We start from the raw sequence: 57,671 nt of genomic DNA on the forward strand, positions 1-57,671 counted from the left end.
TATTTTGGAGCAACAATAACTACACAATCTGAGTATGCAGGCACAAACACAACGTATTTAACTGTAGGAACAAACACTGGTGCTGGAAATAGTGGTGAAACACCAAGCTGGGCAACTGGTTGGACTACCGGCTTCTAAAGAACAAAAAAACACAATAAAATCCCTCATAAAGAGGGATTTTTTATTTGGCATTGTATTTGCTTTAAAAAAATCATTACCTTTACACTCAATAATAGTTGCACATGAAAAAAAAATACTTTTATATTTTTCTTCTTATGTTTTTGTTTTCTTTCAGCCTTAAAGCACAAGAGAACAAATCTGCTGTTGCAACTAAAACTCAAGAACCTACAATTGAGGGCTTAGCCATTTACCCAAATCCCGTAAACTCTGGGAAAATTTACATTACTACCAAATCGTCTTTAGACAAAAAAGTAGAAATTTTTAATGTACTTGGGAAAAAAGTACTAGAAACGGTAATTACTTCAAAAGAAGTAAATGTGAGTAATTTAGCAGCCGGAGTTTACATCATCAAAATTAAAGAGGGTGATGCTACTGCTACTAGAAAACTTATAATCAACTAGTATTAATTCAATATTTATTTTCTCCTTAAAGAAATTGAGGTGAGTTTTTGTTCGTATTTATTAACCCTTAATATTTTATTCTATGAGAAAAATCTACTCTTCTCTTTTTACAGTTTTTGCTGTTGTTATGTCTTTCGGACAATCTTTTACTGGAACTTATAATTTTGCAGCGGTTTCTAACGGCAGTTCTGGTTTAATTGATCCAACTCCAGTTCCTACATTTACAGGAATAACATTTGGAAGTTTTTCAGCTACAAATCCTGTAGCTACACAACCTGGTGCTAATGGCCGTTTTGTTTTTGACAATCAACCTTTAGGAGCAGCAAATGGAGCCACTTATGCTGCATTAACAGGTAGTGTAAGCGCAACAACTTATTACGAAGTAACTTTAACACCTCAAGCAGGTTATTCTGTTGATTTAACTTCGATTACTTTCACAACGCAACGCTCAAATACTGGAGTGAGAACCTACGTTGTTCGTTCAAGTGTTGATGGATATGTTGCAAATTTACCAGCATCTATTTCACCTGCAAACGCCAATTTAATTGCTCAACCAGGCAATATATTCTTTTTTAATGCGGACAACAACAGCAGTCAAACAGGAAGCACCATTAATCTTAGTGGTTTTAATGGCTTGACTTCTCCAATAACTTTTAGATTTTACGGATATAATGCAGAAGCAAGTGGAGGCAATTTTAGTATTGATGACGTGGTTATTTCAGGAAACATAAATACTTTGAGTGTTGCTGATAATAACATTGAAGGTTTAAGAATGTATCCAAATCCATTATCTGGAAATACATTACATTTAACTTCAACCCAAAATTTAAACATGACTATTCAAATTATTGACACCTTGGGAAAAACTATCTTAAAATCCGAAGTTATTAATAACAGTGTAAACATTTCAAGTTTAAATTCAGGAGTTTATATTATAAAAATAACCGAAGACAACAAAACGGCATTAAGAAAATTAATAGTTAACTAAATAAACATCTCATAAAAACTATAAAGACACTTTAAACAGTGTCTTTTTTTCTACACAAACCACTTTTAACATACTAAACATCTGCTAAAAACTTATTTTTCAGATAATTAAAAAGCAAAAAATATAAAATTAATTTAAACTTAACATCTTTTTATTAGAAAGAAATTTAATTTGTTTTTATCTTTGTGTTCAATTTAAATTCATATCAACATGAAAAAACTTTACACCTTATTATTAATAGCAGTTTGTACTTTGTCATTTGGACAAGTTTTCTACTCTGAAAACATGGGAACACCAGGTGGAACCACAGCAATTGCTGCTAATACATTCCAAAACACATCTCCAATTTTATATTCTGGAACTGCAGATGTTAGAGCATCAACAGTATCTTCTGGATATACTGGTGCATCAGCCGGTGGTAATGTTTATTTTGCAAGCAATACAACCAACTTTTTTTTAATTGAAGGAATTAATACTTCAGCATACAACACTGCAGATTTACAACTTAGTTTTGGACACCATAAAAACACAACTGCAGGTAATAACGAACTAATAGTTGAAGTTAGTACAAACGGTACTACTTTTACTCCGCTTACCTACTCTAGAACAACTGGTGCCGGAACAGCAAATTGGACATTAATAACAATAACCTCTGGAATTCCAAGCACAAACAATTTAAGAATTCGTTTTACTCAATCCTCTGCAACTACACAATTTAGAATTGATGATGTGAAGCTAAATTCTGTTTCTGCTTCTTGTACTCTTTCTCTAGGAACAGCTGTAACCGCTTGCTTAGCATCTACTTCAGCTTTAGACAATTACACAGTAACTATCCCATATACTGGTGGAGCTAATGCAACTTACACTATAACAACTTCTGGAACAGTATCAGGAGATAATCCAACATCTGTAGCTGCAGGAAATATTGTTGTCACCTTTACTGAAGGAACTGCTTATTCTGTTACTATAACAGGCGGAACTTGTAACTTAAATGCCTCTGGAGCAAGTCCTGAATGTAAGATTCCAAATACCCTACCATTTTCAGAACCATTTAATTACACAGCAAGTTCTGCATTAAGTAGTTCCCAAAAATGGACCAATATTTCTTTAGGATCTGATGAAATTTTAGCTACAGCCTCAAATCTAACTTACACAGGTATTACCTCTACTGGCGGATCAATTACCTTCGCTGGAACTGGAAGCGACACAAAAGCTCCATTCACAACGGTTAATTCAGATGTAATTTACGCTTCTTTCTTATCTAGTGTAACTGATATTACTGGAGTTACAGGCGTTTCATATTTTGCTATCTTATCCGACGTATCAAACTCATTCACTACTGCTAGAATTTGGATTAAAAATGACGGAACTCAGTATCAATATGGCTTAAGTCCAACTACATCTGCTGCAGACATAGTTTGGTCAACTAATCTATATAATGTTGGAACAACACAATATTTAGTTTTAAGACATAACTTTTCATCTAACACTCTTTCATTATTTGAAAATCCAACAATTGGTGGTACTGCTAGCTCTACAGTAAATGTAACACCAACAGTTGCAATTACAAATTTCGCAGGTTTTGTATTAAGACAAGAATCAGCTACTACAACACCAGTAATGATAATTGATGAATTAACTATTAATACAGTTCCAAACTTTACATTATCATCTTCTTCTTTTAACTCAATAGAAGGATTAAGCATGTATCCAAATCCTCTAAAAGGAAACACATTATTCATAACTTCTGCTACCAATGCTGACATGTCTGTTCAAATTTTTGATTTATTAGGTAAAGAGGTAATAAAAACTAATGTAATCAACAATACAATAAACGTTACCAACTTACAAGCAGGTGTTTATGTAGTTAAAATTACCGAAGAAGGTAAAACCGCAACAAGAAAATTAGTTATTCAATAATTAGTTTTAATACCATAATTAAAAGCGCCAATAATGTTGGCGCTTTTTTTATTTAAAAAAACTGAAAATTAAGCTATTAATTAAAAAATAGTCTATAAATTTGCCACCCCAATTAAAAATTTTCACAAATGAAAAAACTTTACATTTTATTTTTATTAACCTTCTCATTATTAACTTTTTCTCAAGGTTCTATAAACTTTGACGACACGGCTAAATGGTCAGCAACTACTCCTGATAGTTATGGAAATCATACTTATACAGATGGTATATTCACAATGTCTGGAACTGACGTACTTAGAAATAGCACGGCACTTCAAGATGCTGTAGCAGGTGCATTAGGAACATACTCTGTTAGACTTAGAAATAATGCAACAACCAATATCATTATGACAATTGCTTCAGGCGGAGTGGGAACATTCAGTTTTCAAGCAAGAAGATGGGACGGTACACCAGCAACTGATTTTACTGTAGAATATTCGACCGACAATGGTACAAGTTGGACTTTTTCATCAACAATTAACGCAACTGTCACAACAGATTCCAATTGGAAAACAATCAATGGTACTATTAATAGCCCAAATGCAAATATTCAAATCAGAGTAAAATCAAATTCTGTTAATGAAAGACTAATGGTTGATGATTTTTCTTGGACAGCTTCAAGTTCTGCTCCAAGTATTATCATAACATCACCATCAAATGGAACTTCATACAATCCAACTATCAATAGTGTTAACATTGGATTATCAATAGCAAATTTCAATGTTGCAAACGGAACAGGCGATGGACACATTAGATACTCTGTTAATGGAGGCGCTGGAGTAATGAAATATGATACAACCCCTATTTCACTAACAAGCTTAACACCGGGAGCATATTCTGTTTTTGTTGAATTAGTAAATAATTCAAATAACCCTATTTCTCCAGCTAAAAATGCTACTGTAACTTTCAACATTGACTCTTATGTTGTTGTTCCAAATATTGCAGCTGTTAGAAATCATGTTATTGCTAATGGCGCTGGAAAATATTACCATATAACTGGGCAAGCAATAGTAACTTACGCTAGAACAACTAGAAATCAAAAATATGTTCAAGATAGCTCTGCTGCTATTTTGATTGACGACAATACAACTGTTATTACAAATCCATTTGTAATCGGAGATGGAATGACAGGATTAAAAGGTCAAACATCACTATTCAATGGAACACTACAATTATTACCTTTAGAGAATATTTCAGTTTCATCAACAGGTAATGTAATTACTCCGGAGGTTGTAACAATAGCTGCAATAACAGGAAACATTGAGGCATACGAAAGTGAATTAGTAAGATTAAATGCTGTTACCTTCTTAGAAGGAAATGGATCAAACACATTTATAAATCCACCTGCTACTAATTATAACTTATCAGATGGAACTAATACAATTACTTTTAGAACAGCATTTGTTGAATCTGACTACATCGGACAATTAGTGCCTTCTGGATCTAGAAATCTTTCGGTTTTAGTAACAGACTTCGCTGGAACACCTCAAGTTACAGCACGTTCAATCGCAGATACGAATTTATCAGTAAGAGGTTTTGACGCAATCGATGGTTTAAAAATGTATCCAAACCCATTAAAAGGAAATACATTATACCTAACTTCAACTGCTAATGCTGAGATGTCAGTTCAAATTTTTGACATAGTTGGAAAAGAAGTTGTAAAATCAAACGTAATGAATAACACTGTAAATATTTCTGGTTTAAACGCTGGAGTTTACATTGTGAAAGTTACAGAAGAAGGTAAAACGGCTACAAGAAAATTAGTTATTCAATAATTAATTTTAATAACATATTGAAAAGCATCAACGAAAGTTGGTGCTTTTTTAGTTATGACAAATTTGTTTCCTATTTTTGCACCATGATTTCACAAGAAGATATTTTCCAAATTGGCTCTAAAAAAGAATTTGAAAAAATTACTTTAAAGGTATTTCGTCATCAGTACGATAACAATTTGGTGTACCAACAATTTTGCAACTTCTTGAAGAAAGACAAAACCAATGTGAAATCCTTAACAGAAATTCCATTTTTACCCATTCAGTTTTTTAAAAGTCATAATGTGTTAAGTTCGTCTGAAACTATTCAGCAAACATTTACCAGTAGCGGAACAACTGGAATGCAAACTAGTAAACACTTAGTTACCGATGTAAGTTGGTACGAAATGAGTTACCGTTTAGGATTTTCAGAATTCTACGGAAATATTGAAGATTATTACGTTTTAGCATTACTTCCATCCTATTTAGAGCGCGAAGGTTCATCGTTAATATATATGGTAGAAGATTTAATCCAAAGCAGTAATCATGAAGATTCTGGATTTTATTTGAACAACTACGACGAATTGATTTCTAAATTGATTGAGTTGGATAATTCAGGTCAAAATGTGATTTTAATTGGAGTTACTTATGCTTTATTGGATTTGATTGAGAAGCAAAAATTCCAATTAAAAAATACTATTATCATGGAAACGGGTGGTATGAAAGGCAAACGAAAAGAAATGATTCGCGAAGAACTCCACTCCATTTTATGCAACGGATTCGGTGTTTCTAAAATTCATTCTGAATATGGCATGACTGAATTACTTTCGCAAGCGTATTCTCTTGGTGATGGCATTTTCGAATGTCCACCATGGATGCAAATTTTAGTTCGCGATACAGAAGATGCATTAACTTATGTTTCCGAAGGAAAAACGGGTGGGATTAACGTGATTGATTTAGCAAATATCAATTCATGTTCGTTTATTGCTACGCAAGATTTGGGAAAAAAATATCCCAACCATTCTTTCGAAGTGTTGGGACGTTTTGATAATTCCGATATTCGTGGTTGCAACCTGATGGTTATTTAACCTTAATTACATAATAATTTTTCTTTCCTTTTTGTAACAACAAGAATTGATTGTTGATTAAATCTTCTTTCGTAATGATTTTATCTTCCCCAACTTTTTCTTTATTTAAGGAAATTGAGTTTTGTTTCAATTCTCTACGCGCATCACTATTAGAAGCTAAGAAATTGGTTTTAGCAGCTAATGCAGCGATCATATCCAAACCTGCATTCAAATCTTCCATTGAAATTTCAGCTTGAGGAACACCATCAAAAACTTCTAAAAACGTTTTCTCATCTAACTTTTTCAATTCATCCATCGTTGGACTAAAAAACGCATTTGAAGCTGCGATTGCATTTTCTAAATCTGCTTGCGAATGAACCATTACAGTAATTTCCTCTGCTAAACGTTTTTGTAACGCTCTTAAATGAGGTGCTTCGTTGTGTTCTGCAATTAATTTTTCAATCGTTTCTTTATCTAAGAACGTGAAAATCTTAATGTATTTTTCAGCATCAACATCCGAAGTATTTAACCAGTATTGGTAAAATTTGTAAGGAGAAGTTCTTTCTGCATCTAACCAAATATTTCCACCTTCTGATTTTCCAAATTTTGTCCCATCTGCTTTTGTAATCAACGGACAAGTTAACGCATACGCTTTCCCAGATTCAATTCTACGAACTAATTCTGTTCCTGTTGTGATATTTCCCCATTGGTCACTTCCACCCATTTGTAGCGTACATTTTTTTGCACGGTATAAATGTAAAAAGTCGTAACCTTGAACTAATTGGTAAGTAAATTCCGTAAACGACATTCCTTCTGAAGTTTCTCCAGACAAACGTTTTTTAACTGAATCTTTCGCCATCATATAATTCACGGTAATGTGTTTTCCCACATCACGAATGAATCCTAGGAAAGAAAATTCTTTCATCCAATCGTAGTTGTTTACTAATTCTGCAGCATTAGGTTCCGCAGAAGTAAAATCTAAAAAACGAGCCAATTGCCCTTTAATCGCTTCTTGATTATGACGCAAAGTAGCTTCGTCTAGCAAATTTCTTTCGTTAGATTTTCCTGATGGGTCACCAATCATTCCGGTTGCTCCACCTACAAGCGCTAATGGTTTATGACCACTCAATTGGAAATGCTTCAACAACATCACTCCAACTAAATGTCCTATATGCAATGAATCGGCGGTTGGATCAATCCCCACATACGCCACACGCATCTGCTCCATCAAATGTTCTTCGGTGCCTGGCATTACGTCGTGGAGCATTCCTCTCCAAGTCACTTCTTCAATAAAATTTTTCATGATTCTTAAATAATTTGAGCAAAGATAGTTTTTAGTTTAAAAGTTTAAAAGTTTGAAGGTTTAAAAGTTAGTCCATCTTTAAAAGAATTGTTATTTTTACATCATGATTTTAGTCACAGGAGCAACAGGTTTAGTAGGTTCGCATTTATTAGTGCAACTTCTTCAAGAAAATGAGGAAGTCAAAGCGTTATTTCGTTCCGAAAAACAAATTGAAAAAGTAAAAAATGTTTTTGCTTATTATAATCAAACTAGGCTTTTTGATAAAATCAATTGGGTAAAAGGCGATATTACTGATATTCCGTCCTTAGAAATTGCTTTTGAAAATATCACTCATGTTTATCATTGTGCTGCTTTGATTTCGTTTGACCCAAATGACGAAGACGAACTTCGAAAAATCAATATTGAAGGAACAGCTAATGTGGTAAATTGTTGTATTGATTTTGGCATCAAAAAACTTTGTCACGTAAGTTCAATTGCAGCTTTAGGAAACCCAAAAGAACACGAAGCTACTATCACAGAAGAAACCGAATGGAATCCAGAAGAATTACACAGTGATTATGCGATTACAAAATACGGCGCTGAAATGGAAGTTTGGCGTGGACATCAAGAAGGCTTAGAAGTCGTAATTGTAAATCCAGGAGTTATTTTTGGTTACGGCTTTCCGAAAAAAGGAAGCGATGTGATAATTCAATCCGTTAAAAAAGGATTATCATTTTATACCAAAGGTAACATTGGAATTGTTGCTGTTGAAGATGTAACAAAATACATGATTCAACTTATGAAAAGTTCAATAAATGGCGAACGCTATACTTTAGTTGGTGAAAATATTTCGACAAAAGCATTGCTTGACTTTATTGCAGCAGAATTGAAAGTAAAAAAACCATACATTGAAGCAACAAAATGGATGACATCTATTGCTTGGCGAATGGATTGGTTGATTTCAAAATTAGTAAATCGAAAAAGAAAACTAGCTAGAAGTATTGCAACTTCATCACATGCTACAATCACTTTTGACACATCAAAAATTGAATCGGAATTGAATATTATTTTTCAAAAAAAAGAAACGTATCTAAGGACTATTCTACAGGAACGTAAATTTGTTTCTCACCATTAGTATTATTTGCTTTATTAGAAGAATCTTGTTTTCCTCTATTTTTTTCTTGTTCTAATCTTTCGATTACTTTTTTATAAATTTTTTTATACTTTCGAGCATTTGCTGCATAATATCTCTGGTTTTGTCGATAGGTAACACTATCTATTTTATATTTATCTAAAATATATTTGTCCATTTCAATATTATATTCAGTAAACTTGTAAGGCATAGAGCCGTCTGCAGCTTGAAGTATTGAAATATCAAAAATAATATCTACCATAACTTCCTCATCCAACAAATTATCAGGCGTAGGTGCAGGATTCTTAGAACAAGAAGCAACAAATAAAGCAACAAATAAAATTAGCAACTGTTTCATTATATTTCTCTTTCAAATAATAATCGTTGGCCTACTTTTAAATCTTTCACTTTACCATTGTGATAAACTAATTTTCCGTTAACAAAAGTATGCGTTACTCTAGATTTGAAGTTATATCCTTCAAAAGGCGACCAACCACATTTATATAAAATATTTTCTTTTTTTACATTCCAAGGCAAATAAGCATTTACGATAGCAATATCAGCATAATATCCTTCCTTAATAAATCCTCTTTTCTCGATTTTGAAAATCTTTGCCGGATTGTGACACATTTTTTCAACAATCTTTTCTACCGAAATTTTTCCTTGATGATGCGCTTCAAACATAGCTACAACAGCATGCTGAACTAATGGTCCACCAGAAGGACATGTCATGTAGGGATTGATTTTTTCTTCTAAAGTATGTGGAGCATGATCAGTTGCAATCACATCAATTCTGTCATCTAATAACGCTTTCCATAACGCGTCTTTATCTTCTTGTGTTTTTACAGCTGGATTCCATTTGATTAATGACCCTTTCGTTTCATAATCAGCATCGGTAAACCATAAATGATGTACACAAACTTCGGCAGTAATTTGTTTTTGCTCTAACGGAATTTTATTGGTAAACAATTCCATTTCTTTTGCAGTTGACAAGTGAAACACATGCAAACGCGCACCTGTTTTCTTTGCTAATTCAATCGCTTTAGAAGAAGACAAATAACAAGCTTCTGCGCTTCTTATTAAGTGATGGTATTTCATCGGAATATCATCTCCGAATTCCTCTCTATATTTTTGAGTATTGGCTTTAATTGTAGCTTCATCTTCACAATGAACCGCAATTAACATTTTTGTTGAAGAGAAAATCTTTTCTAAAACTTCAGGATTATCTACCAACATATTTCCTGTTGAAGAACCTAAAAACAATTTAATTCCAGCAACATTTCTTGGATTTGTTTTTAAAACTTCCTCTAAGTTATCATTGGTTCCTCCCATCATAAACGAATAATTCGCATACGATTTTTGAGAAGCAATTTGATATTTATCTTCTAAAAGTTCTTGAGTAACAGCATTTGGAACTGTATTTGGTTGTTCTATAAACGAAGTTATTCCGCCAGCAACCGCCGCTCTACTTTCCGTTTCGATGTTTCCTTTATGCGTAAGCCCTGGCTCTCTAAAATGCACTTGATCGTCAATTGCTCCAGGCATTACATAACTTCCTTCCGCATCAATAATAACACAATCCGACGATTTTGGGCTTATTTTTTCGGCAATCTCTTTAATGAATTCATTCTCAATTAAAATATCACCTTCAAAAATAGCTCCTTCATTAACAATTTTGGCATTTCGAATTAAAACAGTACTCATTATAATCTATTAAATATTTTTCTTAACCTCAACATTATTACTCCCACTACGGCTTCGCGGATAATTCCTCCACTCATTTTGGATTGTCCTTTTGTTCTATCAGTAAAAATGATAGGAACTTCAACAATTTTAAAATTCTTTACGAAAGCGCGATATTTCATTTCAATCTGAAACGCATAACCCACAAATTTTATTTTATCCAAATTGATAGCTTCTAAAACTTGTCTTCTGTAACATTTGAATCCTGCAGTAGCATCTGCAATTTTCATACCTGTTATCATTCGAACGTAAACGGAAGCAAAATAAGATAGTAAAACACGACTCAAAGGCCAATTTACCACATTAACTCCGTTAGAATATCGGGAACCAATGGCAACATCGGCACCATTTTCACAAGCAGCTAACAACTTTTCTAAATCATTTGGATTGTGGGAAAAATCGGCATCCATTTCAAAAATATAATCATATCCATGAGAAAGCGCCCATTTAAACCCAGCCACATAAGCTGTACCCAAACCCGATTTTTTCATACGTACTTTTAAATGCAATCGCGTAGGATATTCCTCTTGCATTTCTTTCACTTTTGCTGCTGTACCATCAGGCGAATTGTCATCTACGATTAAAACATGAAAAGAAGTAGGTAAAGACAAAACTGCCTTTACAATTGCTTCAATATTTTCAATTTCGTTAAAAGTTGGAATTACAACAATACCCTGAGCCATAAAAAATCTTGTATTTCAACTGCAAAAATAAGCTATTTCTTGCTGACAATTCTTAATAATTTTATAATAATGAAAGTGACACTATTTTTTGTAATTTTGCGCCAATTATGTTAGCAATTCAATTACACGACAGAATCATCGAAAGCAAAGATTGGGCAACCATCTTGTTTATTATCTGCGTGGCTATAATTGCCATTAACAAAACCATATCTTCTGTTCGCTTTAACGAGTTTGTTCGATTGGCTTATTCCGATAAATACACCAAAATTTATCGCGATAGTAGTAACTTAATGAGCGGTTTTACAATTTCGATGTTTGTTTTACAATTAATTTCTTTTTCTTTTTTTACTTTATTGGTTTTAAATCAATTTAATAGAGCTGAAAAAACGGACTTGATTATTTACATTCAGATCTTCACTTTTTTGAGTGTTTTTATTCTTTCTAAATTCTTAATTGAGAAAATTATAGCAACGGCTTTTAAAATTGAAGAATTCAACGAGCAATTTAACTTACTAAAAGTAAATTACAGAGCTTATTTTGGATTCATTTTATTACCTGTTAATATCATTTTATTTTACAATTCGTTTGATTCGGATTGGTTTTTTTGGACATTATTGATTACCCTAATCACTATAAACATCACTACTTACTTGGTTGCATTGAAATTGTATCAAAATTTACTATTACGTAAAATATTTTATTTTATTTTATATCTTTGCACCCTTGAAATAGCACCTTACTATTTTATTTATAATTGGTTTACAAAAAATTAGAGAGAAATATGTCAAATTTGAAAGTGAAAACAATATTAGTTTCACAACCAGAGCCTAAAGTAGAAAATTCTCCGTATTTTGAGCTTCAAAATAAACTGAAAGTAAAGGTTGATTTTCGACCTTTCATCCATGTAGAAGGTGTTCCGGCTAAAGAAGTTCGCGCTCAAAAAATCGACTTAAATAACTATACTGCCATCATATTAACGAGTAGAAATGCTGTAGATCACTTTTTCAGAGTGGCCGAAGAAATGCGCTACAAAGTGCCAGAAGATTTAAAATATTTCTGCCAGTCTGAAGCGGTTGCATTTTACTTACAACGTTATGTAGTATACAGAAAGAGAAAAATTTATGTGGGTCAAAAAGACTTCGCTGATTTAGCTCCGCTAATTAAGAAATATAAAGACGAAAAATTCTTATTACCAAATACCGACCAATTAAACGCCGATGTTCCACAAACATTAGATGGTTTAAAAGTAGAATGGAAACAAGGTATTTTCTACAGAACAGTAATGAGTGATTTATCAGACTTAAAAGATGTTTATTACGACATTTTAGCATTCTTTAGTCCAACAGGAATTAAATCATTATTCAAAAATTTCCCTGATTTTCAACAAAACAATACTAGAATTGCTGTTTTTGGAGAAACCACTAAAAAAGAAGCTTTAGAACACGGTTTACGTGTTGACATCATGGCGCCAAGTCCTGGAACACCATCGATGACAGGAGCTTTAGAAAAATATGTAGCTGAAGCTAACAAAGGAAAATAAAAACAAACAAAAATATATAGAACCCAAATTCGAAAGAGTTTGGGTTTTTTGTTTGATTAATACCAATAAAAAAGTCCCGAAAACTTCGGGACTTTTTACTATATAATTTAATTTCTTTAATTACAATTGAGGACCAGCTGCCACTAAAGATTTTCCTTCTTCGTTATCTGTATATTGAACGAAGTTTTTAATAAATCTTGAAGCTAAATCTTCAGCTTTCGTTTGCCATTCAGCTGCATCAGCATAAGTATTTCTTGGATCTAAAATATTAGTATCTACATTTGGCAAAGCGGTAGGAACTACAAAATTAAATACTGGAACTGTTTTAGTTTCCGCATTTTCGATAGAACCATCTAAAATAGCATCAATGATTGCTCTTGTATCTTTAATTGAAATACGTTTTCCTGTTCCGTTCCAACCTGTATTAACCATGTAAGCTGTAGCGTTGTGTTGCTCCATTTTCTTAACTAACTCTTCACCGTATTTTGTTGGGTGTAATGATAAGAATGCTTTTCCGAAACAAGCAGAGAATGTTGGTTCTGGTTGTGTTACTCCTCTTTCAGTTCCTGCTAATTTAGCTGTAAATCCTGATAAGAAGTAATATTTAGTTTGCTCTGGAGTTAATTTAGAAACTGGAGGCATTACCCCGAAGGCATCTGCAGTTAAGAAAATAACTTTAGTAGCGTGACCTGCTTTAGAAACTGGTCTTACAATATTTTCAATATGATTAATTGGGTAAGAAACACGAGTATTTTGTGTAACTGAACCATCTTTGAAATCAATTTTTCCGTTAGCATCAACGGTTACGTTTTCTAACAACGCATCTCTTTTGATCGCTCCAAAGATGTCTGGCTCGTTTTCTTTACTTAAATCGATAGTTTTAGCATAACATCCACCTTCGAAGTTGAAAACACCGTCATTATCCCATCCGTGCTCGTCGTCTCCGATTAATTCACGTTTTGGATCTGTTGATAACGTAGTTTTTCCTGTTCCAGATAATCCGAAGAAAACAGCAACATCGCCATCTTTTCCTTTGTTAGCTGAACAGTGCATAGAAGCAATTCCTTGTAATGGTAAGTAATAGTTCATCATAGAGAACAATCCCTTTTTCATTTCACCACCGTACCAAGTTCCACCAATTAATTGGATTTTCTCAGTTAAGTTGAATGCTACATATACTTCCGAATTTAATCCGTGAGCTGCATAATCTTTGAAACTTGTTTTTGAACCGTTCATTACAATGAAATCTGGTTCACCAAAGTTTTCTAATTCTGCTTCTGTTGGACGGATGAACATGTTTTTTACAAAGTGTGCTTGCCATGCTACTTCCATGATGAAACGAACTTTCAATCTTGTGTTTTCGTTTGCACCACAAAAAGCGTCAACAACGTATAATTTTTTATTTGATAATTGCTTTACCGTAGTTTCTTTTAAAGCATTCCAAGTATCTTGAGAAATTGGTTTGTTATCGTTAGCCGCTTTATCAGAATTCCACCAAATTGTGTTTTCTGTAACGCTATCTTTAACAATATATTTGTCTTTAGGAGAACGACCTGTGAATTCACCCGTCATTACGTTTACCGCGCCAAGTTCTGACAACTGACCTCTTTCAAAACCCTCTAAAGCTGGGTTTAATTCTTCATTATATAAGTAATCGTATGAAGGATTGTATATGATTTCTGATACATTAACGATTCCGTACTTTTCTAACGAAATCGATTTCGTAGTTTGAGCATTCGTATCCATAAAATTAGGTTATGTTGTGTTTAAAATAAAGTGCAAAATTATAAATTAAATTTGAGATAGCATTTTAATTTAGTGTTTTTTAGATAAAACCGCATAAAATAAGTATCCCCAAGCCGAAACTAAGAACAAACCTCCAATTGGCGTTATTGGTCCTAAAAATTTCGTCTTTAAATTAGTGATTGTATTTGTTGCTAAAAAATAAATCGAGCCTGAAAAAAACAAAACACCAATGATTGTTAAATAAAAAATAATAGAACGTTCTTTCTCTCCTAAAAAAGTAAAAGTTCCAATAAAAAGTAAAAACAACGCGTGATACATTTGATAACGCACTCCTACCTCAAATGTTGCCAATTGCTCCACCGAAAGTACTTTCTTTAATCCATGAGCTCCAAAAGCTCCTAAAATTATAGCTGTAACTCCTAAAATAGCAGCAACCAACAGTATTTTCTTATCCATTTTATAAAATTTGAGACCAAAGATAGCAAAAGTTTTTATGTTAAATTATGACATAAATCAAGAAAATGTTTTCATAAATATAACATTTTACTATCTTCGTGTGATATTTTTACAACACATCCAAAGATGAGACATATTTTAGTCATTGGAGCAGGACGTTCTGCTTCATCTCTTATAAAATACCTTTTAGACCATTCAGAAGCTGAAAATCTTCAAGTTACTATTGGTGATTTGTCAGAAGAATTGGCAAAACAAAAGACCAACAATCATAAAAACGCCAGATCAATTGCTTTTAATATTTTCAATGAAGCGCAACGAAAAGAAGAAATTCAAAAAGCAGATGTGGTTGTTTCGATGTTACCTGCACATTTGCATTTAGAAGTAGCTAAAGATTGTATTACTTACAAAAAACATATGGTAACCGCATCTTATATTAGTCCAGCAATGCAAGAATTAGATGCTGCAGCTAAAGAAAATGGTTTGGTTTTTATGAATGAAATTGGGCTTGACCCTGGAATCGACCACATGAGTGCGATGAAAGTATTGGATGAAATTCGCGAAAAAGGCGGAAACATCATTTTATTCGAATCGTTCTGTGGTGGTTTAGTGGCTCCTGAAAGCGATACCAATTTATGGAATTACAAATTTACTTGGAATCCTAGAAATGTAGTATTAGCTGGACAAGGTGGTGCAGCAAAATTTATTCAAGAAGGCACTTATAAATACATTCCTTACACGAAATTATTCAGAAGAACCGAGTTTTTAGAAGTAGAAGGCTACGGAAGATTTGAAGCGTATGCAAATAGAGATTCTTTAAAATACAGAAGCGTTTACGGATTAGACAATGCCTTAACTTGTTACCGAGGAACAATTAGAAGAGTTGGGTATTCAAGAGCTTGGGATATTTTAGTACAACTAGGAATGACTGACGATTCATACACAATTGACAATTCGGAAAACATGACGTATCGTGAATTCACCAATTCGTTTTTACCTTATCACCCAACCGATACTGTGGAAATCAAATTACGTCATGCACAAAAAATTGACCAAGATGATATCATTTGGGATAAATTAGTGGAAATTGATTTATTTAATCCGAACAAAAAAATTGGTTTAATAAAAGCAACTCCAGCACAAATTTTAGAAAAAATCTTGTCTGAAAAATGGGCTTTAGAACCAAATGATAAAGATATGATTGTGATGTATCACAAATTTGGTTACGAACTAAACGGTGAGAAAAAACAAATTGATTCTACCATGGTTTGCATTGGTGACGATCAAACGTATACCTCAATGGCAAAAACAGTTGGACTTCCTGTTGCAATTGCCACATTGAAAATCTTAAACAAAGAAATTACAACTCCTGGAGTTCAATTACCAATTACAAAAGAAGTGTACAATCCTATCTTGAAAGAATTAGAAGATTACGGTGTAATTTTCAAAGAAACTGAAGTTCCGTATTTAGGATACAATCCACTAAATATAAAGAATTAAGTAATTATAATTCAAAATAGAAAATCCGAAATCGTAACTGGTTTCGGATTTTTTTATTTGGTTTGAAATTGATTTTGTACTTTTACTTTCAAATCAATTGAAAATGAAGATAAATCACTTACAAATTGAAATCGACGGAATCGACAAAGAAATCCTTCGTGATTTAATGGAAGACGCGCGTAAACCTATTTTACAAATTGCGAATAAAATTGGGATTTCAGGTGCTGCAATTCATCAACGTTTACGTAAATTAGAACAAGCGGGTGTGATTTCGGGTTCGAAATTTATTGTGGACACAAAAGTTTTGGGTTATAGTACGATGGCTTTCATTGGAATTTATCTAGAAAAAGCATCAAGTAATCCAGAAGTGGTAAAAGAATTGAAAAAAATTCCAGAAGTTTTGGAATGTCATTATACAACCGGAAATTGGAGTATTTTAATCAAAATTATTTGTCGAGATAACGAACATTTGATGCAATTACTCAACAAGAAAATTCAACCTATTGATGGTGTTTCGAGAACAGAAACTTATATTTCTTTGGAACAGCAAATTGAAAGACAAATTCAGTTGTAAATTTCAATTACAATTTCAAAAATCAATAAAAAACCCAAACTCTCATCGAATTTGGGTTTTTAAAATATAGTATCAAACAATTATTCTCTCGAACCTAAAATTTGGAAAGCCCAATATAATAAAGACGCTAAAGCTCCTAAAGCCGCCACTACATAAGTTCTTGCAGCCCATTTTAATGAATCTTCAGCTCCAGCATATTCTTGTTGACTCACCATATTTTTATTTTTTAACCAAGCCAAAGCTCTGTTACTAGCATCGTATTCTACTGGAAGTGTTACAAAACTAAAAGTAGTTGCAATTGCCATTAAAATCAAACCTGCAACCGCTACATAAAAACCAATACTAGATTTTGAAGCGAAACCTAAAATTAAACCACCCATAATTAACCATTGCGACATACTAGATGAAATGTTCACTACCGGCACCATTTTAGAACGCATTGTTAACCAACTATAAGCATGCGCATGTTGCACAGCATGCCCAACTTCGTGAGCTGCAACCGCAGCCGCAGCCGCATTTCTTTGATTGTAAACTGCTTCAGATAAATTTACAGTTTTATCCATTGGATTGTAGTGATCTGTTAATCTTCCTGGTGTTGAAATAACTTTTACGTCAAAAATTCCGTGATCGTGAAGCATTTTCTCTGCAATTTCTGCACCGCTCATTCCATTGCGTAACGAAACTTTTGAATAATATTCAAACTTGCTCTTTAAACGAGAACTTACTAACCAACTTACTAGAGCAATCGCTCCAATCATGATATAATATCCTAACATAATTTTTCTTTTTAATTTTATAAACTATATACAAACTCTACGCCAAATTATCTCAAATGACAAGTTGACATTTTGATTTATTTATTATACGTAAAAAATGAAAAATGTTACAAAAACGAATAGAAAAAACCGCAGATTCGCAGATTTCAAATTAATCTGCGAATCTGCGGTTTAATATTATATACCTAGTTTGTCACTCTGAAAGAGTTTCTACAAAGTTTGCGTTAGACTTTTTCGTAATGACAAAAATGTTCTGAAATTATCCCACCAAATTAATAATCTTACCTGGAACGATAATCACTTTGTTTGGTGTTCTTCCTTGTAATTGATTTTGTGTTCTTTCATCTGCCATTACGATTTCTTCGATTTGGGCTGCCGTTAAATCTAAAGGCAATTTAATCGTGAAACGCATTTTTCCATTAAACGAAACTGGATATTCTTTTTCAGATTCTATTAAATATTTTTCTTCAAATTTTGGAAAACCAACTGTTGCTACAGAACCTTCGTGACCTAAAGCGCTCCATAATTCTTCTGCGATATGAGGTGCATATGGCGAAACTAAAACCGCTAATGGTTCTAAAATCGCTCGGTGATGGCATTTTTGTTGCGCCAACTCATTCACACAAATCATAAACTGTGAAACCGAAGTATTGAACGAGAAATTCTCAATATCTTCCGTAACCTTTTTGATGGTTTTGTGTAGCGATTTGTACATATCTGCCGTTGGCTCATCATTCGTGATATTTAAACCATTATCATCAAAATACAAACGCCATAATTTTTTCAAGAAACCGTAAACTCCAGTAATTCCAGCTGTATTCCAAGGTTTTGCTTGCTCTAATGGTCCTAAGAACATTTCGTACAAACGCAACGTATCGGCACCATATTCATTACAAATATCATCTGGATTTACTACGTTGTATTTCGATTTTGACATTTTTTCTACTTCACGACCTACAATGTATTTTCCATCTTCTAAAATGAATTCTGCATCTTTATAATCAGAATATAATGGATGTGCTTTGAATTTTTCGATGTCTAATTCGTTAGTGATGTCGTTTATGCAAGATAAATCAACGTGAATAGGCGTAAAATGTCTCCAATCAGCTTCAAAGTTTTTTATATGTGAATGATATTCTCTTAGAGTTGTATTAATATTTTTTGCTTCTTCATTGACATCCGAAATAAACATTCTTTGTTTAATCGCATTATCTATAATATTTTTACTAACAAATACTACTTTACGAATCTGATTTTTCGAATCTGAAGCTAGACCATATTCCCATCTATAAACAAAAGCACTCATTCCCAAAATCATTCCTTGATTAATCAATTTCTTGAATGGTTCTTCTGTTGGAGCGAAACCTCTATCTTTTAAGAATTTGTTCCAAAAACGAGAATATAATAAATGTCCGGTTGCGTGTTCGCTTCCACCTATGTATAAATCTACGTTTTCCCAATATTTTAATGCGTCTTCGCTAGCAAAATCATTTTCATTTTGAGCATCCATATAACGCATCCAATACCAAGACGAACCTGCCCAACCTGGCATGGTGTTCAATTCTAATGGAAAAACTTTCACGTTATCAATCAAATCATTACTAACTACTACATTTTTCTCAGTATCCCAAGCCCAAACTGTTGCATTTCCTAATGGAGGTTGACCATCTTCTGTTGGTAAATATTTTTCAACCTCTGGTAAAACAATTGGCAAGTGTTTTTTGTCAATCATTTGTGGCAAACCATTCACGTAATATACTGGAAATGGTTCACCCCAATAGCGTTGGCGAGAGAAAACCGCATCACGTAAACGGTAATTTACTTTTGCTTTTCCGGCTCCAATTTTTTCTAATGCTTCGATTACTTTTTTAGTTCCCGATTTGTAATCTAATCCGTTTAAAAAATCAGAATTTACTAATTCGAAACCGCCTTTTTCACCGTAAGCGGCTTCAGAAATATCTTGATTGAAAATATTTTTAATTGCTGGCATTCCGTTTGTTCCTTTGAAGAAATTCGCGAAAGCATAATCACGCTCATCGCCACATGGAACTGCCATAACAGCTCCAGTTCCGTAACCTGCTAATACGTAATCTCCAATCCAAACCGGAATTGGTTCTTTCGTAAATGGATGTTCTGCATACGCTCCCGTGAAAACTCCTGAAATGGTTTTAACATCTGCCATACGTTCTCTTTCAGAACGTTTTGCTGTAGCTTCAATGTAAGCATCAACCGATGTTTTTTGTTCTGGAGTAGTGATTTTAGCAACCAATTCGTGCTCAGGTGCTAACGTCATAAACGTTACTCCGAAAATGGTATCAGGACGCGTTGTAAATACTTCGATTACTGCATCATGATTTTTTACATTGAAAGTCACAGCAGCACCAACTGATTTTCCAATCCAGTTTCTTTGTGATTCTTTGATGGATTCACTCCAATCGATAGTATCTAAACCTTGTAACAAACGCTCAGCATAAGCTGAAATTCGCATCGACCATTGCGTCATTTTTTTACGGATTACAGGATGTCCGCCACGTTCTGAAACACCGTTTACGATTTCGTCATTAGCTAAAACCGTTCCTAAAGCTGGACACCAGTTTACTTCGGTCTCGGCTAAATAAGTTAATCTATATTGTAATAGTAGTTTTTGTTGTTCTTCTGAAGAAAACGCATTCCATTCAGCAGCAGAAAAGGGTGCGATGTTATCATCACAAACCGCATTTACATTCGCATTTCCGTTTTTCTCAAATTCTTGTATTAACGTGCAAATGCTTTCCGCTTTATCCGTAGTTTTATTGTACCAAGATTCGAATAATTGGATGAAAATCCACTGTGTATGCTTGTAATAATCTGGATTTGAAGTACGAACTTCTCTGCTCCAATCAAACGAAAACCCGATTTTATCTAATTGTTCACGGTAGCGCGCAATATTCTCACGAGTGGTTTTTTCTGGATGTTGACCTGTTTGAATCGCATATTGTTCGGCTGGTAAACCAAATGAATCATATCCTTGTGGATGCAATACATTAAAACCTTGATGTCTTTTATAACGCGCCACAATATCCGAAGCAATGTAACCTAGCGGATGTCCCACGTGTAACCCAGCTCCAGAAGGATAAGGAAACATGTCTAATACATAGTATTTTGGTTTATCTGAATTGTTTTTAGCAGCAAAAGTTTGGTTTTCTGCCCAATATTGTTGCCATTTGGCTTCGATTTCGTTATGGAAGTACTTCATTATTTTAGTTTTCAGTCTCAGTTTTCAGTCTCAGTTTTTAGCCTCAATTTGAACAACTGATGACTGCGACTGTGACTGACCACTATTTTTTTCGGTGCAAAAATACATTTTATAATACTAAAGTTAAAACTTTGTTGTTATATTCTATGTAAACAAAATTTCTTTACTATTTTTACGGCTTAAATAGAATTATATGGCATCATCTTTTGAAAATTACAACAAACGACGTTTGATTTCATCCTACTTTTCGGTAGTATTGAGTATCTTTTTAGTATTGTTCCTTTTAGGAGCTTTAGGACTTTTTGTAATTAATTCGAAAAAGATAACTAACGATTTTAAAGAAAATATCCCAATGACTGTTTTCTTTGATAACGATGCAAATGATTCTATCATCAGTGCTTTTGATACTGAAATGAAAAATGCAAAATTCATCAAAGAGTATGCTTTTGTTCACAAGGATAGTGCGGCTAAAAACAATGTAGATATCGTAGGGAAAGATTTTATGGAGTTTTTAGGATTCAATCCGCTTCAAAATTCATTTGATATTCACTTAAAAGGAGATTACGTTAATGCCGATAGTATCAAGAAAATTGAACGTAACATTCGTAAAAACGAAATGGTTTCGGAAATTATCTACGATAAAGAATTGGTAGATATGGTAAACGAAAACGTAACAAAAATCACATTTTGGATTTTAATCATCAGCGGAATTTTAACGGTTGTGGCGATGTTGTTAATCAATAGCTCAATGCGATTATCGATTTACTCACACCGATTCACTATTAAAACAATGCAAATGGTGGGAGCGACAAAATCGTTCATTAGAAAACCGTTTATTTGGAGAAGCATTAAATTAGGATTAATTGGTTCTGGATTAGCCATCATCGGAATTATCGCTTTAGCTATTTATGTAGATGGTATATTCCCAAGTTTAGGCATTGCAAAAGATTACGTTTCGCTTGGTATTGTAATTACTGGTGTTTTAGGAATTGGAATTCTAATTACTTGGATTAGTACCTTTTTTGCTACACAACGTTTCTTGAATTTAAAAACAGACGATCTTTATTAGTATTCAGTGTTCAGTTTACAGTGTTCAGTGGATTTAAAAAACATAAAAATGGAAAATAATAACAAACCAGAATTTCTTTTTGACAAGATAAACTATAAAATTCTTTTAGTTGGATTAGCCGTTATTGCTCTTGGATTTATTTTAATGAGTGGTGGCGGAAGCGACGATCCAAATGTATTCAATGGTGAAGAATTATTTAGTTTTAGAAGAATTCGTTTAGCTCCAACCGTAGTTTTAATTGGATTTGGAATTACAATTTATTCGATTTTAAAAAATCCGAAGAAGTAATACTTTATGGATATTTTTCAAGCTATTATCATTGCCATTATTGAAGGTCTAACGGAATATTTACCCGTTTCTTCAACGGGACACATGATTTTTACGAGTTCTTATTTTGGAATTGAAAAAGAGGAATTCACCAAACTGTTTCAAGTTTCTATTCAATTTGGGGCTATTTTGGCAGTCGTAGTTTTGTATTGGAAGAAGTTTTTCGATTTCTCGAAATTTCAATTCTTTATTAAATTAGCTTTTGCCGTTATTCCAGCCTTAATCTTAGGAAAGTTATTTGACGATAAAATTGAAGCGGTTTTAGAACACCCAACACCAATTGCAATTGTACTTATCATTGGTGGAATCATTTTATTATTTGTTGATAGATTTTTTAAGAATCCTACTATTTTTAAAGAAGAAGATATTACCATAAAAAAAGCGGTAACTATTGGTTTTTGGCAATGTTTAGCTATGATGCCAGGCACGAGCCGAAGTGCGGCAAGTATCATTGGCGGTATGCAACAAGGATTAACACGACAAGCTGCAGCCGAATTTTCATTCTTTTTAGCAGTACCAACTATGCTAGCTGTTACTTGTTATTCTATCTTTTTAAAATCGTATGAAGCAAGTGGTTTAAAAGGGTACGAATTGATTTTAAAAACACCCGAAAATACAAAAATGTTTATTGTCGGAAATGTTGTGGCTTTTATTGTAGCGGTTTTAGCTATCAAGTTTTTTATTGAAATCATCAAAAAATACGGTTTCAAACCGTGGGGTTGGTATAGAATTGTAGCTGGAATTCTATTATTAGCGTACTTTAATTTATACAAATAATGAGTGCCGAAGAATTTTTAGCAGGAAAAGTACTTTTAATCGACAAACCTTTGACTTGGTCTTCTTTTCAAGCGGTGAATAAATTGAAATACATTTTAAAACGCAAATACGATTTACCAAAGAAATTCAAAATTGGGCACGCTGGAACTTTAGATCCTTTAGCTTCGGGATTATTGATAATTTGCACGGGGAAATTCACAAAGAAAATTACCGAAATTCAAGCACAAGAAAAAGAATATACGGGAACAATCTTTGTTGGTGCTACAACACCATCTTATGATTTAGAAACCGAAATTGACGCAACTTTTCCAACCAAACATATTACCGAAGAATTGATTTTGGAAACCACTAAACAATTCATTGGTGAAATCGACCAAAAACCACCTGTTTTTTCCGCTATTAAAAAAGACGGAAAACGTTTGTACGAACACGCACGCGCTGGTGAAGAAGTTGAAATTCAATCAAGAAAAACTACGATTTACGAATTTGAAATCACAAGAATTGCATTACCTGAAATCGATTTTAGAGTAAAATGCAGTAAAGGAACTTACATTCGTTCTTTAGCATATGACTTTGGTTTAGCATTAAAATCAGGCGGACATTTAACAGCACTTCGTCGTACAAAAATTGGTGATTATGATGTTAAAAATGCTATTTCTCCTGAAGATTTTGAAAAACAAATAAAAGATGAAATTTAGACTTTCGATTCTTCTAATTATAATTTCCCTTTTTGGTTTCTCACAAAACGTAAAACTAAAAACAGGTGATTTATTATTTCAATCTATGAATTGCGGTCCACTTTGCGAAGCCATTAACGAAGTTACCGAAGGTTATCAAGGGAAAGATTTTAGTCATTTAGGAATGGTTTACATCAAAAATGATTCTATTTTCGTGATTGAAGCCGCTGGAAAAGCAGTAAAAGTAACGCCATACGAAACCTTCAAAACCTACACAAAAGAAGAAATGTTCGTTGGAAGATTAAAAAGAAAATACCGAAAATATATTCCAAAAGCTGTTGCTTTTTCATTGCAACAAGTTGGAGTTCCTTACGATGACGAATATTTGTACAACAACGGAAAATATTATTGTTCAGAATTAATTTATGATGCTTTTTTATTCGCATACAAAAAACCTCTATTTGATTTATTTCCGATGACTTTTAAATCTCCTAAATCGAATGAGTATTTTGAAGTTTGGGCAGACTATTATGAAAAACTAAAAATGGAAATCCCTGAAGGTCAACTAGGCTGTAACCCTGGCGGAATTTCCACTTCTGATAAGTTAAAAATTATTGGAACTTTACGCTAAGATATTTTCATGCATTTCCACGATTTCGTTCTGAATCGAAATTCCTTTATCGTGTAAATACCATTTTTGCAATTCAATTTTAGCCGTTTCATCTACTACACCATGAGCAGCTTTGTAATCCAAAATAAGTTGTTTTGCTCCTGCTGGTCTTGGGCCCCAATCAGCAATTACTTCTAAAGTTTCAGCATCTAAAAGGATTAATTTTGGAATTGCTTTTCCGCCATTGGTTAAAAAATGTTGCATTAATGCATCGTTGTCATCACGCAACGCAATTTTTAATTCTACTCTATCTGTTACTTCAGCCATTTTGTGGATTACAGGAACAATTTGTGCTGCATCACCACACCAACCTTCACTTAAAACTAACCAAATGTACTTTTTGTCTAGGTTTTGCAATTTATTTTTCACTTCATCAGTAACCTCGATGGTTTTTTCTAAACGATTCATTCGGGTTTCGTTTAATTCTGAATATTTCAACAAATCTTCTGATTGCGTATGACCCGTAGATTTTCCTTCAGCAATTAAACTTGTTACTTTTTTTCGGTAATCAGCATAAGAAAAACTATTTTCTAGTGCTTGTTTTATAGTATTTATCATCTTCTTAACTTTATTTGGCAAATTTAATTCTATTTTTGATATTAATATGTAAGAAATGTTACACATGGAAAATGCGTCAAAATCTATCGGAATTGTATTGTCTGGTGGCGGATCTAAAGGAATTGCCCATGCAGGTGCTTTACAATTTTTAACAGAGCAAGGCCTGCAACCTTCTTGCATCGCAGGAACAAGTGCTGGTGCAATCGTCGGTGGTTTGTATGCTTTTGGGAAAACGCCTGAAGAAATTCTAGAATTTTTTAAATCGATTTACTTTTTTCATTGGAAACATTTTACCTTCAAAAAAGCAGGATTGATTGATTCGGAATCCTTCAAAAGTTATTTTGCAGAAATTTTAGGTGATGTCACCATTGGTGATTTAAAAATTCCAGCTTACATCACCGCTACTGATTTGGTTAAAGGAAAACTGAAAATTTTTAATTCCGAAACAAAACTTATTGATGCTATTTTAGCTTCATCCTCTTTTCCAGGAATGTTATCACCATATGAAATCAATAAGAAATTATATAGCGATGGTGGTATTTTAAATCATTTTCCAACGGATATTTTACAGGGAAGATGTGATTATTTGATCGGTGTTTATGTTAGTCCGATTCAAAATATCGAATCTAAAGATTTAAAATCGATTAAATCAGTTACAAGTAGAGCCTTCGATTTATTATATGCTAATTATAATTATCAGAAGTTTAATTTATGCGATTGGGTTATTGAGCCTAAGGAATTGGCTAATTTTAGTACATTTGAAACCAGTAAAACTAAAATGGATGCCATTTTTGAGATTGGATACAACGAGGCTAAAAAATCATTTCAAAATTTAGACATATAAATGTAAAAACATTTTTTTCTAAAAAAAGCTATTTAACTATATTTGCACCACAAATAATACAACACACGATGAAGTACAAAAGAATTCTTCTAAAATTAAGCGGTGAAGCTTTAATGGGTGATAGACAATATGGAATTGACCCACAACGCTTAGCTGAGTATGCTGCCGAAATAAAACAAATTCACGATAAAGGTGTAGAAATTGCAATCGTTATTGGTGGTGGAAACATTTTTAGAGGTGTAGCTGGTGCAAGTAACGGAATGGACAGAGTACAAGGTGATTACATGGGAATGTTGGCAACAGTTATTAACGGGATGGCGCTACAAGGTGCTTTAGAAGAAGCTGGAATGCAAACGCGTTTACAAACCGCTTTGAAAATTGAGGCTATTGCTGAACCTTATATCAAAAGAAGAGCTACTCGCCATTTAGAAAAAGGAAGAATTGTAATTTTTGGTGCTGGAACTGGAAATCCGTACTTTACAACAGATACAGCAGCAGTTTTAAGAGGAATTGAAGTAGGTGCTGATGTAATTTTAAAAGGAACTCGTGTTGATGGTGTTTACACTTCAGACCCAGAAAAAAATGCAGATGCAGTTAAATTCGACTTTATTTCGTTTGAAGATGTATTAGCAAAAGGATTAAATGTAATGGATACCACTGCTTTTACATTAAGTCAAGAAAATAAATTACCTATTATTGTGTTTGACATGAATAAAGATGGTAACTTGTTAAAAGTTTGCGAAGGTGAAACTATCGGAACAACAGTAACAATATAAGTACAAAGTACAAAATTAGAAGTACGAAGTAAAAATTTAGAGATATGACTGAAGAGATTAACTTTATTTTAGACAGTGCAAAAGAAGCTATGAATGGTTCGATTGCTCATTTAGAAAAAGAATTCTTAAATATTAGAGCTGGAAAAGCTTCGCCTCAAATGCTAGGTGGTGTTTTTGTGGATTATTATGGTTCGCAAACGCCTATTTCACAAGTAGCTAATATCAATGCTCCTGATGCGAGAACATTAACAGTTACGCCATGGGAAAAAAACATGTTGGGTACAATTGAAAAAGCAATTATGATTGCTAATTTAGGGTTAAACCCAATGAACAATGGTGAAAACATCATCATTAATATTCCTGCTTTAACAGAAGAAAGAAGACGCGACTTAGTTAAACAAGCGAAACACGAAGCTGAAGAAGCAAAAATTGGTATCAGAAATCACAGAAAAGATGCGAACACGGATATCAAGAAAGAAGAAAAAAACGGAACAGCGGAAGACATATGTAAAAAAGCAGAAGAAGATGTTCAAAAATTAACGGATTCGTTTATCAAGAAAATTGAAGAACTTTTAGCTGTTAAAGAGGCTGAAATCATGAAAGTATAAATTTTAAATCCCGATTAACACTCGGGATTTTTTATTTTGAATATATTTGTAGAAAATCAACCTCTAAATGAAATATTTTTGGCTTTTTTTGTGCTTCTTAATAACTAATATCTTAGTAGCACAAACCAAAATTAAAGGACAAGTTATCGACTTTGATTCAAAAGTTCCAATTGCTTTTGCCACTATTACCTACAACAACATCAAATTCAACGCCGATTGGGAAGGAAAATTTTCTATTGAAGTCAAAGATTATAAACTTCCTATCAAAGTTAATTTTAAAGGATATTATGAAAAAATAACCTATCCACAACCAAAAGTTTACAATTTAACGATTAAATTAATTAACGATTTAAACGAAAAAAAAGCAGAAATTTACACCGAGAACAATGTCAATAATATCATTAAAAAAGTTATTGAAAATCGAAAATTAAATGATCCAGAAAAAGGCCTATCGAATTTTCAGTACAAAAACTATGAATATCTTCAAGTAACGGCAAATCCTGACAGTATTTCTTCAAAAATTGACACTGTTTACAAAAAGAGATTTTTAAGAAAACCACTAATGAAATTAGATTCCACGAATTATAAATTCAAGAAGTTCTCAGAAAAACAACATTTGTATCAAACAGAAAAAGTTAATCTAATTCAACATAATTCAAAACAAAGTAAAGAAACCATTCTAGCTACAAGAATGGCTGGTTTTGAACAACCTTTGTACGAGTATTTAGGCTTAAAACTTATTTCATATTCCGTTTATGAAAATCCGTTTGAGATTTTAGAAATTCCAGTTCAAAATCCAATTTCTAACTTTGGTCGAAGACTTTACAACTATAAGTTAATTGATACCGTTAAAATTGATGGAAGAAGTGCTTATCGAATTTATTTCGAGCCAAAAAAAATCAACACCAATAGATTAAGAGGACTTCTTTATATTGATACCATTAACTTTGCGATTTCAAAAGCTTATTTCAGAATTTATGGTGTCGTAAATATCAATGCCACTTATACATTTGATTATAAGAAAGAATTTGATGTTTGGTTTCCTAAAAATCGAATATTCCGAGTTTCAAAAGGAAACAATCATGAAGATATTAAAATTTTAGGCGGAACCATTAAATTTAGTTCGGATTTAGAAGAATTAGAGAGTAAAAACGCTACTGATCAAGCATATGTAATTATTGAATCCACACCGTTCGACATTGAAATCAATAAAACAGTTACCATTTCAAAACCAAGAGTAAAAATTGAAGTCCCAGAAAATAGCTTGAAAAGAGAAAACGAATACTGGAACACCTTTAAAAAAGATTCATTAGACAAAAGAAAACTTCGCACTTACACATCAATTGATAGCTTGTCGCTTTCGGAAAAAATCGAGCATAAAGTTTTTCTTGGTAGAAAAATAATTAACGGTTATTTCCCTGTTTCTATCTTTGATATCGATTTAAGAAGCATCGTAAAATATAATAATTTTGAAGGTTTCCGACTTGGTTTAGGCGCTGTGACCAATTCAAAATTATCAGAAAAATACAAAGTTGCTTTTTATGGCGCTTATGGTTTAAAAGACGAGGAATTCAAATTTGGGATTACTCCTTCTTACTTAGTTGATAAAAGTTCTGAAACTTGGGTTAGCGCATCTTATTCTGAAGACATTTACGAGATTGCTCAAACTAATTTTGTTACCGATGTTAGAAGATTTCGAATTTATGATCCGCGTCCTATCAACATTTCTACATTTTACAATAATAAGCTGAGTTCTGTCTCGGTGGAAAGTAAGTTCTTACCTAAAACTACAAGTTATTTTGGGATTTCACATAATCAAATTCAACCTCTTTTTGATTATACTTTTATCAATGATAATAAAGCTTTTACTGAATATACTATAACTGCTGCACAATTTGCCATTCAATGGAATCCGTTCAGCAATTACATGCAAACTCCTATGGGTAAAATTGAATATGAAAAACGCCATCCCAAATTTTCATTACAGTTGACTCAAGCTTTGCCAAATATTTTAGACAACGACTTTACATTTACCAAAGTTGATTTTAAAACGTATTACGAATTGCCTTATTTATCGGGTCAAAAAAGTTCGATTTTATTACATACTGGTATAGCATTTGGCGATGTTCCAATAACCCATTTATACAGTATTGTTCCGAATAACTTAAATAGAGATGCAATTCTACAACGAATTACATTTGCAGGAAAAAACAGTTTTGAAACCATGTATTTCAACGAGTTTTTCTCCAATAAATACGCGTCTTTACAATTAAAACATACCTTTAATAAAGTTCGTCTTGGGTATAAAATTAATCCAGAATTCACAGTGGTAACCCGAATGGCGGTTGGTTCAAACAACAAAAATAACCAGCACGTTGGAATAGGATATAAGACACTTGAAGATGGATTTTTTGAAAGTGGTGTTGAGTGTAACAAAATTTTCAAAGGTTTTGGTTTGGTTGCTTTTTACAGATATGGTCCCAACCAATTACCTAATTTTGATGACAACATCGCCATAAAAGTTTCTTACTATCTTGATTTAGGTTTTTAATTTTAACTTAAAAATTCCGCTCAACACCAATATTTTAAGCAATAATCCTTACCTTTGCACCCTAATTTTTGAGAGATGTTAAAGTGGTTAAGCACCAGTTTTTGGGATTATATTGCCAGTAGAATTTTAAGAAACCGCGTTTTTTTATTACTTCTTGTTTTACTTTTTACGATTTTCATGAGTTTTCAGTGGAAAAACATGCGTTTTACCTTCACTGAAGCCAATTTATTACCTGATGATCATGAAGTTAATATTCAATACAATTCGTTTTTAGAAAAATTTGGCGAAGAAGGAAATCTAGTTGTCTTAGGATTTAAAGACAAAACCTTTTTTAATGAAAAAAACATTAAAGCTTGGGAAAAATTCATTGCCGAAATAAAAAAGGATAAAGCCGTCGAACTTACCTTATCTATTGAAGATTTAAAAGTACTTGAGAAAGACACATTAGAACAAAAATTCAAATTAGTTTCTTTCATCAATAATGATAGTATTTCTGACACCTATTTAAAAGAAAAAGAGAAAGAGTTTTTCAACGATTTACCTTTCTATGAAGGTATGCTTTTCAATAAAGAAAGTGGCGCAGTGCGTTTTGCTATTTACATGGATAAAAAAATTGTAAACACGCCTGCAAGAAAACAGTTTATCGAAAAATATCTCAACCAAGAGAGAATATCTGCCTTTGAAAAAGAAACTGGATTAGACCTTCGTGTTTCTGGAATGCCATACATTAGAACACTGAATGCTAATAGCATTATTAGTGAAATTGGATTGTTCGTTGGTGCTGCACTTGGAATTACTTCATTACTATTCTTCTTCTTCTTTAGAAGTTTTAGAGCTACCATGATTTCCATGTTTGTAGTAATTATTGGTGTAATGTGGTCGTTTGGAACACTAGGTTTGTTACATTATGAAATAACTGTTTTAACCGCTATTATTCCGCCGCTAATTATTGTGATTGGTATTCCAAATTGTATTTTCCTAATCAATAAATACCAGCAAGAAATTAAGAATCACGGAAACAAAGCCAAGTCGTTACAACGTGTTATTTCTAAGGTTGGAAATGCCACTTTGATGACGAATTTAACTACAGCAGCAGGTTTTGGCACCTTCATTTTTACGGATAGTAAATTATTGAAAGAATTTGGAATTGTAGCATCATTAAACATTGTTTTCTTGTTCATACTGTGTTTAATTATTATTCCAATTGTTTACAGTTATATGCCAATGCCTAAAGAGAAACACTTAGCGCATCTTGGCAAAAACTATATGGCCAAATTCATTAATTGGATTGAAAATACGATTAGACATCATCGAGTTGCCGTTTTTTCAACAGCCATTGGAATTTTAGTAATGGGAATTATTGGAATTTATCAAATTAAAATTTCGGGAAGTATTATTGAAGATATGCCGAAAAAGGCACCTTTTTATAAAGACATCTTATTCTATGAAAAAGAATTTGATGGTGTTATGCCATTAGAAATTGTTATTGACACTAAAAAACCAAAAGGCGCTTTAAAATCGGTTACTTTACGACGAATAGAAGAACTTCAAGAAACCATTGAAGAAATTCCTGAATTATCAAAACCCGTTTCTATTGTTAATTTAGTCAAATATTCAAAACAAGCTTACTATAACGGAAATCCTGAATATTACGAATTACCTACCAAACAAGAAGAAGCTTTCATTTTATCGTACATAAAAAATTCGACTAAAAAAGGAAACGAGAATATGCTGAAAAGCTATATTGATAGTACTGGGCAATATGCACGCATCACTACTTTTATGCGAGATATTGGTACGGATAAAATGCAAAAAATTGAAGAACGTTTACAAGACAAAATCAATCACATTTTCCCAAAAGAACGCTACGAAGTTTCACTAACAGGAAAAGCTTATGTTTTTGAAAAAGGAACCCATTATTTAATTGACAATTTAGTACAATCGCTAATTTTTGCTATTGTTTTAATTTCGCTATTAATGGCATACATGTTCCGTTCTTTCAAGATGATAGTTGTATCATTATTACCAAATATTTTACCTTTGGTTATGACCGCTGGATTGATGGGATATTTTGGAATTCCAATTAAACCATCTACCATATTAGTATTTAGTATTGCGTTTGGAATATCGGTGGATGATACGATTCACTTCTTAGCAAAGTATCGTCAGGAATTAAAAGCTAACGATTGGAAAATAAAACGATCTGTTTACGCTACTTTAAAAGAAGCAGGAATTAGTATGTTTTACACTTCAGTGGTATTGTTCTTTGGATTCTCTGTATTTACATTATCTAGCTTTGGCGGAACTGTAGCATTAGGAGGATTAGTTGCTACAACATTACTTTTTGCAATGATTTCAAACCTAATCTTGTTACCAGCATTATTACTTTCGTTAGATAAAACGATTGCTAACCAACAAGAATTTTTAGAACCAACATTAGATATTTTAGCAGAAGATATTGAAGAAGAAAATTCAAACGAGAAATAGTATATTTGCATTATAAATCATAAATCGAAATGAAACACTCAAAAGTAATAGACCTTTTAAATAGCACGAAAACATTACATGAAGTAACAGCAAAAGGTTGGGTTAGAACATTTAGAAACAATCAGTTTATTGCGTTGAACGATGGTTCAACCATTCATAATATTCAGTGTGTGGTAGATTTTGAAAACACACCTGATGAAACTTTAAAAAGAATTACAACTGGAGCTGCTATTTGCGTTACAGGAACTTTGGCAGAAAGCCGTGGTGCTGGACAAAAAGTAGAAATTCAAGTAACGAAGTTAGAAATTTTAGGCGATAGCGATGCGGAAAAATTCCCAATGCAACCTAAAAAACACTCGTTAGAATTCTTACGCGAAAATGCTCATTTACGTGTTAGAACCAATGCTTTTGGTGCTATTATGCGTGTGCGTTCAACTTTAGCGTTTGCAGTACATCAATATTTCCAAGAAAAAGGATTTTTCTATGTAAATACGCCTATCATCACAGGTTCTGATGCTGAAGGTGCTGGAGAAATGTTCCAAGTGACTTCTTTACCCCTTGATGGTTCTGCTCCAAGAAACGAAGACGGAAGCATCAACTACAAAGAAGATTTCTTCGGAAAACAAACGAATTTAACCGTTTCTGGACAATTAGAAGGTGAAACTTTTGCTATGGCTTTAGGTCAAATTTATACGTTTGGACCAACATTCCGTGCAGAGAATTCAAACACTTCTCGTCACTTGGCTGAGTTTTGGATGATTGAGCCAGAAGTTGCTTTCAATGATTTAGCTGATAACATGGATTTGGCGGAAGATTTCATCAAATACGTTATCAAATATACGGTTGATAAATGTGGTGATGATTTAAAATTCTTAGAAAACAGATTGTTAGAAGAAGAAAAATCAAAACCACAAGCAGAAAGAAGCGAAATGACGTTGTTAGAGAAATTAAGTTTCGTACTTGATAACAACTTCAAACGTGTTTCATATACCGAAGCTATTGATATTTTAAAAGATTCTACACCAAATAAAAAGAAAAAATTCCAATATATCATTAACGAATGGGGTGCTGATTTACAAAGCGAGCACGAACGTTTCTTAGTAGAAAAACACTTTAAATGTCCTGTAATTTTATTTGATTATCCAGCAAAAATTAAAGCGTTTTACATGAGATTAAATGACAACACAGAACCAGGAAAAGAAACCGTTAGAGCAATGGATATCTTATTCCCAGGAATTGGAGAAATTGTTGGTGGATCTCAAAGAGAAGAGCGTTACGATGTATTAGTAGAAAAAATGAAAGCCTTAGGAATCGACGAAGAAGAACTTTGGTGGTATTTAGACACGAGAAGATTCGGTTCGGCTGTTCACTCAGGTTTCGGATTAGGTTTTGAAAGATTAGTGCTTTTTGTGACTGGAATGAGTAACATTAGAGACGTAATTCCGTTCCCAAGAACACCACAAAACGCAGAATTTTAGAATCTTGTTAAATTGTTTAACTGTCGATGTGTTAAATCGTAAATTTAATAAACAATTCAACAGTTAAACGATTAAATCAATTAAACAAACATTAATGTTAAAACACAGTTTACAATTCAAATTATCTCAAAAATTATCGCCTCAACAAATTCAGTTGATGAAGTTAATTCAATTGCCTACGCAAGCTTTTGAACAACGTCTTCAAGAAGAATTAGTAGAGAATCCTGCTTTGGAAGAAAGTAGCAAGGAAGATAATTATGATTTAGATGATTATGGAAGTGATACTGATGATTACGACGATTACGATAACGAGCACATCGATACAGGCGATATCAACATTGACGAATATTTAAGCAATGATGAAACGCCAGATTACAAATACCAAACCAACAATTATAGCGATGATGATGAAGACAAAACCATGCCTTTTGCAGCTCCGATAAGTTTTCATCAAGATTTAATCAACCAGTTGAATACTTTTATTTTAACCGATGAAGAACGCGATATTGCTGAATTTTTAGTAGGAAGTATCGATGACATGGGCTATATCAGAAGAAGCATTCAAGATATTGTGGATGATTTAGCTTTCACTCAAGGAATTTATACGGATGAACCGACTGTTGAACGCATTTTGCATTTGGTTCAAGATTTAGAGCCGGCTGGTGTTGGTGCTCGCGATTTACAAGAATGTTTGTTGTTGCAATTGAAACACAAAACACCTTCAGATTCGATAGCTTTAGCTATTAATGTGATTGAACAACAATTTGATGCTTTTACCAAAAAACATTACGATAAATTGTTGCAAAAATTTGATGTTTCCCAACAACAATTACGCAAAGCTATTGATGAAATTGAAAAACTAAATCCGAAACCAGGAGGAAGTTTTGATGGCAATCAAAAAGCAGTTGAACACATTGTTCCCGATTTTACGATTCGAATTATTGATGGTGAATTAGAACTTTCGTTAAACGGTAGAAACGCTCCAGAATTGCACGTTTCTAAAGATTATCAGGAAATGCTGCAGAGTTATAAAGACACTTCTGAAAAATCGAGTTCTCAGAAAGATGCCGTTCAATTTATCAAACAAAAATTAGATTCGGCAAAATGGTTTATTGATGCGATTAAACAGCGTCAGGAAACTTTATATGTAACGATGAATGCCATTATGCATTATCAAAAAGAATATTTTTTAGAAGGAGAAGAAACCAAACTTCGTCCGATGATTCTAAAAGATATTGCTGATATGGTAGGATTAGATATTTCAACAGTTTCGCGTGTAGCCAACAGCAAATATGTTGATACGCCTTATGGCACTAAATTGATTAAAGAATTCTTTAGCGAAGCGATGACCAACGATCAAGGGGAAGAAGTTTCAACTATCGAAATTAAGAATATTTTACAGCAAGTAATTTCGGAAGAAGATAAGAGAAAACCATTACCAGATGATCAATTAGCTGAAATTTTAAAGGAAAGAGGTTATCCAATTGCCAGAAGAACCATCGCAAAATACCGCGAACAATTAGACATTCCAGTGGCACGACTAAGAAAGAAAATCTAAGAAAATGGATTTAAAAAAAATATTACCTGTTTTCTCTTATATTTTTCATCCCATATTTGTGTCTTTATATGGGACTTTGTTTTTCTTTTTAATTACCAATTCTTTCTTTTATAACTCGCAAATCATCGTAACGTTAATTCAAGTAACGATTTTGACTTTGTTATTACCTTTATCGATGTATTTTTTATTTCGATCATTAGGAGTTGTTTCCTCTTTTACCGAAGCCAGCATTAGCGAGAGAAAAATGCCAATAGCTGTTCAAGCTATTTTATTATTTATTTTAATAAAATTTAGTGTTTCAAAAGATACTGTGGCAGAATTGTATTTTTTTTTTCTTGGTGGCTTTTTAAGTAGTGTAATCGTTTTAGCCAGCGTTATTTTAAAATTCAAAGCCAGTTTGCATATGATTGGAATTAGTGCGTTAACGTGCTTTATTTTTGGTCTGTGCATGTATTACCAACTCCCTTTTATAAATCTTGTGGCATTTTGTATTGTTAGTATTGGTTTAGTAGCCTCTTCACGTTTATATATGAAAGCACATACGTATCCAGAACTTATTGCAGGAATAATAATTGGAGCTGGACCACAGTTGTTTTTGTATCAATATTGGTTATAAAATATAAAACATCAAACCAATTTTTAATGTAGTTACATTGTTCTCAGTAGTCGTTTTATCTTTATCAAAGAAAGGATTTAATCCGTAATGAATATAAGCATTCCAAGTATTAAATCCGAAAGTTAAGTACGTTGCGTATTGAAACTTATTTAATAAATCATTTATATTTTCAGTTCCGGAACCAAAACTTCCCTCATATTTAAACTTACCATTGATTAAATAACTTGCCATAAAACCACCATAAATTCTCCAAAATTTATGACTATTTGGAGTCGCATTTCGCCATCGCAGTTCTAACGGAAAATCAACATAATGTAATATAATTCTACTTTTTACGATTTCTGTATCTGTGCTATTAGAAATGGAAGAAAAATCGATATTCTGCTTTAAATCATTAAACGAATAACCAATACCAGGAGCAATAGCCCAATGTCTGTTATCTGAAATAGGAAAATCTCTTAAAAACCCAGCGGATAATCCTGTTGAAAAAGAATACTGACTAAAATTGTCGGGCTTATTTTGAAGAAAATTATAGGAAATAGATACATAAAATTGATCTTCACGAAAAAGAGAATCAACTACAGGTTTTGTTTCAGATTGTGAAAATCCAATTGTTACAAAAAATAGAAAAAAAAGGGATACTAATAATCGCATTATATTTTTTTATAAAAATAATAAAAAAAGGCACGCAATTGCGTACCTTTTTTTATATTAAATAAAATTACTATTCAACAGGATTTCCTTTTGCTGTAGTATAATTTACTTTTAATTGCTCTATTTTACGCAATTCTAATTTGATTGCACTTACTAATCCCATCTTCACATTTCTGTCAATTTTAAGGGAAGCAGTAAGATATTTCTCGTCATCAGAGTTACGTTGTGCTCTTTCCGTGATAATGAAGTTTTTGATATCTGCAGGCGAAGCCATTTTATCAGCTAATTGAATACGATCAGAACCTCCAAGAGTAGCTCTATAACGCTCACTTGGTTTTCCAGCGTAAATATACATTACATACTCTTTCTTGTGCAATTTTGCAGTTTGATTCGCTTTAGGTAATGTATTTTCAATTTTTAAATCAGTATCTTTCATGGTTGTAGCCGTCATGAAGAAGAACAAAAGCATAAATACAATATCAGGTAAAGACGCTGTTGAAATTGCAGGAGTTCCCTCCGTATTTTTCTTTTTAAATTTAGACATACTTTCTCAATATTATATTATTATTTTTTTGGCTCAGCTTCAGAAAGTCTCATAGGAAACAATTCTTGAATCTTTTTTACTTTTGGTTCTAAATCTTCAACCAAACCTTCGGTTGCTTTAGAAGCTGGATCATTGTAAATGTATTCCATTTCTGTAAAAGTCATACCGTAACGCTTCTTACATTCTCTATCTCTTAAAAAATTATATGCTGCTACTAGTTCATTTTGAACCGCAATATAAGTTTCATAAGTGGTTTGCCCATCATTGTTTAATGAAATAACCGCATCATCAGGACCGTCTGACGAATTTGGATCTCTTTTTCCATTACAATAAGTACAAGCTCCTTTTCCATTATTTTCAAGAAAATCGATAGCAGTTTGTCTTAAGTCTTTAAGGTCAACCAATTTCTCTTCAACAAGCAACTGATTGTCTTTATTAACTAAAACTGTTAGAATATTTCTTTCATTAATTGGCGGAACAGGTGGGTTCTCTTCATAACGAGGTAAGAGTCTATTAATCCCTTGATCTACTCCAATAGTGGTAGTAACTAAAAAGAAAATTAAAAGTAAGAATGCAATATCTGCCATAGAACCTGCATTCACTTCTGGCGGTGCACCTCTTTTTTTACCCATGATTTATTATCTTTTAATTTTTGAAAAACCAGTCCAACCCAATACTCCAACTGAAATAATAGCAAGAATATAAAAAGTGTTTAAACTAGTACTAATTAATTTAGAAGCTGTAGAAGTAATAACTCCTCCATCTTTCAATTTCACTTCTGTACTATCTGCTAGTATGAAAGCAACTAAAATGATAGCTGCAAAAATTCCTAATGAAATAAGTGCTCTTTTCAATTGTTCTTTGTGTGTAATTAAGTTTTTGAAAACGAAATAAACTACAGAAAAGAAAGCAACTGCCATTGCTATATAGGAAATATAGATAAAGTAATCTACAATATAAGAATTATTGTCCATAGAAACCTCCATACCTAAAGTAGATACGAATAATATAGAAGCAATAATACCTAGTATGATTACTAAAATTTTTGAAATTTTGTATACGTTCATAACAATAATTTGTTAATGTATTATTTGTTTAATTTCTCTTTGAAATAATCTGATAACATATCAACTAAGCTGATAGAAGCATCTTCCATATCGTTAACGATAGAGTCGATTTTAGCCGTGATATAGTTATAGAATACTTGAAGAATCATCGCAACAATAAGTCCAAATACCGTTGTTAATAACGCTACTTTAATACCTCCAGCTACTAATGATGGCTCCATAGATCCAGCAGACTCAATTTGGTCAAACGCAACAATCATACCAATTACCGTTCCTAAGAATCCTAACATTGGTGCAAGTGCAATAAATAAAGAAACCCAAGATACGTTTTTCTCTAATTGACCCATTTGAACACCACCGTAAGCAACAATAGATTTTTCAGCAGACTCTAAACCATGAGAAGAACGCTCTAAACCTTGATAGAAAATAGATGCAACTGGACCAGCTGTATTTTTAGCCACTTCTTTAGCAGCTTCAATACCACCTGAGTTTAATGCATTTTCCACTTCAGAAACGAATTTTTTTGTATTGATAGTAGAAAGATTTAAGTAAATAATTCTTTCAATAGCAATCGCCAAACCAAGAATTAAACACAATAATACTGGAGACATCCAAATTGGATCTCCTTCAATGAAACGTTTTTTCATTGATTGAGTAAAAGTAACTTCTTCAGCAGCCGCAGCATCGTCAGTTGTTGCTGTAGCCTCATCAGTTGTTGCTTCAGTAGCAGTTGTATCAGCTACTTGTTCTGTAGCAGGAGCTGCTGCTTGAGTTGAATCTTGAGCTTGAACATTTCCAAAAGTCATAAGCCCCGTGATTGCTAAAATAGAAAATAATCTTTTCATCGCTTTTGTTCTTAAATTTAATTAGTTAATTGGGTTTAAAGATATAAAATAATTATAAAATTTTTTAAAATTAATATCATTCTGCAGAGAGGAAGGGATTCGAACCCTCGATACCCTTGTGGAGTATACACACTTTCCAGGCGTGCGCCTTCGACCACTCGGCCACCTCTCTATCGAAACGACACTCGATTTTAAGGGTGCTAAATAACGTAAAAATTCTCATGTATAAAAATTTTATATGTTATTTTTACAACATTTCTCCTCTTATTCCTGTTTCAAAAATGGTCTTAAACACATTATGAGACACATTTTGCCCTAAAAGATACATCAATTTTGTAATTGCAGCTTCGGTAGTAATGTCTTTACCAGATATAACACCTATATTTTTTAACTGTGTACTAGTTTCATAATTCCCCATCGAAACACTACCACCACTACATTGTGTAACGTTTATAATGTGAATATTATTGTGAATTGCTTGCTCTAAAGTCTGCACAAACCAATCTTCAGTTGGAGCGTTTCCAGAACCATAGGTTTCTAAAACAATCCCTTTTAAATTCGGAATAGCAAAAAAAGCAGTCAAAACCTTTTGATTAATACCTGGAAAAATCTTTAAAATTGCCACATTATCATCAAAATCAGTATGCACTTTTAACTTTTTAGTTGCTTTTTGCTTCAGAATAACATCATAATTTACTTTCAAATGCACACCAGATTCCGCCAATTCAGGAAAATTAGGTGATGTAAAAGCATTAAAATGTTCGGCGCTGATTTTTGTAGTTCGATTCCCTCGGTATAATTTGTACTCGAAATACAAACACACTTCTTGAATTACCGGTTTTTTATTTTCTTGAAGCGAAGCTACTTGAATTGCTGTAATCAAATTCTCTTTGGCATCGGTTCTTAAATCACCAATAGGCAATTGCGAACCAGTGAAAATAACTGGTTTTGCCAAGTCTTCTAACATAAAGCTTAATGCAGAAGCACTGTACGACATTGTATCCGAACCATGTAAAACTACAAATCCATCAAATTTTGAATAATTTTCCTCTATAATTTTGGCCATTTTTTGCCAATTGGAAATATTCATATTCGATGAATCAATAGGAATATCAAATGAAATGGTTTCAATTTGACAGTCTAATAAATGTAATTCGGGAATTCTACTTAACAACTCATTAAAATCAAAAGCTTTCAAAGCTCCTGTTTCAAAATCTTTTACCATTCCGATGGTTCCACCGGTGTAAATTAAAAGTATTTTTGGTTTATGAGATGTCATTTGTATATTTCAATTTATTCACAACCGGATTAGCATACATCGCCAAGAAGCCTTCTCTCATGGTTTCATTATCGGCGTCAATTCGCATTTCTAATCTTCTTTCAAACAATTGACGCTCTTTATTGTTGTACAAATGTGCAAATCGAGTTGTTTTGTATAAAATATCGTAAGCAATAAAGTTCGTTGGCCATAATTTGTACGATTGCAAAATAGAATCATCAATTACTTGTGCCAAAGCTTGAATTTGCTTATTATTATTATCGTTTTCAGCAATAATTTTTTCGTATTCATTTTCTAAAACATCACCTACATGAATGTGAATACGCTTCTTCTGCCCGATGATTCCACTTAACAACGTAATAAAATCCTCGTTTTTCTCCTTAATATATACTTCGTCTTTTGAAAGTGCTATTAATTGTGGCATTTTCAAAGCATCTGTTGGGTCATATTCATACGAAATAGAAACCGGAACAATTTTTAATTTCTTGAAAAAGTCCATAATTCTGGCTTCATCATTTGCCATTCCTAACATTTTCAAAACACCTTGGTGTGTTGCATCGTTACCGTCTTTTGTTCTTCCTTCTCGTTGGGCAATCCAAACCGAACGATTTTCTTTAGACAATAAATGGTACATGTATTCCGACATCAATTTAGAGCTTTGCAATAATTCTCTTGGTGATAATCCTCTTTGAACTAAGAAATTTCGATTTAATTTTGATAATTTCAACAAGAAATCTTTCTTAACCAAATTATCTCCAATTGCCGATGCTGTCATTACCAAACCGTGATCAATCAAGGAAACATTCAATAAAGAAGTATCTAAAATAATATCACGATGATTGGAAATAAATAAGTACGAAGTATTTGGTTCTAATTTTTCAAAACCAGAAGTAGTAAGTCCTTCCGAACTTCTTTCTAAAACTCTTTGAATCGATTGATAAACAAAATTTACTTGGAAATCTCGGATAGAATGCGTTCTACTCAATTGTTCTTTCCAAACTTCATCTTCTAATTCTGGAAATGTAAAATCCATCATAGCCTTCATCATAGGATGATGCAACAAAGACTTCAAAGCTTCGTTTACTTCAGAATCATAATAAGGGCGAATAGAATCGAATTTTGTCATATTTATTTTAAAAACAATTCACAAAAGAACAAAAATTTTATGAATTGAAACTTTATTTTAGGTTAAATTCCGAAAATTTGTTTTGAGTTTTCTGTAGTAATTCTTGCAATTTCCTCAACTGGTAACTGATAAATTTCGGCTAACTTTTGCGCTACCAATAAAGTATAACTGCTTTCATTTCGTTTTCCACGATAAGGAACTGGTGCTAAATATGGCGAATCGGTTTCTAAAACAATGTGTTTCAAATCGATTTCATTTAAAAATTGGTCGATTTTTCCGTTTTTGAAAGTTGCTACACCTCCAATTCCTAATTTCATTCCTAACGAAATCGCTCTTTGGGCTTGACCCAAATCACCCGTAAAACAATGAAAAATTCCGAATAAATCAGTTGCTTTTTCACTTTCTAAAACCTCAAAAACCTCATCAAAAGCATCACGGCAATGGATATTGATTCCTAATTTGTACTTTTTTGCTAGTTGAATTTGATGTTTGAAAGCATGTTGTTGTTCTTTTAAAAAAGTTTTATCCCAAAATAAATCGATTCCAATTTCACCAACGGCATAAAATTTTCTTGAAGCTAATTCTTTTTCTACATGCGCCAATTCTTCTAAGTAATTTTCCTTAACATATGTTGGATGTAAGCCCATCATTAGAAACACATTTTCGGGATATTGATTTTCTAATTCGTACATTTTTGATGTGTAATTAGAATCTATTGAAGGTACGAAAAAACGAGAAACACCAGCATTAATGGCTCTTTGCATCATTTCGTTACGGTCTTGATCAAATTCTTCTGAATATAGATGAGTGTGAGTATCGGTAAGTATCATTTGTGTTTTTGATTACAAAGCGTCAAAGTTACAAAGTTTGATTCAGAAATTTGATTTACTTTTGAAGTATGGAAGATTTACAAGACTTTTTAAAAGGGAAAAAATATAAAAAGATAAAATTTACGGTGTTAAAAACCCAACATTTATTAATCAAAGGAAAAATAAATGACGTAAAGGGCAACTTTATTTTAGACACCGGAGCGAGCAACAGTTGTGTAGGATTTGAAAGTATTGAACACTTCAAATTAGACGCCCAATTTTCAGAAACTAAAGCTGCCGGTGCTGGTGCTACTGGAATTGAAACACAATTAGCTAAAAACAATGAAATTCAATTAGGAAGATGGAAAAACCATAAATTCCACTTAATTGTATTTGACATGAGTCACGTAAATGATGCGCTTCGTCATTACAAAACCAAACCCGTTGATGGTATTATTGGCGCTGATGTTTTACTAAAAGGAAAAGCAATTATTGATTACAGTAACCATTGTTTGTATTTGAAATAACTAGTTGGAATGATTTTTCTTCAGTGTTCGGTAAGCTAAAATCGTGCTAATCAACATGAAAATTCCTCCCAAAATAAAGGGCGCTCCTGGAAATAAGAAAGGCGCTTCGTCGTGAGTAAAATAATAAAAAACGGATGCCATCATCGGCGGACCTACGATTGAAGAAGCGCTCATTAAACTCGTTAAAGTTCCTTGAATTTCGCCTTGTTCTGATGGAGGTACTTGTTCAGAAACTACAGCTTGTAAGGCTGGTCCAGCGATTCCTCCTAAACAGTAAGGAATTAAGAAAACAAACATCATCCAGCTTTCAGTTGCAAAAGCAAACAAAAACATTCCGATAGTATATAACGCTAATCCGAAATAGATACTTTTTACATTTCCGATTTTTGGATTGATCCAACGAATCAATCCTCCTTGAACAATCCCTACTAATAATCCGATGACTCCAAGTGAAATTCCTACCATTTTTTTGGTCCAATTAAATTGATACATGGTGAAGTAATTCCAGTTACTTTGAACCGCATGTGAACCTACATAAAGAACAAAAATTGCTAGAACCAAACCAATTAAATTTGGATATTTTTTCAAATGTAAAAAAGCTCCAATTGGATTGGCTCTTTTTAATTCAAATGGTCTTCTTTTATCTTTACTTAATGATTCAGGCAAAATAAAATAACCATATAAAAAGTTTAACATACACAAAATAGCAGCTGCAATAAAAGGAACTTTAGTACCAAAATCTCCTAACAATCCACCTAAAACTGGACCAATTATAAACCCTAATCCAAAAGCAGCTCCCATCAATCCAAAATTCTTAGCTCTGTTTTCATGTGTACTTACATCGGCAATATAAGCAGAAGCAGTGGTGAAACTTGCTCCAGTTATTCCAGATAGAATTCTACCAATAAATAACCATGTAATTGTAGGCGCAAAGGCTAACAATAAAAAATCTAACGAAAAGGCAAACAAAGAAGTTAACAAAACGGGGCGTCTCCCATATTTATCACTTAAATTTCCTATCACGGGCGCAAAAATGAATTGGGTAATCGCATAAGCGAAAGTTAACCAACCTCCGTACTTTGCTGCTTCGCTAATATCGCCATTGATTAAATCTTTGATTAAATCTGGAATTACAGGAATAATAATACCCCATCCAATAACATCTAACAAAACGGTAATAAAGATGAAACCAACGGCTGCTTGCTTCTTAGATTTTTTCATAGCTAAATTTTGACTTACAAAGTAAAGAAAAATCCCAAACTCTTTTGAAGTTTGGGATTTAATATTGTTTATTTCTTATTACTTAACTAATTTCAACCAAATGAAATCATTCCATCCTTCTATAAGTCTTGTAGGATCTTTCATTTTAGTTCTGTCTTGTTCTTCTATCGGAACTATTTTGTTGTTTTGAACCGTAAAATTGTAAACTCTTGGTTTTTTTTCATTTGAAAGAGTTACTTCTATTTTATAGTTACCATCTTTCAAATCACTAAATTTAATCGCTTCTCCATTTGGTTTGTCGATTGGTCTTAATGCACAATTAAATTCTTTCCAATCAGCACGTTCAACAATTGCTACGTTTTTATTTGAATCGTATTGTTTTGCAAATGGTTTACCATCTTTAAACATTTTCAAAGTCCAATCTACACTTATGCTTGTTTTATTAGCGTTAGAAGGATTTGGTTGTAAAATTTCATGATTTAAATAAAATCCAAAGATTAAGTTTCCAGATTCTGCATGTTGCATAAATGCATAATTGCTCCAAGGTCCACGAGTAACAAAAATTTCATTTGTTTTTGCATAAGGATCATCACTTACTATTTTAGCTAGTTCAAAATCAAAAGTATAAAACATTTTATCTCCCGCATAAAAGTCTAATCTGTAATTTCCAACACCCCAATCTGTAATAAATGATTCTGACCATCCTACCCATTCACCATCACGTTGATAACGACTACTTGGCCAATTTAATTTTGTTTTTTTACCATCATCAAAAACTTGATCTCCTGAATATTCAAAATAATTCATATATTGATTATCCTTATAAATTTTAATTTTTAAATATCCTGATTGATCAGCGAAGGCATGAACTTCTTTACCGTCTGCCGTTTTATGAGGAATAAAAGTAGCTGTATAGTTATCAATTCTTCCTGTGCTACTTCCAGTTCCATAAAGTAACGAATTGAAAGTAATGGCAGGAGTTTGTTTGAAGATATTCCAATCTAACTTTAATGCTGCAGGTTCTCCACCTTTTTTCTTTTTACCTCCTTTAGCAACTTCTTTTCCTTTTTCAACAACCTCTGAGGCATCAGAAGCTTGATTTTTCGCTTTGCTAATTTTGTTTAATAGCTGAGCGTTACTACTACCAAATGACATTAGTAATAATCCAAATAATAATACTTGTTTCTTCATATTAGTGTTAAAGTTTTATGTTTATTTTTAAAGTATAAAATTTACTCTTTTATAATTTTTATGGTTTTTACTTCATTATTAGAAGTTACTTTCACCAAATAAGTTCCCGCAGCTAAATCTGTAACATCTATTGAAGTTTCGTTGCTGTTTACTGTTTTTGTAAAAACTTCTTGACCCAATAAATTGTTTACAGAAACAGTAGTAATTTCTTTATCTAATGAAAGGTTTAAAACATCTTTTACAGGATTTGGATAAAGCTTTAAATTTTTTATTGAGAATGATCCCGCAGAAAGCATTTGGGTGGTAAATGAACCTCCAGAAGCCCAATCTGTTTGTGTGTTACCACAAATAGATTTTACCCAAAAATAATAAGTAGTATTTGGAGATAAGTTATTTAAAACAGCAAAAGTATCTGTGGTAGTTCCTGTAATTGCATTTGCAGAAAATGGATCATTAACAGTACTATAACAATAAACATAACCATTACTCGGTGTAGGTGTAGCTTCTACCCATGCAATATTTACAACTGTTGCTGATTCAGGGTCTGTAAATAACTGCGTTGGGGCGTTACATTGAGATTGTGGATATGTGGTAAATGAGCCACCCGAAGCCCAATCCGTTTGTGTGTTACCACAGATAGATTTTACCCAAAAATAATAGGTAGTGTTTGGTAATAAATTGGTTAAATTCGCATAAGTCTCTGTCGTTGTTCCTGTAATTGCATTAGCTGAAAACGGATCGTTTACTGTACTGTAACAATAAACATAGCCATTACTTGGTGTAGGCACACCTTCTATCCATGCAATAGTATTTGTTGTAGAGGTTAACCCATCGTAATATATTTGCGTTGGGGCGTTACACCCAGATGCTGCTGAATATGTGGTAAACGAACCACCAGAAGCCCAATTAGTTTGTGTTTGTCCGCAATTAGATTTTACCCAAAAATAATAAGTAGTGTTTGGCGTTAAATTGGTTAAATTCGCATAAGTCTCTGTTGTTGTTCCTGTGATTACGTCATCAGCAAACGGATCGTTTACTGTGCTGTAACAATAAACATAACCATTACTTGGTGCAGGAATCGGCGCTACCCATGCAATAGTATTTGTTGTCGAGGTTAAACCATCGTAATATATTTGCGTTGGTGCATTACATCCAGATGCTGGATATGTGGTAAACGAACCACCAGAAGCCCAATTAGATTGTGTTGCACCACAATTAGATTTTACCCAAAAATAATAAGTAGTATTTGGTGATAAACTATTTAAAGTCGCAAAAGTATTTGTTGTTGTTCCTATGATTGCATTAGCAGAAAATGGATCGTTTACTGTGCTATAACAATAAGTATAACCATTGCTTGGTGCTGGATTTGGTGCCGTCCATGCAATATTATTTGAAGTTGAAGTTAAACCATCATAAAATAGTTGCGTTGGAACATTACAGCTTGGTATTGTAGCACATGTAATAGATCTTACTCTGTTTGTGTTTTGAGTTCCACAACTAGAATTGGCATTCAAATGGTATCTAACTACTCCAGAAGTTGTACCAGATAACCATGTTAAAGGAGTTAAACCACTAGCTAAAACCGTTGTCCCTGTAGCATTAGTTATGGTAATAAAGTCTGTGGAAACTGAACTTCTAAAAGTATATTGTTTATTTGACAAGACATTTACATTTGAATACTCTCCAGCATAAGCATCTGCAACGATTTGTTCTGAACTTCCAGTACAAGCAGGTGTAAAAGTTGCATCAGGATATAATCCATAAATTGCACCGTTACAAATTAACGCAGGTGGTGTAGTAAAACTACCACCCGAAACCCATACACCAGTTGTAGCTCCACAGTTAGAGCGTACCCAGTAGTAATAAGTAGTACCTGCCGCAACATTCAAATAGAGAGTAGTATTTAAGTTAGTTGTACTAAATAAGGTAGGAGTAGAATTTGCATTAGGGGCTATATTAGCTGTAACAATATAAATATCATAATGAGAAGAAGGCACTGGTGATGCCGCTGTCCAAGTCATTTTACAAGAATTGGATGTTATATTTGATACCATCAAATTTGAAGGAGGTGTACAGTTTGATGCGTCAGCACATCGAATATAGCGAGACCTTTCCACTTGTTGACTACCACAACTTGCATTTGAATGAAGATAATAACGGATAACACCTGTGGTACTGCCAGAATCCCATATTACAGGTTGTGTTCCGCTTGCATAAGTAACAGTTCCTGTTGCATTAGTAATTGTGATATAATCCGTTGTTACAGAGCTCGAGAACGAATATTGTTTGTTTGCAATTACATTCACATTGCTATACTCGCCTGCATAACTTTGACTGGTTAATGTCTCATAGTTTCCACTACAGTTTGGCGTATAAGTATTAGCTGGAAATAATCCATACGTTGCTGAAGTACATTGCGCAACAGCATTAGGAATGAAATTCAAAAATGCCAATAGGCAGAATAAAGTAATTTTTTTTCTCATTTTTAGATTTTGATGATTTGAAACTTAATGTGATTAAAATTCCATCAAAACTATGAGATATGAAGTGCTAGACCAATTTATATATTGGACTATTTATAAATAATCAGAAGATTTAAAGACGTTTATTTATTTGACTAACATATACTTAATTTGTGTTTTCTAATTTTTCAATGTAATAATTAGGAGAAAGTCCGGTTTGCTTTTTAAAAACGCGAACTAGCGTATTAGCGTCTTTATAACCTACTTCTTCTGCGATGGCTTGCAAAGTATATTTACGGAAATAAGGAGCATCTTTCAGCTTTTGAAGTACATAATGAATTCGTAATTCTTGAGTATATTCTGAAAAGGTTTTTTGCATTACCTGATTGAAATATTGAGATAAATAAGCCGTATTGGTATTCAATTTTTTTGCCACAAAAGCCAACTTGAAGTTAGGATCTAGAAAAGTTTCCTTTTGCTCTAACTTTTTTAAACCTAATGCAAATTTTTCAATAAGCTCTTCATCGAGTGTTTGTTTTGGTTGCGGTTCAGTTTTATCAATTTGCTGAATACTAATTTCTGAAGTTTTAGATTCTTTTAGATTTTGGATAATCTTTAAAAATCGATAATGCTTTTCTTTCTGATTTTTGTAATAATAATAAAAACTATAAATCACCACAGCAAAAAGAATCAAAATACCAAAAAGTGAAATTTTAAAATAATTCTTAGAAGCGATAATATTCTTAGATTCTTCTTTTATTATGTTTAAATCATAGTTGTGTAGAAAATTTAAAGATTTACTTTTTATTCCTTCAATTGACTGAATTAATTCTAAACTTTTTTGGGCGTAGCGATACGCATTTTTAGTGTCATTTTTCTCATTATAACATTGTGTCATAATGTTATAGGTCATTAATAAATTTTCTTTGGAAACCTTAGTTATTTGATAACTTTCAACATATTTATTACAATAAAAAAGTGCAGAATCAACTTGTTTTAAATGATGGAAACAATCGGCCATTCCTAAATCAAACAACTGTTCTGTTCTTATATTATCCTGAATAATAGGATACTTTTTTCTCTTTCTATATAACGACAATGATTTCTCATAATTTCCTGCTAAAGCGGCACTTTTTGCCTCGCGCATACTCAACAATGCTTTTGTGTACTCAGGTTGAAAATTATCTTGTAACATCATTGTTGCTGCTACATTAAAGTAGTGATTAGCCGAATCTAACAACACTATTTTCTTCGTCTGAATGTAATACTTTTGATAGGCCTCACCAATAATATTATACTTATCAGCAAACAATTTTTTGTTCATTACTTTTTTTTCACCAACTCCCAATTTTAAGTGATGAGAAGTTTTCAATTCTCTCTTTAACAAAGCAATTCCATTTACATAATCGCCCATAGCTACTTTTATGGAACCATATTGTTCGTTGAAATGATTATTAGGTACGCTTGTTTTATATTTATCAAGATAAAACAAAGCCATGTCGTACTCTCCTAAATTTTTATGGATATAAAAAAGTTTGTTGACACACATTCCAAGCAAATCTTGATACACTTTGCTTGATTTATCCATCTTACTTTTTTCAATGCTCTCTATTAATGCTATTAAAAGTTTCTTAGACTGAATAAACTCAGACTTATTATAAAAGAAATTGGCCACATAATATTTGCCATAAAAACGAAATAACTCATTTTTAGAATTACTAATTTCCAAGGCTTCGGCATACGCTTTTTCAGGATTTGAAATGAGGTTTTCCTGAATACTTCTGGTTCTACTAATTTCTGATTCACTCAATTCTTGAGCAAACATCAAATTAATAAATGATAATAGTATAATAGAAAAAGTAAATTTGTACATCTTGAAAAATTGGGGCTCAACTTAAAATTATAGCCCGCTAAAATAAGAATAAAACTACATGATTTTAAAATTATTCAAAAGATTAACTTTTCTATTTTCAAATAGTTTTGTCTAAACTAAGAATTTCTAGTAAAGAAAAATCCCAAACTCTTTTGGAATTTGGGATTTTGTTATTTAGAATCTGAAACAAGTTCAGATTGACAAAGTCATTTATAATTCTAACGCTTTTTTCACATTTCCACCCATTAAAATTTCAGCTGGGTTTTCTAATGCTTCTTTCACCGCTACTAAGAATCCTACTGACTCACGTCCGTCGATGATTCTGTGGTCGTATGATAAGGCTACATACATTACTGGAGCAATTACGATTTGACCATTTTTAACGATAGCTCTATCCACTACATTGTGCATTCCTAAAATACCTGATTGTGGAGGATTGATGATTGGTGTAGATAACATACTTCCGAAAACACCACCATTTGAAATTGTGAATGTCCCACCAGTCATTTCGTCTACGGTGATTTGTCCGTCACGAGCTCTTAAAGCTAATCTTTTGATTTCTGCTTCAACACCTCTGAACGATAATGTTTCTGCATTTCTCATAACTGGAACCATTAATCCTTTTGGACCAGAAACCGCTACTGAAATATCGCAGAAGTCGTAAGAAATTTTCTCTTGACCATCAATCATAGAGTTTACATCTGGATACAATTGTAAAGCACGAGTTACCGCTTTAGTAAAGAACGACATAAAGCCTAATCCTAAACCATGTTTCGCTTTAAACTCTTCTTTATATTGATCACGAATAGCATAAATTGCAGACATATCTACTTCATTGAAAGTAGTTAACATTGCTGTTTCGTTTTTAGCAGACACTAAACGCTCAGCAACTTTTCTACGTAACATAGAAAGTTTTGTTCTTTCTGTCCCGCGGTTTCCTCCTGTTGGAGTTCCCATTGATGGCACAGCGTTTACAGCGTCATCTTTAGTGATTCTTCCACCTTTACCTGTTCCTACAATTGCAGAAGGCTCGATGTTTTTTTCTTCTAATATTTTTCTAGCTGCCGGAGATGGCGCTTGCGTTGCATACGTTTTTTCTGCTACTGGAGCTGCTTTTGGAGCCTCAGCTTTAGGCGCTTCAACTGCTTTTGCTTCTTCTTTTACTGGAGCTGCACCACCTTCTGGTTTTGCTGCACCTGTATCGATTAAACAAACTACAGCACCAACCGCTACTGCATCACCTTCTTCTGCTTTTAATGTAATGATTCCGCTTGCTTCAGCTGGTAATTCTAATGTTGCTTTATCTGAATCAACCTCAGCAATCGCTTGGTCTTTTTCTACATAATCACCATCTTTTACTAACCATGTAGCAATTTCTACTTCTTTAATTGATTCCCCTGGAGAAGGGACTTTCATTTCTAAAATCATATCTTTTTATTTAAAAAGTTTACCCTTTGACAAGCTCAGGGTGATAATTGAGTTGTTTTTTATTGAAATAATTTTTTATCAAATACCATAGCGATTGCATTAGCATGACGTTTTTTAGAACGCTCATAACTTCCTGCTGCTGGTGCACTGTATGCTTTTGGCGATGCTAATCTTAATTTTACTAAATCAAAATTCATTAACATATAACCATAAGCGCCCATGTTTTTAGGTTCTTCTTGTGCCCAAACGTAATCATCCACATTTGGATAACTGTCGATAATCGCTTTGATTTGGTCAACTGCTAATGGGAACAATTGTTCTAAACGAACTACTGCTACATCATTTCTACCTAATTCAGCACGTTTTGCAATGATATCATAATAGAATTTACCTGTACAGAAAACCAACGTTTTGATTGCTTTTTTATCTGCAACATTTGGATCGTCTAATACTTCTTGGAATTGTCCGTTTGCTAAATCATCCATTGAAGAAACCACATCTGGATGACGCAATAAACTCTTTGGAGAGAATACTACTAATGGCTTACGGAATTCTGTTTTTAATTGTCTTCTCATTAAGTGGAAGAAGTTGGCTGGCGTAGTTACATCGGCAATATACATGTTGTGTTTTGCACATAATTGTAAGTAACGCTCCATACGTGCTGATGAGTGTTCTGCTCCTTGGTTTTCATAACCATGAGGCAACAACATTACCAATCCGTTTTGGTTGTTCCATTTATCTTCACCTGCTGAGATGTATTGGTCAATCATAATTTGAGCTCCGTTAGAGAAATCTCCAAACTGTGCTTCCCAAATTACTAAAGATTTTGGTGATGCTAAGGCATATCCGTATTCAAAACCTAAAACCCCATATTCTGAAAGGTGCGAATTGTAGATATAAAAGTTTCCTTTTTTATCTTTTATTTTATCTAAAAGAATTACTTCTTCTTCCGAATCTTCTACTTTAACTACAGCATGACGGTGTGAGAATGTTCCACGTTCCACGTCTTGCCCAGAAATACGCACGTCAAAACCTTCTTTCAGTAAGGAACCATAAGCTAATAATTCGCCCATAGCCCAATCTAATTTATTGGTTTCCACCATGTTTTTTCTATCACCAATTAACTTCGTAATCTTACTGATGAATTTCTTATCAGCAGGAAGTTCAGTAATAGTTTTAGCAATTTCAGCTAATTGATTCTTATCAAATTTAGTGTCAAATTTTTGAAGCATTACATCATCATCAACTTGTTTGTAACCTTCCCATTCATTTTCCATGAACGGCGTAATTACAGTTAAGTCTTTTTTACGAGAGGCTTCTAAATTCTCATCTAACTTTGATTTGTAAGCTTCTTCCAATTCTTTTACAAAACCAGCAGAAATAATGTTTTCCTGAATTAATTTTTCAGCATATAAATCTCTTGGATTTTTGTGTTTTGAAATTGCTTTGTATAAAATTGGTTGGGTAAAACGAGGCTCATCACCTTCGTTGTGACCGTATTTTCTATATCCTAATAAATCGATGAAAACATCTCCACCAAATTCCATACGATAATCTAAAGCAAACAACATCGCGTGAACTACTGCTTCTGCATCATCTGCATTTACGTGTAAAACTGGTGACAAAGTTACTTTCGCGATATCCGTACAATACGTTGACGAACGTGCATCTAAATAGTTAGTTGTAAATCCAACTTGGTTATTGATTACTAAATGGATAGTTCCACCTGTTTTGTAACCATCTAACTTCGCCATTTGAATGATTTCATAAACAATACCTTGACCAGCTACAGCGGCATCACCGTGAACAGCGATTGGTAATACTTTTGAAAAATCGTCAGCGAAATATCTATCTTGTTTTGCTCTTGTGATACCTTCAATAACAGCACCTACTGTTTCTAAGTGCGAAGGGTTTGGAGCTAAATTTAAGTTGATTTTTTTACCTGAATCGGTTAATCTATCTGAAGTTAACCCTAAGTGGTATTTAACGTCACCATCAAAGTTAGCGTCTTCGTCATAGTCTTTTCCGTCGAATTCAGAGAAAATATTTTGAGTGTTTTTTCCAAAGATGTTTGCCAAAACATTCAAACGGCCTCTGTGTGCCATTCCCATTACGAATTGCTCTACTCCTCTATCAGCAGCACCTTCAATTAAAGCATCTAAGGCAGGAATTGCCGCCTCACAACCTTCTAATGAGAAACGTTTTTGACCTACGTATTTAGTATGCAAGAAGTTCTCGAAAGAAACGGCTTCGTTTAATTTCCTAAGGATGTGTTTCTTTTGGTCAGCCGAAAAATTAGGTTGGTTATCGTTAATATCTAAGCGATTTTTAATCCATTCTTGAACTTTTGGATCACGAATGTACATGAATTCCACTCCGATTGACTGACAGTAAACATTTTCTAGATGTTTGATAATATCAGCTAACGAACTTGGTTTCATGTTTACCATTTTAGCAGCATCAAAAACGGTATTTAAATCCGCTTGAGATAATCCAAAATTTTCCAAAGCTAAAGAAGGTCCGTGAACTCTTCTATCTCTAACCGGATTTGTTTTAGTGAATAAGTGTCCGCGAGTTCTATATCCTTCAATTAATTTAAGAACATTGAACTCTTTTTGCATTTTTTCAGAAATTTCACCTGAATCACCCGAAGCTACATAAGCAATTTGCTGAGCAACTTCTTCTGAACCATAATTGGCTTGTGCAAAATCAAATCCTTGAAAAAAACTTCTCCAGCTTGGCTCTACGCTATCTGGATTTTGTAAATATTGTTCGTATAAATCGGCAAAGAAAGCCGTATGTGCAGCGTTTAAAAAGGAAAACCTATCCATAGTGTGTTGTCTAAAAGACCTTTTAATTAAAAATTTACGCAAAAGTAAAACATTTTATGATAATCTTTCAAGGATTTTTATACTTTTATAACATTAATTTTTTCAAAATGGAATTATGAAAAAGAATTTCGTAATAAATTTAACATTTTTGTTAACTATTGTGGTTTTATTTAGTTTTAAACCTGAAATTTATGCACAAGAAAATACCGAAAATAAAACAAAAAGTGATTTTTGGAAACATGTTCAATTTGGTGGCGGATTAGGTTTAGGCTTTGGAAGCGGATATGCTGATATAATGGTAGCGCCAAGCGCTATTTACAATTTTAACGACTATGTAGCATTAGGTTTAGGAGCACAATACAGTTATGTAAAACAACGTGATTTTTACAATGCCAATATGTATGGAGGAAGTTTAATTGCTTTATTCAATCCTATCGAAGAAATTCAAATTTCTACCGAATTAGAACAATTAAGAGTGAATAGAACTTTTAATGATTCTTTCGGAAACGATACTCAAGATTTTTGGAATACGGCTTTGTTTTTAGGAGCAGGATATCGCAATGAAAACATAACTTTAGGAATTCGTTATAACATTCTGCATCGTGATAGAGATAATATTTATGCGGAACCATTTATGCCTTTCGTAAGGATATTTTTCTAATACTTATTACGAAACCAAACCTTTTGCCATTCGCGTTTTAACACTAAAAAAGTAACTTGTTCCGATAATTCTACCAAATCAGAACCATCTAATTTTTTAATTTGTTCTTCCGGTACGTCAATGATGTAGAGTAAATTCAAGTATTCAGCAAATTTGTATTGAATGAGTTTATAAATTTTCTCTTGAACCAAATTCTTAAATTCAAATGGAAAAATACTTGATGGCACATCTAAAGATTCATTCGCCAAAGCAAAATCTTTATTTACTTGCTCAATCAATTTGAAATACAAATGTTCTTCTTCGGCTTGCGAAATTAAGGCATCAATATTTGCTGGTGGATTATACATTTCTTCCCATTAAATTCTCTCCAAAAGCTTTTAAGATAGCTTTCTTTTCAGCTTCGATATCCATTTTTTCTAGAGTTTCAAAAGCTTTGAAAGTAAAATCTTGAATAGCTTTTTTGGTAGCTTCGCTAGCTCCAGAAGCATTAAAAATTCCTTTTACAGATTCTATTTTATCTTTATTATCTGTTGGTTGAATCGAAAACAAATGCAACAATTGTTGTTTTTCTTCTGGTTTTGAAAACTCAATAGCTTTTAAGTACAAATAGGTTTTTTTGTTTTCAATAATATCTCCACCCACTTGTTTTCCAAAAGTTTCTGGATTACCAAAAGCATCTAAATAATCATCTTGTAATTGGAAAGCTATTCCTAAATTCAATCCGAAATCATAAATCAAATCCGCATTTTCATCTGAAGTTTCGGCAACTATTGCCCCCATTTTCATGGCGGCACCAACTAAAACAGCAGTTTTATATTCAATCATTTTTAAATATTCTGGAATCGTAACATCGTCACGCGTTTCAAAATCCACATCATATTGTTGGCCTTCGCAAACTTCTAAAGCTGTTTTACTGAACAATTTCGCCAATGCTTGAAAAATTTTTGGCTCATAATTTTCAAAGAATTGATACGCTAAAATCAGCATTGCATCACCCGATAAAATTCCCGTATTCAAATCCCATTTTTCATGAACGGTTTGATTACCTCTTCTCAATGGCGCATCGTCCATAATATCATCGTGAATTAATGAAAAATTATGAAACACCTCAACCGCAGTTGCTGCCGGAATCGCTTTTTCGCAATCTACATTAAAAACTTCGCTTGCCATTAAGGTCAAAACGGGACGCATTCTTTTTCCTCCAAGCGATAAAATATACTCGATAGGTTCGTATAAATTTTTAGGTTCTTTATTGGAAACAATTTGCGTAAAATGATTGGCTATTTTCTCCTGATAGTACGATATAGAATGCATTATTTGAATTTTTTGCTAAAATACTTCAATATTCTGAAACGACACGAATATATCAAATGTTAAATTTATGTAAAAACAATGGAAACTATTTTGGTGTTAAAAGTTTCCAACATACATTTGTACCCGAAAATAAAATCCAAAAAAGCGATTTTACTGAAATGATGAAAGAAAAAATTATAAATAAAGCAAAAGAAATGTTTTTGAGACTTGGTTTCAAGAGCATTACTATGGATGATATTGCTTGTGAAATGTGTATTTCGAAAAAAACGATTTACAAGTATTTCAGCAACAAAGATGTTTTAATTGAACAAAGTGTTGAAATGGTTCACAAAGAAGTTCATGAAACGATTGACCAAATTGTAGCTAAAAACTTTAACGCAATTGAAGAAAATTTCGAAATTAAAAGAATGTTTAGAGAAATGTTCAAATCAGCTGAATCATCTCCAATTTATCAGTTAAAAAAGCACTATCCAGAAATTTACGACAAAGTACTAACCCAACAAGTAAGCATTTGCGAAGATTGTTTTAGACAAAACATCATAAAAGGTATTAACGAAGGTTTGTATCGAGAAAACTTAGACATCGACAATTATGTTAAGTTTTATTATACGTTAATCTTCAATATCAACGAAAATACGATGTTAGAAAATGACGCACATGAATTAGAAGTAAAAGCTTTGGAATATCACATTAGAGCAATGGCAACATTAGCTGGAATTATAGAATTAGAAAAACACCTTAAAAATCCAATTATATAAACAATGAAGAAAACAATTCTCATAACATTATTAACTTTTACACTGTCAGTAAGTGCACAAGAAGTGGCACCACTAACATTAAAAGATGCTATAACTTTTGCGCTTGAAAACAAAGCAGAAGCTAAGAAAGCCAAATTAGAAGTAGAAAATAGCGAGTATAAAATTCAAGAAGTTCGTTCGAGAGCTTTACCGCAAATTTCGGCTAATGGAAGTATGACATACAATCCTATTCTTCAATTAAATGCCTTACCAGGCGATTTCTTTGGAGCACCAGGAACTACAATTTTAGCTCCACTTGGACAAGAATGGAATTCAGTAGCAGGAGTTTCTTTAAACCAAGCTTTGTTTGACCAATCGGTATTTACAGGCTTGAAAGCAGCTAAATCTACTCGAGAATTTTACCAAATAAATGCTCAATTAACCGAAGAACAAGTTATCGAACGTGTTGCAAATGCGTATTATCAAGTATATGTGCAACAACAAAAACTTATTGTGGTTGATAATAACTTGAAAAACACAAACAAAGTAAAAGACATTATCAAAGGACAATTTGATAATGGTTTGGCTAAAAAAATTGATTATGATAGAATTACCGTTCGTGTAAACAATATCAATTCATTACGTCAACAAATTTTAAATGCGATTTCGCTTCAAGAAAATGCGTTGAAATTTTATATGGGAATGCCGATGGAAAACAAAATCATCATTCCTAACACTGCTTTTGAAGTTACACCACAAGACTTATCATCAACAGCTGATGTTACAGGAAGAACCGAATATTTGTTACTTAAAAAACAAGAACAATTATTAACCTACCAAAAAAAGGCAGCTCAAGCAGCTTATTATCCAACACTATCATTAACTGGAAGTTACAATTATATTGGTCAAGGTCCAGAAATGCCATTATTTGCAAAACCAGCTGATGGTGTTTATTGGTCAGACTTTTCTTCTATTGGATTAAGTTTAAGAGTTCCATTATTTACAGGATTTGGAACAAGAGCAAAAGTAAGACAAGCAAACAATGCATTAAGTTCGATAAAAGTAGATCTTGATGACACAAAATTAGCTTTGGATT

Annotated in this window: 53 protein-coding genes and 1 tRNA gene (2 of these 54 cut by a window edge); 28 read left to right on the top strand and 26 right to left on the bottom strand. The window is 32.9% G+C overall.

Annotated features, from left to right (window positions below; all coding sequences use genetic code 11):
- The 6 genes from IM755_RS02245 to IM755_RS02270 form a co-directional block, all read left to right on the top strand.
- A protein-coding gene (locus IM755_RS02245; protein ID WP_194093428.1) for a hypothetical protein crosses the window boundary here: on the top strand, positions 1–138 show its 3' end. Its footprint begins 1,011 nt before the window's first position; 138 of the gene's 1,149 nt are visible here — the last part of the coding sequence; the start codon falls outside the window, past its left edge; it ends in the stop codon at positions 136–138.
- A gap of 104 nt (positions 139–242) precedes the next feature.
- A complete protein-coding gene (locus IM755_RS02250; RefSeq protein ID WP_194093429.1) occupies positions 243–581 on the top strand; it encodes a T9SS type A sorting domain-containing protein in 339 nt (112 codons plus the stop codon).
- Positions 582–663: 82 nt separating this feature from the next.
- Positions 664–1,569, top strand: a complete 906-nt coding sequence (locus IM755_RS02255; protein WP_194093430.1) for a T9SS type A sorting domain-containing protein — start codon at positions 664–666, stop codon at positions 1,567–1,569.
- 210 nt (positions 1,570–1,779) lie between these two features.
- A complete protein-coding gene (locus IM755_RS02260; RefSeq protein WP_194093431.1) occupies positions 1,780–3,489 on the top strand; it encodes a T9SS type A sorting domain-containing protein in 1,710 nt (569 codons plus the stop codon).
- A gap of 128 nt (positions 3,490–3,617) precedes the next feature.
- A complete protein-coding gene (locus IM755_RS02265) occupies positions 3,618–5,303 on the top strand; it encodes a T9SS type A sorting domain-containing protein (protein ID WP_194093432.1) in 1,686 nt (561 codons plus the stop codon).
- An 83-nt stretch (positions 5,304–5,386) separates the two neighbouring features.
- The gene (locus IM755_RS02270) at positions 5,387–6,367 is read left to right on the top strand and encodes a LuxE/PaaK family acyltransferase (RefSeq protein WP_194093433.1); all 981 of its coding nucleotides are present in this window, start codon (positions 5,387–5,389) and stop codon (positions 6,365–6,367) included.
- Here the strand turns inward: IM755_RS02270 and tyrS are convergent.
- A complete protein-coding gene (tyrS, locus tag IM755_RS02275) occupies positions 6,360–7,649 on the bottom strand; it encodes a tyrosine--tRNA ligase (RefSeq protein ID WP_194093434.1) in 1,290 nt (429 codons plus the stop codon). The two genes, IM755_RS02270 and tyrS, sit on opposite strands and share 8 nt — an antisense overlap.
- A gap of 103 nt (positions 7,650–7,752) precedes the next feature.
- Here tyrS and IM755_RS02280 point away from each other — a divergent pair, with 103 nt between their 5' ends.
- On the top strand, positions 7,753–8,763 hold the full coding sequence (locus tag IM755_RS02280; RefSeq protein WP_194093435.1) for an NAD-dependent epimerase/dehydratase family protein: 1,011 nt from the start codon (positions 7,753–7,755) through the stop codon (positions 8,761–8,763).
- Here IM755_RS02280 and IM755_RS02285 read toward each other — a convergent pair.
- Genes IM755_RS02285 through IM755_RS02295 form a run of 3 tightly spaced genes read right to left on the bottom strand, consistent with a single transcriptional unit; the run spans position 8,726 to position 11,186 of the window.
- On the bottom strand, positions 8,726–9,118 hold the full coding sequence (locus IM755_RS02285) for a DUF4296 domain-containing protein (protein WP_194093436.1): 393 nt from the start codon (positions 9,116–9,118) through the stop codon (positions 8,726–8,728). The genes IM755_RS02280 and IM755_RS02285 overlap by 38 nt on opposite strands.
- Positions 9,118–10,464, bottom strand: coding sequence for a dihydroorotase (locus tag IM755_RS02290; RefSeq protein ID WP_194093437.1), 1,347 nt, complete (start codon positions 10,462–10,464; stop codon positions 9,118–9,120). Before IM755_RS02290 ends, IM755_RS02285 begins: the two co-directional genes overlap by 1 nt.
- Positions 10,464–11,186, bottom strand: a complete 723-nt coding sequence (locus IM755_RS02295) for a polyprenol monophosphomannose synthase (protein WP_194093438.1) — start codon at positions 11,184–11,186, stop codon at positions 10,464–10,466. The genes IM755_RS02290 and IM755_RS02295 overlap by 1 nt, the downstream gene beginning before the upstream one ends.
- 107 nt (positions 11,187–11,293) lie before the next feature.
- Between IM755_RS02295 and IM755_RS02300 the strand changes: the two genes are divergently transcribed.
- Together IM755_RS02300 and IM755_RS02305 are read left to right on the top strand one after the other, a co-directional pair.
- Positions 11,294–11,959 carry a DUF4271 domain-containing protein gene (locus IM755_RS02300; RefSeq protein ID WP_194093439.1) on the top strand — a complete coding sequence of 222 codons (666 nt, stop codon included), beginning with the start codon at positions 11,294–11,296 and terminating at the stop codon, positions 11,957–11,959.
- Between the two features lie 17 nt (positions 11,960–11,976).
- The gene (locus IM755_RS02305; protein WP_026724456.1) at positions 11,977–12,726 is read left to right on the top strand and encodes a uroporphyrinogen-III synthase; all 750 of its coding nucleotides are present in this window, start codon (positions 11,977–11,979) and stop codon (positions 12,724–12,726) included.
- A gap of 120 nt (positions 12,727–12,846) precedes the next feature.
- Here IM755_RS02305 and pckA read toward each other — a convergent pair whose 3' ends face one another.
- Both pckA and IM755_RS02315 read right to left on the bottom strand, forming a co-directional pair.
- Positions 12,847–14,472, bottom strand: a complete 1,626-nt coding sequence (gene pckA, locus IM755_RS02310; protein ID WP_194093440.1) for a phosphoenolpyruvate carboxykinase (ATP) — start codon at positions 14,470–14,472, stop codon at positions 12,847–12,849.
- Positions 14,473–14,541: 69 nt separating this feature from the next.
- Positions 14,542–14,928 (bottom strand): DUF423 domain-containing protein, encoded by a 387-nt coding sequence (locus IM755_RS02315; RefSeq protein ID WP_026724459.1) that lies wholly within the window; start codon positions 14,926–14,928, stop codon positions 14,542–14,544.
- A gap of 126 nt (positions 14,929–15,054) precedes the next feature.
- Between IM755_RS02315 and IM755_RS02320 the strand changes: the two genes are divergently transcribed.
- Together IM755_RS02320 and IM755_RS02325 are read left to right on the top strand one after the other, a co-directional pair.
- Complete coding sequence (locus IM755_RS02320) at positions 15,055–16,425, top strand: saccharopine dehydrogenase family protein (RefSeq protein WP_194093441.1); 1,371 nt, start codon at positions 15,055–15,057, stop codon at positions 16,423–16,425.
- A 103-nt stretch (positions 16,426–16,528) separates the two neighbouring features.
- A complete protein-coding gene (locus IM755_RS02325; protein WP_026724461.1) occupies positions 16,529–16,999 on the top strand; it encodes an Lrp/AsnC family transcriptional regulator in 471 nt (156 codons plus the stop codon).
- A gap of 80 nt (positions 17,000–17,079) precedes the next feature.
- On the opposite strand, the gene IM755_RS02330 is transcribed toward IM755_RS02325, so the two are convergent.
- Both IM755_RS02330 and IM755_RS02335 read right to left on the bottom strand, forming a co-directional pair.
- On the bottom strand, positions 17,080–17,775 hold the full coding sequence (locus IM755_RS02330) for a zinc metallopeptidase (protein WP_026724462.1): 696 nt from the start codon (positions 17,773–17,775) through the stop codon (positions 17,080–17,082).
- A 259-nt stretch (positions 17,776–18,034) separates the two neighbouring features.
- A complete protein-coding gene (locus IM755_RS02335) occupies positions 18,035–21,010 on the bottom strand; it encodes a leucine--tRNA ligase (protein ID WP_194093442.1) in 2,976 nt (991 codons plus the stop codon).
- 193 nt (positions 21,011–21,203) lie between these two features.
- On the opposite strand from IM755_RS02335, the gene IM755_RS02340 reads away from it, so the two are divergent.
- The 5 genes from IM755_RS02340 to IM755_RS02360 are packed head-to-tail and all read left to right on the top strand — an operon-like array spanning position 21,204 to position 24,491.
- Complete coding sequence (locus IM755_RS02340) at positions 21,204–22,079, top strand: cell division protein FtsX (protein WP_194093443.1); 876 nt, start codon at positions 21,204–21,206, stop codon at positions 22,077–22,079.
- Between the two features lie 48 nt (positions 22,080–22,127).
- Entirely contained in the window at positions 22,128–22,367 is a 240-nt protein-coding gene (locus IM755_RS02345) for a DUF3098 domain-containing protein (protein WP_194093444.1), read from the top strand.
- A 6-nt stretch (positions 22,368–22,373) separates the two neighbouring features.
- A complete protein-coding gene (locus tag IM755_RS02350) occupies positions 22,374–23,183 on the top strand; it encodes an undecaprenyl-diphosphate phosphatase (protein WP_194093445.1) in 810 nt (269 codons plus the stop codon).
- The gene (truB, locus tag IM755_RS02355; RefSeq protein ID WP_194093446.1) at positions 23,183–23,881 is read left to right on the top strand and encodes a tRNA pseudouridine(55) synthase TruB; all 699 of its coding nucleotides are present in this window, start codon (positions 23,183–23,185) and stop codon (positions 23,879–23,881) included. Before IM755_RS02350 ends, truB begins: the two co-directional genes overlap by 1 nt.
- A complete protein-coding gene (locus tag IM755_RS02360) occupies positions 23,871–24,491 on the top strand; it encodes a YiiX/YebB-like N1pC/P60 family cysteine hydrolase (RefSeq protein ID WP_194093447.1) in 621 nt (206 codons plus the stop codon). The genes truB and IM755_RS02360 overlap by 11 nt, the downstream gene beginning before the upstream one ends.
- Here the strand turns inward: IM755_RS02360 and IM755_RS02365 are convergent.
- Positions 24,483–25,088 carry a thioredoxin family protein gene (locus IM755_RS02365; protein WP_194093448.1) on the bottom strand — a complete coding sequence of 202 codons (606 nt, stop codon included), beginning with the start codon at positions 25,086–25,088 and terminating at the stop codon, positions 24,483–24,485. The genes IM755_RS02360 and IM755_RS02365 overlap by 9 nt on opposite strands.
- 64 nt (positions 25,089–25,152) lie before the next feature.
- Here IM755_RS02365 and IM755_RS02370 point away from each other — a divergent pair, with 64 nt between their 5' ends.
- The 8 genes from IM755_RS02370 (at position 25,153) to IM755_RS02405 (ending at position 36,006) form a co-directional block, all read left to right on the top strand.
- On the top strand, positions 25,153–25,932 hold the full coding sequence (locus IM755_RS02370) for a patatin-like phospholipase family protein (protein ID WP_194094445.1): 780 nt from the start codon (positions 25,153–25,155) through the stop codon (positions 25,930–25,932).
- 68 nt (positions 25,933–26,000) lie between these two features.
- Complete coding sequence (gene pyrH, locus IM755_RS02375) at positions 26,001–26,708, top strand: UMP kinase (protein WP_026724473.1); 708 nt, start codon at positions 26,001–26,003, stop codon at positions 26,706–26,708.
- A 44-nt stretch (positions 26,709–26,752) separates the two neighbouring features.
- On the top strand, positions 26,753–27,316 hold the full coding sequence (frr, locus tag IM755_RS02380) for a ribosome recycling factor (RefSeq protein ID WP_194093449.1): 564 nt from the start codon (positions 26,753–26,755) through the stop codon (positions 27,314–27,316).
- Positions 27,317–27,383: 67 nt separating this feature from the next.
- Positions 27,384–29,867, top strand: a complete 2,484-nt coding sequence (locus IM755_RS02385; protein ID WP_194093450.1) for a DUF5686 family protein — start codon at positions 27,384–27,386, stop codon at positions 29,865–29,867.
- Positions 29,868–29,942: 75 nt separating this feature from the next.
- Positions 29,943–32,354, top strand: coding sequence for an efflux RND transporter permease subunit (locus IM755_RS02390; RefSeq protein WP_194093451.1), 2,412 nt, complete (start codon positions 29,943–29,945; stop codon positions 32,352–32,354).
- A gap of 29 nt (positions 32,355–32,383) precedes the next feature.
- Positions 32,384–33,832, top strand: a complete 1,449-nt coding sequence (gene asnS, locus IM755_RS02395; protein WP_194093452.1) for an asparagine--tRNA ligase — start codon at positions 32,384–32,386, stop codon at positions 33,830–33,832.
- A 94-nt stretch (positions 33,833–33,926) separates the two neighbouring features.
- Positions 33,927–35,390, top strand: a complete 1,464-nt coding sequence (rpoN, locus tag IM755_RS02400; protein ID WP_194093453.1) for an RNA polymerase factor sigma-54 — start codon at positions 33,927–33,929, stop codon at positions 35,388–35,390.
- A gap of 4 nt (positions 35,391–35,394) precedes the next feature.
- Entirely contained in the window at positions 35,395–36,006 is a 612-nt protein-coding gene (locus IM755_RS02405; protein ID WP_026724479.1) for a hypothetical protein, read from the top strand.
- On the opposite strand, the gene IM755_RS02410 is transcribed toward IM755_RS02405, so the two are convergent.
- The 9 genes from IM755_RS02410 to IM755_RS02450 form a co-directional block, all read right to left on the bottom strand.
- Positions 36,001–36,660, bottom strand: a complete 660-nt coding sequence (locus IM755_RS02410) for a porin family protein (RefSeq protein ID WP_194093454.1) — start codon at positions 36,658–36,660, stop codon at positions 36,001–36,003. The genes IM755_RS02405 and IM755_RS02410 overlap by 6 nt on opposite strands.
- Positions 36,661–36,730: 70 nt before the next feature.
- A complete protein-coding gene (locus IM755_RS02415; protein WP_194093455.1) occupies positions 36,731–37,204 on the bottom strand; it encodes an ExbD/TolR family protein in 474 nt (157 codons plus the stop codon).
- A gap of 20 nt (positions 37,205–37,224) precedes the next feature.
- On the bottom strand, positions 37,225–37,836 hold the full coding sequence (locus tag IM755_RS02420) for an ExbD/TolR family protein (protein ID WP_194093456.1): 612 nt from the start codon (positions 37,834–37,836) through the stop codon (positions 37,225–37,227).
- A 6-nt stretch (positions 37,837–37,842) separates the two neighbouring features.
- Positions 37,843–38,271, bottom strand: coding sequence for a hypothetical protein (locus IM755_RS02425; protein WP_194093457.1), 429 nt, complete (start codon positions 38,269–38,271; stop codon positions 37,843–37,845).
- Between the two features lie 20 nt (positions 38,272–38,291).
- Entirely contained in the window at positions 38,292–39,116 is an 825-nt protein-coding gene (locus IM755_RS02430) for a MotA/TolQ/ExbB proton channel family protein (RefSeq protein WP_026724483.1), read from the bottom strand.
- 84 nt (positions 39,117–39,200) lie between these two features.
- Positions 39,201–39,288, bottom strand: a tRNA-Ser gene (locus IM755_RS02435).
- 75 nt (positions 39,289–39,363) lie between these two features.
- Complete coding sequence (locus IM755_RS02440; RefSeq protein WP_194093458.1) at positions 39,364–40,395, bottom strand: asparaginase; 1,032 nt, start codon at positions 40,393–40,395, stop codon at positions 39,364–39,366.
- Complete coding sequence (locus IM755_RS02445; RefSeq protein ID WP_194093459.1) at positions 40,382–41,521, bottom strand: 1-acyl-sn-glycerol-3-phosphate acyltransferase; 1,140 nt, start codon at positions 41,519–41,521, stop codon at positions 40,382–40,384. The genes IM755_RS02440 and IM755_RS02445 overlap by 14 nt, the downstream gene beginning before the upstream one ends.
- A gap of 62 nt (positions 41,522–41,583) precedes the next feature.
- Positions 41,584–42,351, bottom strand: a complete 768-nt coding sequence (locus tag IM755_RS02450; protein WP_194093460.1) for a TatD family hydrolase — start codon at positions 42,349–42,351, stop codon at positions 41,584–41,586.
- Positions 42,352–42,419: 68 nt separating this feature from the next.
- Here IM755_RS02450 and IM755_RS02455 point away from each other — a divergent pair, with 68 nt between their 5' ends.
- Positions 42,420–42,857: a retropepsin-like aspartic protease gene (locus IM755_RS02455; protein WP_194093461.1), complete on the top strand. Its 438-nt coding sequence runs from the start codon at positions 42,420–42,422 to the stop codon at positions 42,855–42,857.
- Here IM755_RS02455 and IM755_RS02460 read toward each other — a convergent pair whose 3' ends face one another.
- The 6 genes from IM755_RS02460 to IM755_RS02485 form a co-directional block, all read right to left on the bottom strand.
- Complete coding sequence (locus IM755_RS02460; protein WP_194093462.1) at positions 42,858–44,078, bottom strand: TCR/Tet family MFS transporter; 1,221 nt, start codon at positions 44,076–44,078, stop codon at positions 42,858–42,860. It abuts the gene before it with no gap.
- Between the two features lie 78 nt (positions 44,079–44,156).
- Positions 44,157–45,269 (bottom strand): hypothetical protein, encoded by a 1,113-nt coding sequence (locus IM755_RS02465; RefSeq protein WP_194093463.1) that lies wholly within the window; start codon positions 45,267–45,269, stop codon positions 44,157–44,159.
- Between the two features lie 41 nt (positions 45,270–45,310).
- On the bottom strand, positions 45,311–47,752 hold the full coding sequence (locus IM755_RS02470; protein WP_194093464.1) for a T9SS type A sorting domain-containing protein: 2,442 nt from the start codon (positions 47,750–47,752) through the stop codon (positions 45,311–45,313).
- Between the two features lie 145 nt (positions 47,753–47,897).
- Positions 47,898–49,604, bottom strand: coding sequence for a helix-turn-helix domain-containing protein (locus tag IM755_RS02475; protein ID WP_194093465.1), 1,707 nt, complete (start codon positions 49,602–49,604; stop codon positions 47,898–47,900).
- A 210-nt stretch (positions 49,605–49,814) separates the two neighbouring features.
- Positions 49,815–51,032: a 2-oxoglutarate dehydrogenase complex dihydrolipoyllysine-residue succinyltransferase gene (gene odhB / locus IM755_RS02480; RefSeq protein ID WP_194093466.1), complete on the bottom strand. Its 1,218-nt coding sequence runs from the start codon at positions 51,030–51,032 to the stop codon at positions 49,815–49,817.
- A gap of 59 nt (positions 51,033–51,091) precedes the next feature.
- Positions 51,092–53,863, bottom strand: coding sequence for a 2-oxoglutarate dehydrogenase E1 component (locus IM755_RS02485; protein WP_194093467.1), 2,772 nt, complete (start codon positions 53,861–53,863; stop codon positions 51,092–51,094).
- Between the two features lie 115 nt (positions 53,864–53,978).
- Here IM755_RS02485 and IM755_RS02490 point away from each other — a divergent pair, with 115 nt between their 5' ends.
- Entirely contained in the window at positions 53,979–54,524 is a 546-nt protein-coding gene (locus IM755_RS02490) for a hypothetical protein (protein ID WP_194093468.1), read from the top strand.
- On the opposite strand, the gene IM755_RS02495 is transcribed toward IM755_RS02490, so the two are convergent.
- Positions 54,521–54,871, bottom strand: a complete 351-nt coding sequence (locus tag IM755_RS02495; RefSeq protein ID WP_194093469.1) for a hypothetical protein — start codon at positions 54,869–54,871, stop codon at positions 54,521–54,523. The genes IM755_RS02490 and IM755_RS02495 overlap by 4 nt on opposite strands.
- Complete coding sequence (locus tag IM755_RS02500; RefSeq protein WP_194093470.1) at positions 54,864–55,838, bottom strand: polyprenyl synthetase family protein; 975 nt, start codon at positions 55,836–55,838, stop codon at positions 54,864–54,866. Before IM755_RS02500 ends, IM755_RS02495 begins: the two co-directional genes overlap by 8 nt.
- Positions 55,839–55,999: 161 nt before the next feature.
- Between IM755_RS02500 and IM755_RS02505 the strand changes: the two genes are divergently transcribed.
- Both IM755_RS02505 and IM755_RS02510 read left to right on the top strand, forming a co-directional pair.
- Positions 56,000–56,596 (top strand): TetR/AcrR family transcriptional regulator, encoded by a 597-nt coding sequence (locus IM755_RS02505; RefSeq protein WP_194094447.1) that lies wholly within the window; start codon positions 56,000–56,002, stop codon positions 56,594–56,596.
- Between the two features lie 3 nt (positions 56,597–56,599).
- On the top strand, positions 56,600–57,671 hold the 5' portion of the coding sequence (locus tag IM755_RS02510; RefSeq protein ID WP_194093471.1) for a TolC family protein. The gene runs 269 nt beyond the window's last position; 1,072 of the gene's 1,341 nt are visible here — the first part of the coding sequence; the start codon lies at positions 56,600–56,602; the stop codon falls past the right edge of the window.

Source organism: Flavobacterium proteolyticum (assembly GCF_015223105.1).
GTDB lineage: Bacteria > Bacteroidota > Bacteroidia > Flavobacteriales > Flavobacteriaceae > Flavobacterium > Flavobacterium proteolyticum.

Coding starts and splice junctions, on each gene's coding strand:
- IM755_RS02280 (WP_194093435.1), top strand. CDS start 7,753: ATGATTTTAGTCACAGGAGCAACAGGTTTAGTAGGTTCGCATTTATTA.
- IM755_RS02335 (WP_194093442.1), bottom strand. CDS start 21,010: ATGAAGTACTTCCATAACGAAATCGAAGCCAAATGGCAACAATATTGG.
- IM755_RS02260 (WP_194093431.1), top strand. CDS start 1,780: ATGAAAAAACTTTACACCTTATTATTAATAGCAGTTTGTACTTTGTCA.
- IM755_RS02440 (WP_194093458.1), bottom strand. CDS start 40,395: ATGACATCTCATAAACCAAAAATACTTTTAATTTACACCGGTGGAACC.
- frr (WP_194093449.1), top strand. CDS start 26,753: ATGACTGAAGAGATTAACTTTATTTTAGACAGTGCAAAAGAAGCTATG.
- IM755_RS02415 (WP_194093455.1), bottom strand. CDS start 37,204: ATGTCTAAATTTAAAAAGAAAAATACGGAGGGAACTCCTGCAATTTCA.
- IM755_RS02255 (WP_194093430.1), top strand. CDS start 664: ATGAGAAAAATCTACTCTTCTCTTTTTACAGTTTTTGCTGTTGTTATG.
- IM755_RS02290 (WP_194093437.1), bottom strand. CDS start 10,464: ATGAGTACTGTTTTAATTCGAAATGCCAAAATTGTTAATGAAGGAGCT.
- IM755_RS02390 (WP_194093451.1), top strand. CDS start 29,943: ATGTTAAAGTGGTTAAGCACCAGTTTTTGGGATTATATTGCCAGTAGA.
- IM755_RS02500 (WP_194093470.1), bottom strand. CDS start 55,838: ATGCATTCTATATCGTACTATCAGGAGAAAATAGCCAATCATTTTACG.
- IM755_RS02365 (WP_194093448.1), bottom strand. CDS start 25,088: ATGATAAATACTATAAAACAAGCACTAGAAAATAGTTTTTCTTATGCT.
- IM755_RS02475 (WP_194093465.1), bottom strand. CDS start 49,604: ATGTACAAATTTACTTTTTCTATTATACTATTATCATTTATTAATTTG.
- IM755_RS02340 (WP_194093443.1), top strand. CDS start 21,204: ATGGCATCATCTTTTGAAAATTACAACAAACGACGTTTGATTTCATCC.
- IM755_RS02285 (WP_194093436.1), bottom strand. CDS start 9,118: ATGAAACAGTTGCTAATTTTATTTGTTGCTTTATTTGTTGCTTCTTGT.
- IM755_RS02450 (WP_194093460.1), bottom strand. CDS start 42,351: ATGATACTTACCGATACTCACACTCATCTATATTCAGAAGAATTTGAT.
- asnS (WP_194093452.1), top strand. CDS start 32,384: ATGAAACACTCAAAAGTAATAGACCTTTTAAATAGCACGAAAACATTA.
- IM755_RS02265 (WP_194093432.1), top strand. CDS start 3,618: ATGAAAAAACTTTACATTTTATTTTTATTAACCTTCTCATTATTAACT.
- IM755_RS02465 (WP_194093463.1), bottom strand. CDS start 45,269: ATGAAGAAACAAGTATTATTATTTGGATTATTACTAATGTCATTTGGT.
- IM755_RS02460 (WP_194093462.1), bottom strand. CDS start 44,078: ATGAAAAAATCTAAGAAGCAAGCAGCCGTTGGTTTCATCTTTATTACC.
- IM755_RS02250 (WP_194093429.1), top strand. CDS start 243: ATGAAAAAAAAATACTTTTATATTTTTCTTCTTATGTTTTTGTTTTCT.
- IM755_RS02455 (WP_194093461.1), top strand. CDS start 42,420: ATGGAAGATTTACAAGACTTTTTAAAAGGGAAAAAATATAAAAAGATA.
- IM755_RS02495 (WP_194093469.1), bottom strand. CDS start 54,871: ATGTATAATCCACCAGCAAATATTGATGCCTTAATTTCGCAAGCCGAA.
- IM755_RS02295 (WP_194093438.1), bottom strand. CDS start 11,186: ATGGCTCAGGGTATTGTTGTAATTCCAACTTTTAACGAAATTGAAAAT.
- IM755_RS02330 (WP_026724462.1), bottom strand. CDS start 17,775: ATGTTAGGATATTATATCATGATTGGAGCGATTGCTCTAGTAAGTTGG.
- IM755_RS02485 (WP_194093467.1), bottom strand. CDS start 53,863: ATGGATAGGTTTTCCTTTTTAAACGCTGCACATACGGCTTTCTTTGCC.
- truB (WP_194093446.1), top strand. CDS start 23,183: ATGAGTGCCGAAGAATTTTTAGCAGGAAAAGTACTTTTAATCGACAAA.
- IM755_RS02300 (WP_194093439.1), top strand. CDS start 11,294: ATGTTAGCAATTCAATTACACGACAGAATCATCGAAAGCAAAGATTGG.
- rpoN (WP_194093453.1), top strand. CDS start 33,927: ATGTTAAAACACAGTTTACAATTCAAATTATCTCAAAAATTATCGCCT.
- IM755_RS02315 (WP_026724459.1), bottom strand. CDS start 14,928: ATGGATAAGAAAATACTGTTGGTTGCTGCTATTTTAGGAGTTACAGCT.
- IM755_RS02410 (WP_194093454.1), bottom strand. CDS start 36,660: ATGCGATTATTAGTATCCCTTTTTTTTCTATTTTTTGTAACAATTGGA.
- IM755_RS02325 (WP_026724461.1), top strand. CDS start 16,529: ATGAAGATAAATCACTTACAAATTGAAATCGACGGAATCGACAAAGAA.
- IM755_RS02345 (WP_194093444.1), top strand. CDS start 22,128: ATGGAAAATAATAACAAACCAGAATTTCTTTTTGACAAGATAAACTAT.
- odhB (WP_194093466.1), bottom strand. CDS start 51,032: ATGATTTTAGAAATGAAAGTCCCTTCTCCAGGGGAATCAATTAAAGAA.
- IM755_RS02270 (WP_194093433.1), top strand. CDS start 5,387: ATGATTTCACAAGAAGATATTTTCCAAATTGGCTCTAAAAAAGAATTT.
- IM755_RS02385 (WP_194093450.1), top strand. CDS start 27,384: ATGAAATATTTTTGGCTTTTTTTGTGCTTCTTAATAACTAATATCTTA.
- IM755_RS02490 (WP_194093468.1), top strand. CDS start 53,979: ATGAAAAAGAATTTCGTAATAAATTTAACATTTTTGTTAACTATTGTG.
- IM755_RS02320 (WP_194093441.1), top strand. CDS start 15,055: ATGAGACATATTTTAGTCATTGGAGCAGGACGTTCTGCTTCATCTCTT.
- pckA (WP_194093440.1), bottom strand. CDS start 14,472: ATGGATACGAATGCTCAAACTACGAAATCGATTTCGTTAGAAAAGTAC.
- IM755_RS02370 (WP_194094445.1), top strand. CDS start 25,153: ATGGAAAATGCGTCAAAATCTATCGGAATTGTATTGTCTGGTGGCGGA.
- IM755_RS02360 (WP_194093447.1), top strand. CDS start 23,871: ATGAAATTTAGACTTTCGATTCTTCTAATTATAATTTCCCTTTTTGGT.
- IM755_RS02350 (WP_194093445.1), top strand. CDS start 22,374: ATGGATATTTTTCAAGCTATTATCATTGCCATTATTGAAGGTCTAACG.
- IM755_RS02470 (WP_194093464.1), bottom strand. CDS start 47,752: ATGAGAAAAAAAATTACTTTATTCTGCCTATTGGCATTTTTGAATTTC.
- IM755_RS02445 (WP_194093459.1), bottom strand. CDS start 41,521: ATGACAAAATTCGATTCTATTCGCCCTTATTATGATTCTGAAGTAAAC.
- IM755_RS02405 (WP_026724479.1), top strand. CDS start 35,395: ATGGATTTAAAAAAAATATTACCTGTTTTCTCTTATATTTTTCATCCC.
- tyrS (WP_194093434.1), bottom strand. CDS start 7,649: ATGAAAAATTTTATTGAAGAAGTGACTTGGAGAGGAATGCTCCACGAC.
- IM755_RS02425 (WP_194093457.1), bottom strand. CDS start 38,271: ATGAACGTATACAAAATTTCAAAAATTTTAGTAATCATACTAGGTATT.
- pyrH (WP_026724473.1), top strand. CDS start 26,001: ATGAAGTACAAAAGAATTCTTCTAAAATTAAGCGGTGAAGCTTTAATG.
- IM755_RS02505 (WP_194094447.1), top strand. CDS start 56,000: ATGAAAGAAAAAATTATAAATAAAGCAAAAGAAATGTTTTTGAGACTT.
- IM755_RS02420 (WP_194093456.1), bottom strand. CDS start 37,836: ATGGGTAAAAAAAGAGGTGCACCGCCAGAAGTGAATGCAGGTTCTATG.
- IM755_RS02430 (WP_026724483.1), bottom strand. CDS start 39,116: ATGAAAAGATTATTTTCTATTTTAGCAATCACGGGGCTTATGACTTTT.